The organism is Streptococcus sp. 2018WUSS126 (assembly GCF_044427425.1).
Taxonomy (GTDB): Bacteria; Bacillota; Bacilli; order Lactobacillales; family Streptococcaceae; genus Streptococcus; species Streptococcus hashimotonensis.
This window is the reverse complement of sequence record NZ_JAOTGB010000011.1, coordinates 1-57671: the sequence shown is the minus strand read 5'-3', so window position 1 is coordinate 57671 and position 57671 is coordinate 1. Positions and strand designations below refer to the sequence as shown.

The window sequence follows — 57671 nt, the reverse complement described above, 5'->3', positions numbered from 1 at the left end:
GGAGCAACAATCGCAGCTCTTTCGGGAGATTGGACAGGACTTGGAGCAGTCGCTTTCCAATGGTCAGAGTTTTCACGAACACATCAAGACCTATGTCTTTTTTAAGCGAGAGCTGAGTTTGATCGTCGAGTATGGTCAGGTCAAGTCCAAGTTGGGTAGCGAGTTGACAGTTTATGCAGCCGAGTGTTGGGAGGATTTTTTCTCTCGGGTCAATAGAGCCATGCAGCTGATTCAACCGCTGGTCTTTCTCTTTGTGGCCTTAATGGTCGTTCTCATCTACGCAGCCATGTTGCTGCCGATTTATCAAAATATGGAGTTGTAAAATGAAAAAATTAGTTGAAATGAAGGTAAAAGGGTTCACTCTGGTGGAAATGTTAGTCGTTTTGGGGATCATTAGCCTGCTCTTGCTCCTTTTTGTGCCAAATTTGAGCCAGCAGAAGGATGCCATTCAGGAGAAAGGGAATGCAGCTGTTGTCAAAGTAGTGGAGAGTCAGATGGAGCTCTATGAATTGGAATATGACAAGGAAGCAACGGTGGAGGATTTGCAACAGGCAGGTTATATTACTGAAAAACAAGCAAAACAGTATGCTACGGCGAAAAAATAAGGCTTTTACCCTGTTCGAAAGCCTGCTGACCTTATTTGTCATCAGCTTTCTGGCAATCAGCCTATCGGGAACGGTACAAACGGCCTTTCGGTCTGTTCAGGAAGAGATTTTTCTCTGGGAATTTGAAGCCATCTATAGAGACAGTCAGAAATTGGCAGCCAGTTCCCACCAAACAGTGAGTCTAGCTATCGGTAGGCAGGAGGTTACAAATGGTTATCAGGCTGTAGAGATACCCAGAAGTGTAGAAGTATTGGAAGGGAAGACCATCACATTTGAAGAAAATGGTGGAAATTCTTCTCTGACCAAGATTCGTTTTCGGCTTAGTCGAAAGACAGTCACGTATCAATTATATATAGGGAGTGGTCGCTATAAGAAAACAGAAGAATAAGGCTTATATTTTGCTAGAAAGTCTGGTTGCCCTTGCGACCCTAGTGACTATTTGTAGCTTGATTTTATCAGCTGTGGATGCAGGTCGTAGGCGACAGGTTTGGGAATTGGAACAACAGGAGGTTCTCAATCTAGCACAGATGGCTGTTCAGACCGAGCAAGATAATTTAGCCTTAAACGGTGTTACAGTTCAGGTTCAACGAACAGCGGATAAGACGATTGTTTTCCACGAGGGAAAGGAGGTTTTATCGGTTGTTAAAAAGTAAAATTCCTGCTTTTACTCTCTTGGAATGCTTGGTAGCCTTAGTCATTCTTTCAGGTAGTCTTCTGGTCTTTGAAGGCTTGTCAAAACTGCTGGTCCAAGAAGCGCATTATCAAGGTCAGACCGTTCAAAAGGAATGGTTGGTCTTCTCTAGTCAATTGCGGTCGGAGTGGGACCAGGCTGCCTTGGTCAAGGTTGAAAATGGCAAGGTCTATGTTGATAAGGGAGGTCAGGCTTTGGCCTTTGGCAAGTCACGGTCGGATGATTTTCGGAAAACAAATGACAGGGGACAGGGCTATCAGCCCATGCTCTATCATCTAGACAGCGCAGCTATTTCCCAAGAAAATCAGCTGGTGCGCATCAACTTTAGCTTTAAAAATGGAGAGGAGCGGACCTTTATCTATGCTTTTAAAGAAAAAAGTTAAGGCGGGCATCCTGCTCTATGCCCTTTTGATGCTGGCGGTTTTTAGTCTTTTGCTTCAGTTTTATCTCCACCGTCAAGAAGCTGAGAGTCGCTTGGTACAGGTGGCAAGGCAAGAAACGACTGCTTATATCATGGCTCAGATGGTCTTGGACAAGGTCGAGCAGGACTTGCAAGTAGAAAAAATAGTTGCGGGAGCGGCGATGAATGAAAAGGAAGCAAATTTAACCACAGGTTCTAAGCAGAAGGAGGATGGAGGAAGGGTCTCCTTTCAAGAGGGACAGGCTCGTTATCAACTTAAAGGTGACCAACTATTGGTTGCAGTTGAGTTAACAAGTGATGGTCTGTATACCTATCAATTTCCGGTTAAAATAGTACCCGAGGGGAGTGGCTAGCCGCTCCCTTTTTGGTGCAAAGTTGGTGAATTTTTGATAAGATAGGAGTATGAATTTTGAAAAAATCGAACAGGCTTATGACCTGCTATTAGAAAACGTACAGACTATCCAAAACCAGCTAGGCACCAATATCTATGATGCCATGATTGAGCAAAATGCTGCTTACGTAGCTGATCAGCATGAGACAGATCTTGTTGTCAATAATAACAAGACCTTGAAACAACTAGATTTAACCAAGGAAGAATGGCGCCGTGCCTACCAATTCTTGCTTATCAAGGCCAATCAGACTGAACCCATGCAGTATAATCACCAGTTCACACCAGACTCTATCGGATTTATCCTATCTTTTCTAGTGGACCAACTAGTATCTACTTCCAAGGTGACGGTTCTGGAAATTGGTTCGGGGACAGGCAATCTAGCTCAGACTATTCTCAACGCCAGCCAGAAAGAATTGGATTACTTGGGGATCGAAGTGGACGACCTCTTGATTGATTTGTCGGCAAGTATTGCGGATGTCATGCAGGCAGATATTTCTTTTGCTCAGGGAGATGCGGTACGTCCGCAGATTTTGAAGGAAAGTCAAGTAATTTTGGGAGATTTGCCTATTGGCTACTATCCAGATGACCAGATTGCCAGCCGTTATCAGGTTGCCAGTCCAAATGAACATACCTACGCCCATCATTTACTCATGGAACAATCCCTCAAATATCTGGAAAAGGATGGATTCGCTATTCTCTTGGCTCCAAATGATTTGTTGACTAGTCCGCAAAGCGATTTACTGAAAGGCTGGTTACAAGAACAAGCCAATATCGTTGCCATGATTGCCCTGCCACCAAGTCTCTTTGGGAAGGCTGCTATGGCCAAGTCTATTTTTGTCTTGCAAAAGAAAGCTGCAAGACCGTTGGCGCCGTTTGTTTATCCCTTACAAAGTCTTCAAGAACCAGAAGCTATTCAGAAGTTCATGCTCAATTTCAAAAATTGGAAGCAAGAGAATGCAATTTAAGTGAAAATCTGTTATACTAGTTAGGAAAACGCTTTAAAAGAGGTAAGATATGTCAAAAACAATTGCAATTAATGCAGGTAGTTCAAGTCTAAAATGGCAACTTTATCAAATGCCAGAAGAAACAGTACTAGCAGCGGGTATTATCGAGCGTATCGGCTTAAATGATTCTATTTCCACTGTTAAGTATGATGGAAAAAAAGAAAGTGAAGTATTAGATATTCCTAATCATACAGTTGCAGTTAAGATTCTTCTTGAAGATTTGCTCAAACACAATATTATTGCAACTTATGAAGAAATTACAGGTGTTGGACACCGTGTTGTTGCGGGTGGAGAATACTTCAAGGAGTCAGCGGTTATTGGTCAAAAAGAGATTGAGCAAATTGAAGAGTTGAGTGCCTTGGCACCCCTTCATAACCCAGCACACGTAGCAGCAATGCGTGCATTTGAAGAAGTATTGCCAGAAGTGTTGAATGTAGCTGTTTTTGACACTGCTTTCCATACAACGATGCCAAAACATGCATATCTCTATCCAATTCCACAAAAATATTATACAGACTATAAAGTTCGTAAGTATGGTGCTCATGGAACGAGTCACTACTATGTAGCGCATGAGGCTGCAAAAGTTTTGGGGCGTCCAATCGAAGAGTTAAAATTGATTACGGCACATATCGGAAATGGTGTATCCATCACTGCTAACTATCATGGTGAATCTGTGGATACTTCAATGGGCTTCACACCACTAGCTGGTCCAATGATGGGAACTCGTTCAGGGGATATTGATCCTGCTATCATTCCTTATTTGATTGCGAATGTTGAAGAATTGAAAGATGCTGCAGACGTTGTTAACATGTTGAATAAACAGTCAGGCTTGTTCGGTGTATCTGGCTTCTCAAGTGATATGCGTGATATTGAAGCAGGCATCCAAGCTCACGATCCAGATGCAGTGTTGGCCTACAATATTTTCATTGACCGTATTAAAAAATTTATCGGTCAGTATCTTGCAGTTTTAAATGGGGCAGATGCTATTGTCTTCACGGCAGGTATGGGTGAAAATGCACCGCTTATGCGAAATGATGTCATTGCAGGTTTGTCTTGGTTTGGTGTCGAAATAGACCCAGCTAAGAATGTTCGTGGTGCGAATGGTGACATTTCAACGCCAGAATCAAAAGTTCGTGTCTTGGTTATTCCAACGGATGAAGAATTGGTTATTGCGCGTGAAGTTGAACGTTTGAAATAAGAAAAACTAACTGGTAGTCGGAGACTGCCAGTTTCTCTTATAGTTTATACCTTTAGAAAGGTATAGTTTTTAGCAAGTGGTCAAAATATATAGTGTGTGATACAATAGACTGGCAAAGAAATTTGCACAGAGTAGATGGTTTGCGTCAAGTGTATGTGGATGGGATGTTGCCACATAACGAAGCTGATCTTTGCCTGTATCTGATGTTTCCTAGAGTAGGAACATTGGGGTCTGGCTGAGAGTAGCGCGGTAAACCATTGCATCCGCTGTCGAATACACACGACAGCTCCATTTTTTTGAAAAAGGAGCATTTTTTATGGAAAAGAAGATTCCAAAACTAACAGTGCAGTTGTTGACTGCTATTGCGATGACCCTTGCCTTGGTTATGGTTGTGGAGAACTATTTCTCCATTCGGATTTCAGAAACCTTGCAGGTCCAGTTTACCTTCATTCCCAATACTATTTTGGGAGCTATTGCTGGTCCAGTTTGGGCAGCTGTCTTTGCGGCTATTTCAGACCCAATCTTTGTCTTGTTTAGCGGGCAAACTGTCCTCTTCACTTGGATTTTGATTGAGGCGGTATCGGCTTTTATCTACGGCTGGTTCTTTTATCAGAAGCCGCTGAATATTAAAAACAAAGCTGATTGGCTCTATGTGGCTGGTGTAGTTGTCTTGATTCAGGTTGTGATTTCCTTTATCATGACACCGATTGCCCTCCATTTCCATTTTGGAACACCTTGGATTGTCCTGTATAGCAGTCGTTTGATTAAGGCTATTTTTGAAGTTCCATTACGCATTGTCGTGACCATGCTTGTCTTGCCAAGTTTACAAAAAATACCTGAATTGGCCAAGTTAATGGGTATTAAATAAAACAGTATCGAGCAACAGGTCATCCCCCTGTTGCTGCTTTTGTAGAGAGGGAATCATGGATTATCAAGAAACTCGTCAGTGGCTATCGAATCGCCCTGCATCAGATTTAGAAAACGGTGTTGCACGTGTCAGCTGGCTCTTGGAACGCTTGGACAATCCCCAACTTCAAGTGCCGACTATTCACTTTGTTGGAACAAATGGCAAGGGTTCGACCCTCAATGCCTTACAGTCTATCTTACGGTCTTCGGGGTACACCGTCGGTCGCTTCACATCGCCGTCTATCATTGATTTTCGAGAGCAGATTGTCTTTGAGCAGGAGATGATTTCGGAGGACGATTTTGCGAGGATTGTGACAGACTTGCAGCCCTTGATTGAGGACTTGGACCAGACGGCTGGACTGGATGCCATCTCAGAGTTTGAGATTGTAGTAGTGGCTATGTTTATCTACTTTGCTCACTACCAGCGTCCCGACTTTCTCTTGGTGGAGGCGGGCATGGGCGGTTTGCATGATGCGACCAATGTCCTTAATCCTCTAGCGGTAGTTTGTCCTTCTATCGGCTTGGACCATCAGGCTTTTTTGGGAGAGACCCACGCTGCTATAGCCCGTCACAAGGTTGCTGTCTTGCGTGAGCGGGTTCCCTTCCTCTATGCGACCGACCAGCCAGAAGTGCTGTCAGTATTTGAGGAGCAGGCCCGTCAGCTTCAGAGTCTGACCTATGCGGTAGGGCGGGAAATTATTTTGGAAAATAGCAGAGCAGGCTTTGCGGTTTCAAGCCCCTTCGGCCGAGTTGAGGATTTAACACTGCTTATGCAGGGTCATCACCAGGAGGTAAATGCAGCCTTGGCAGTGACCACAGCTCAGCTCATCAGACCTCATTTTCCAAAGATTACCAATGAAACCATCAGCCAGGGCTTGTCCCAAGCCATCTGGCCGGGCCGCTTAGAATTGATACAACCAAGGCTCATGATTGACGGAGCCCACAATAATGAAAGCATCGCAGTTCTGACCCAGCTCCTAGAGGAAAAATATGCGGACAGAGATATTGAAATCCTCTTTGCGGCTATCAATACTAAGCCAGTGGACCAGATGTTGTCCCAGCTTAGCCAATTTGGACCTGTTAGCGTGACAACCTTTGACGATTTCAGAGCGGTGCGGTTAGAAGATTATCCGTCAGGTTATGAACGAGTTCAGACCTATCAGGAGTGGTTGGAGCAGGCGGACTTGGACAATCCCAAAAAACTTTACCTGATTACAGGCTCACTTTATTTCATTACCTATGTGAGGAAGTACATTTTAGAAGAGCTTATATAGAAAAAAGGCTTTGCCGGGCATTCTACCTAGCAAAGTCTTCTGTTTTAATAGTTTTTAATCAAATCAACCGTTGAGCGGTCTAGCTTTTTAACGATGGCCTGCAAGAAGGCTTGGGCCTCTAAGAAGTCATCCATGCTGTAGAGAGTTTGATGTGAATGGATGTAGCGAGCGCAGACACCGATGGTTGTTGATGGAACACCTTGATTTTTCAAGTGAGCTGCACCAGCATCTGTTCCACCTTTACCGCAGTAGTATTGGAATTTGACACCTGCTTCTTCGGCAGTTGAGAGGAGGAAGTCTTTCATGTTTTTTAACATGATATGACCTGGGTCGTAGAAACGAAGTAGAGTTCCGTCACCAATTTTTCCTTGGTCGCCATAAATATCACCTGCAGGCGAGCAATCAACAGCAAGGAAAATATCTGGATTGAACTTGGTTGTAGAAGCATGAGCTCCACGTAGGCCAACCTCTTCTTGCACATTTGCCCCAGCAATCAACTGGTTTGGCAAAGCTTGACCAGATAGGCTTTCCAGCAGTTCGGTCACCATAAGGACACCGAAGCGGTTGTCCCAAGCCTTAGAAATGACATTTTTTCCGTTGGCTGTGAGAATGGTTTTATTTTTGGGAACCAGTACATCCCCCGGACGAACGCCGAACGCCCAAGCTTCGTCATAATTGGCGAAACCAGCATCGAAAATAATATCAGCGATGGCAGGCATGCCAGGAGCGTTAGCCCCACGAGAAAGATGGGGAGGCACTGAACCTGAAATGGCAGGAATGGTCCGACCGTCCTGTAGTTGAAGCGTGAAGGCTTGACTGGATACAACTAGCGGATTCCAGCCTCCCAGCTCGACAACACGGAAAGTACCATCAGGTTTAATCTGGCTAATCATAAAGCCGACTTCATCCATATGTGCAGCCACTAAGATACGAGGAGCATTTTCAACAGCCGTATCCTTGATGCCAAAAATTCCACCTAGTCCATCTGTTTCAATGCGGTCCACATGCGGTGTGATTTTCTGGCGAATGTGATTGCGAATCTGTCCTTCAAATCCCGGTAAGCTTTGCAATTCTGTAACTTCTTTAATTTTTTCAAAAAGAGTCATTCTTCTTCCTCCATGACATGATTACTACTATTTTATCACGAAGAGCTAGACTTGTCTTGAAAATATGGAAAAATATGGATAGTATTGACAAGAATGATTGAAATTTACTAGGATAGAAATGCCCCCTCAAAATAGAGAGGAGGTGATTGCCGATGTATTATCGAACTTCTCACCTTGTTCGTTGCACCTATTGTATCAGGTCTTGTGTTGATACTCTTTGAGTATTGGCTCAACAATCGCAACAAATAGGCCCCAGGGGCAAAAAAAAACCTCAACGCTGGGAACGTTGGTTTTTTTTGATTGCCGATGTATTATCGAACTTCTCACTGTAAGACCATTCTATCTATTTTTAAGTCTTTTGTCAAGTGGTGCGAGTTTGTCTCAGCTGTCACAAGTCCAATGGCATTTTTGGGAAAATTCCGAGGAAATATGATAAAATAGTCAACATGAAAAAGAAAAAGACAGCCTTGCTAGCAGGCTTATTGGGGGCAGGTGTGCTCACCGCTAGTGCTCAATTTTACCGTAAGGTTCAAGAAGACCGTAAAAAAGCACAGGCCTTGCAGGGGGTGCGTGACTTTTTCGCTGATTTAGGAGAGATTGCCACGGTCTATGTGGATGAAACAGCTTCTACGCAGACAACTCTTATCGGAGGGGTTGTGATGGAGGCAGGACAGGTATTTCTATTTGAAAATACCCAAGGTTCTATTCAATACAGGGAGGAAGAAAGATGATTTTTCCAACAACTCTTGAAGAAGTAGCTGCCTTGATTGAAGATGGCAAGCCAACTGTTTTTCTATTTGTGACGACTTGGTGTGGAGATTGCCACTATATCAAACCGCATTTGCCAGCTATCGAAGAGGCTTTTCCAGATTTCCGTTTTGTGCAACTGGATCGAGATGACTTTATGCCTCTGGCGCAGGAATGGGCCATTTTAGGCATTCCAAGTCTGGTTGTTTTGGAAAATGGTAAGGAAATCGGTTGTTTTGTCGATAAGAATCGCAAGACCAAGGAAGAAATCATGAACTTCTTATCTGGACTGGGTAGATAAATTAGCAGAGAAGCTCTGCTATGTCCAAAAGAAAGGAAAGAACATGAAGAAATCACTAGGAAAAATCCTTCTAGCACCTGTGGTGCTGGGATTGAGTTTAAGTTTGGCACCGCTGGCTCAAGCGGAGATTCAGACGGATGTTATCAATGAAAAATGGGGCAAGCCAACACTGGTCTACGGTGGCGGTTTGTCAGATGCCCAGGCGACAGAGGTTAACAATCTATTTGGTATTTCGGATGTTAATAATGTCAGTCGTCAGGTGGTTGTCGGCACGGATATGGACCAATATTTAGGTACATCTGGAGCGGACACAGCCTCCCTCTATTCATCTGTCTTGGTGCAAAAGCAGGATGCTGGAAAAGGGGTAGTGGTGGATATTAAGACGCCACAGAACATCACCTTGATTACCGAAACGCAGTATGCCAATGCGGCTATCACAGCTGGTGCGACGGATGTCTTGATTGATGTAGCTTCTCCAATTCAGGTGACAGGGGAGTCTGCTTTGACAGGTGTTTACAAGGCTCTTGTGGCCAATGGTGAAACAGTTGATACAGCCCGAACCGAAGTAGCTCAACAAGAGCTAGAGACAGTCAATGAAGTGGCGACGGCTCATACAGGTGACTCCAATTTTGATAGTTCAGCCTTGGATAAGGCGGTAGCGGAAATCAAGACTGCTCTTGCCGACTACAAAAAGTCCAATGGTCAGGTAGCTTCCGAATCAGACATCAATACTATTATTAACGATGTCTTGGCCAATAACGGTTTGGAAAATGTCATCACAGCAGATGAAGTTTCAAAATTAGTTACCTTTGCCAAAGCCTATCAGGAAACCTCTGCTATTGATTCGGCTGAGGTTGCTGCCCAGCTCAACCAGTTCAAGCAACAGGCGGAGCAACAAATTTCAGAAGCCTATAAGAATCTACAAGATTCAGGGATTTTAGAAAAAATCGGCGCCTTTTTTGAAAATCTATGGAAAGGCTTGACCGGTCTATTTGCATAAAGGAGAAATGAAAAAGAAATGATTTTTACATACAATAAGGAACACGTTGGCGATGTTCTTATGGTGATTGTTGCTGAAGACAAGGGGCAAGCTGTCCAGTTTGAACGCAAGGGTCAAGTGGCGCGTGTTTTCCTAGAGGAAACAGGAAAAACAGTAGCTTGGAATATTTTTGAAGCATCAAGTTTAGTTGAGATTGCCGGAAATGGTCAGGTTTTCCTGACAGACGAGCAAGTTGCGACCTTGAATGCAGAGTTGGCAAAAGAAGGCTTTACTGAAAGCTTGGTCAACGACAATGCTCCAAAGTTCGTAGTCGGTCAGATTGTGGAATTGGTTCCTCATCCAGGTAGCGACCACCTCAATATTTGTCAGGTCAATGTCGGTGACAAAACAGTGCAAATCGTAGCTGGTGCGCCAAATGCTGCCCAAGGCTTGAAAACCATTGTGGCTCTTCCGGGGGCAATGATGCCGAGCGGTAGCCTGATTTTCCCAGGGAAGTTGCGTGGTGAAGATAGCTTTGGTATGATGTGTAGCCCACGTGAATTGGCTCTACCAAACGCCCCACAAGTCCGTGGGATTATCGAATTGGACGACTCCGCAGAAGTCGGAGAAGCTTTTGAACCAGCTAAACACTGGAAGGGATAGAAAAAGAAGAATTGGTCAATTTTGGCCAATTCTTTTATGCTGTTTCAATTTTTCCTTCAATAGTCTGTCGGAGTTCCTCTGTCAAAACCTGATGTGATTTGAGTTGGAAGTAGAGACTGGACAGGAAATGCTGGAGGTTGAGCCACCGGAAGTAGTCCAGAGGTTCTTGGTTGGGAAAGTCTAGCTTGCTAATCCATTCTGTCAGCTCTTGCCCTGACACTTTTTCATTCAGCAGGAGGTAGACTGGAATCTGTGCTAGGCGGATTTCCTCGCCAGCTGAGAAAACTTTACTTTGTTTAGTTAGACAGGTGACAATAGTCTGCCAGACTTCTTTGCTTTTTTCAGCGGGAAATTGCTCATGACAGCTTGCAGCCAGAAGAAAATCTGCTCCGTGGGCAGCGGTATGGATCCAGCCGAGTTTTTCATCGTAGCCAGACCAGTCATTTTCAATCGTCAAATAATTCAAGGCCTGTTGGAAAAGCAGTTCGCGGTCGTCAGTGCTTAAAAATGCAGAGTACTCAGAATCTTGGTCATTGTCAACAGACAGCAGAAGACAGTAAAGCAAGCAAGTAAAACTTCGTTTTAGTGTGGAGCTTTCTAGGGAAAGGGGATTGGTTTCTTGAGAGAATTGCAGTAGCGACTGTGCTTGTTCCCTTGTAATCAAACCATCTAGAAAGATGTGGCAAAAACTAGCATAAACTAATTCATCGCGTATAGTAGGGTCTGGGTGACCGATGTTTTCCAGCAACCAAGCCAGTTCATCATCGGTATATGGTTTAGAGGTTTGCAATTTTTCTATTAATTCTTTCATGATTTTCTTTCTTTTTATGAACTTTCTACGAATAGATAAGTAGGAGGATGTAATATGTATAATAAAACAATTTTAATTGGTCGTTTGACGGCCCAACCCGAACTCACTCAAACACCAACTGGCAAAAATTTGACTCGTGTAACCATTGCAGTTAATAGACGATTTAAGACAGAAAATGGTGAACGTGAGGCAGATTTTCTCAATGTTATTTTCTGGGGAAAACTGGCGGAAACACTTGTTTCCTATGGTAGCAAGGGCAGTCTGATTTCTATTGACGGTGAATTGCGGACCCGTAAATACGAAAAAGACGGCAGCAATCACTATGTGACAGAGATTCTAGGCCAATCTTTCCAATTACTAGAAAGCCGCGCCCAACGTGCCATACGTGAAAACAATACTGGCGATGACCTAGCTGATTTGGTCTTGGAAGAGGAAGAATTGCCGTTTTAATATCCGTCCCAAGACCGATGGAGAATGTTGAAAAGTAGGTTATACTATAGTCAATCCTAAATATTTTTCATATCTCCTTAAAAACGCTGACGAAAGTTGGCGTTTTTTGCTGTTCATTTTCTATATTTCCACCATTCTATCAGCATGATAATTAGAGAAAGTAGGATAACTCCGTAGAAGAAAAAGATGATGTAGTGAGGGTGGCTAAAGAAAAATATCCAGACTAGCCAGAGTAGATAGGTGACGGGGCAAAAAGTCCAGTCTCACTTCTCAGAGTTCGTGTCAACATCTCAGCGCAGTGGTTGATTGGCAGCTTTGTTCGTGTTTCACACTCCAAATCTGACCTTACGACTGTTGCGAACAGAGTTCGCTTCATTTTCAACCTCAAAAAGGTTCACTGAACCTTTTGAGCTGTGCGGGGGTGGGAGTAAAATAGTCCAGTGGACTATTTTAGCCCGAACCTACTGTTTGGAAGTGAGGGGAACTCTTTTTGACCAGTCGAGTTCTTTCCCACTCCCCCAAAAGCCTAATTTACGTTTTAAAAACCATTCTGCAAAACTTTCGTAGGCTGAAAATCGGCTTTCAAGGTAATCTGTTTTTAAATCTCTAAAAAATTTCATGAATACCCCCTAACTTTTTAAAAATAGTATAGCATAGTTTGCCAATAATGAATAGGTAAATTCTGTCTCATACTTAAGAAGGATTTTAGCGAAAAAGGAGTAGAATTTTCTTGACTATTTTTGACCAAGTGATACAATAGGAAATGTGAATTAGCACTCGGAGGTAAAGAGTGCTAAAAAGACTAGGAGGTAATACCATGTTGAAACCATTGGGCGATCGTATCGTCGTAAAAATTGAAGAAAAAGAACAAACAGTTGGTGGATTTGTCCTAGCAGGTGCAAGTCAAGAAAAGACAAAAGAAGCAAGTGTCCTAGCGATCGGACAAGGGATTCGTACCTTGAATGGTGACTTGGTTGCCCCAGCGGTGGCAGTTGGAGATATTGTTTTGATTGATGCTCACGCAGGATTGGAAGTTAAAGACGGAGACCAAACCGTTCACATCATCCGTGAAGCAGACATTTTGGCAATTGTAGAATAGAGGTAGGAAAATGGCAAAAGAAATTAAATTTGCAGCAGATGCACGTGAAAGCATGGTCCGTGGTGTCGATATTCTGGCTGACACAGTCAAAGTAACCTTGGGTCCAAAAGGTCGTAATGTTGTCTTGGAAAAAGCTTACGGTTCACCACTCATTACAAACGACGGTGTGACCATTGCTAAAGAAATCGAGTTGGAAGACCATTTTGAAAATATGGGTGCTAAGTTGGTATCCGAAGTGGCTTCAAAAACCAATGACATTGCTGGTGACGGTACAACAACTGCCACTGTTTTGACTCAAGCGATTGTTCGCGAAGGCTTGAAAAACGTAACTGCAGGTGCCAACCCAATCGGTATCCGTCGTGGGATTGAAGCAGCAGTTGCAACAGCGGTTGAAGCTTTGAAAGCACAAGCAAGTCCTGTGTCAAATAAAGCTGAAATTGCTCAAGTCGCAGCGGTATCTTCCCGTTCTGAAAAAGTCGGTGAGTACATTTCAGAAGCTATGGAGCGCGTGGGAACAGACGGCGTTATCACCATTGAAGAGTCTCGCGGTATGGAAACAGAATTGGATGTGGTTGAAGGTATGCAATTCGACCGCGGTTATCTGTCACAATACATGGTAACAGATAATGAAAAGATGGTGGCTGAGCTTGAAAATCCATTCATCTTGATTACCGATAAGAAAATTTCTCATATCCAGGATATTTTGCCACTTTTGGAAAGCATTCTCCAAACCAATCGTCCATTGTTGATTATTGCTGACGATGTGGATGGCGAAGCTCTTCCTACACTTGTTCTCAACAAGATTCGTGGTACATTCAACGTTGTTGCTGTTAAGGCGCCAGGATTTGGTGACCGTCGTAAAGCTATGTTGGAAGACATCGCGATTTTGACTGGCGGTACAGTGATTACAGAAGACCTTGGTTTGGACTTGAAAGATGCGACCATTGAAGCACTTGGTCAGGCTGCCAAAGTTGTGGTTGACAAAGATGGTACAACCATTGTTGAAGGTGCTGGAAATCCAGAAGCCATTGCCAACCGTGTCGCTGTTATCAAGTCACAAATTGAGGGAACAACTTCAGAATTTGACCGTGAAAAATTGCAAGAGCGTCTGGCCAAATTATCAGGCGGTGTTGCAGTTATTAAAGTCGGTGCCGCTACTGAGACTGAGTTGAAAGAAATGAAACTCCGTATCGAAGATGCCCTCAACGCAACACGTGCCGCAGTTGAAGAAGGAATTGTTGCAGGTGGTGGTACAGCCCTTGTCAATGTTATCGATAGCGTAGCGAAATTGGAGTTGAGAGGCGACGATGAAACAGGACGCAATATTGTCCTTCGTGCCTTGGAAGAACCAGTTCGTCAGATTGCCTATAACGCAGGTTATGAGGGTTCAGTTATCATTGATAAACTGAAGAATTCAGAACTTGGCACAGGTTTTAATGCTGCGACAGGCGAATGGGTCAACATGATGGATGCAGGTATCATTGACCCTGTTAAAGTAACACGTTCAGCTCTTCAAAATGCGGCTTCCGTAGCCAGCTTGATTTTGACAACTGAAGCAGTCGTTGCCAACAAACCAGAACCAGCCGCTCCAGCTATGCCACAAGGTATGGATGGAATGGGTATGGGCTACTAAGAAATGGCAAAATGACACAGCTGATTGGCTGTGTTTTTTTCTTGAAAATTTCAAACATATCTATTTGACAATGGGTTTGGGATGTGGTACTATATTAGACGGTACTTTTTACTTTTGGTCTCTCAAGAGTGTACAGGGACGTGCTGACAAATGTTGCAAAAGTACACACAGATAGGGGTTGTCACCAATGCCCTATCACCAAAAATAAAAAATATATACAGGAGAATGTAGATGCCTACAATTAACCAGTTGGTACGTAAACCACGTAAGTCTAAAGTAGAAAAATCTAAATCACCAGCTTTGAACGTTGGTTACAACAGCCGTAAAAAAGTTCAAACAAACGTTTCATCACCACAAAAACGCGGTGTTGCAACTCGTGTCGGAACAATGACACCTAAAAAACCTAACTCAGCCCTTCGTAAATTTGCTCGTGTACGTTTGAGCAACCTTATCGAGGTTACTGCTTACATCCCAGGTATCGGTCACAACTTGCAAGAGCACAGCGTTGTTCTTCTTCGTGGTGGACGTGTAAAAGACCTTCCAGGGGTACGTTACCATATCGTTCGTGGTGCACTTGATACTGCAGGTGTTAACGATCGTAAGCAAGGCCGTTCTAAATACGGTACTAAACGTCCAAAAGGCTAAGAAAGGGGAAATATAAATGAGTCGTAAAAATCAAGCGCCTAAGCGCGAAGTATTGCCAGATCCATTGTATAACTCAAAATTGGTAACTCGTTTGATTAACCGTGTTATGTTGGACGGTAAACGTGGTACTGCTGCATCAATCGTTTACGGTGCTTTTGATCAAATCAAAGAAGCAACTGGTAACGATGCACTTGAAGTATTTGAAACAGCAATGGAAAACATCATGCCTGTACTTGAAGTACGTGCACGTCGTGTCGGTGGTTCTAACTACCAAGTCCCAGTTGAAGTTCGTCCAGAGCGTCGTACAACACTTGGTCTTCGTTGGTTGGTAACAATCGCTCGTAACCGTGGTGAGCACACTATGATTGATCGCCTTGCGAAAGAAATCATGGATGCAGCAAACAACACTGGTGCAGCTGTTAAGAAACGTGAAGATACTCACAAAATGGCAGAAGCAAACCGCGCATTCGCACACTTCCGCTGGTAATATAGGATATTTTAGCGTTAAGCAAATGCTAGCCAAAATAGGAAAAGCGACGAAGAAACTTCAGTTTCTAGGAGATTTTATCTTTTTGGCAGACATTTGTAGCTAAAATTCAACTAAGAATAAGATACGAGGACGTATAAAACGCATAGCAAAAATAGGAAATGCGACGAAGAGTCTGTGGACTCTAGGAGGATTTATCTTTTTTGCCAAGCGTTTAGTCCGAGTTCAGTTTCTAAATTGGATATATGGAAGTTAACTGAACTCAATTAGATGAAGGAACTTCGTTCAACCATCACAAATTGGATTGAGGCTTGCCTCAACCATTTCACACCATTAGTAAGAAATCAAGCGGGTGGGACTTGCCCACTCGCTTTTCTTAAAATATGGTATAATAAAGTACAAAACTAAAATTATAGGAGAACAAACCTCATGGCACGCGAATTTTCATTAGAAAAAACTCGTAATATCGGTATCATGGCGCACGTTGACGCGGGTAAAACAACGACAACTGAGCGTATTCTTTACTACACTGGTAAAATCCACAAAATCGGTGAAACTCACGAAGGTGCATCACAAATGGACTGGATGGAGCAAGAGCAAGAGCGTGGTATCACTATCACATCTGCTGCGACAACAGCTCAATGGAACAACCACCGTGTAAACATCATCGACACACCAGGACACGTGGACTTCACAATCGAAGTACAACGTTCACTTCGCGTTCTTGATGGTGCGGTAACCGTTCTTGACTCACAATCAGGTGTTGAGCCACAAACTGAAACAGTATGGCGTCAAGCAACTGAATACGGTGTTCCACGTATCGTATTCGCTAACAAAATGGATAAAATCGGTGCTGACTTCCTTTACTCAGTAAGCACACTTCACGAGCGTCTTCAAGCAAATGCTCATCCAATCCAATTGCCAATCGGTTCTGAAGATGAGTTCCGTGGTATCATCGACTTGATCAAGATGAAAGCTGAAATCTATACTAACGACCTTGGTACAGATATTCTTGAAGAAGATATTCCAGCTGAATACCTTGAGCAAGCTGAAGAATACCGTGAAAAATTGGTTGAAGCAGTTGCTGAAACTGATGAAGAATTGATGATGAAATACCTTGAAGGTGAAGAAATCACAAACGAAGAATTGAAAGCTGCTATCCGTAAAGCAACTATCAACGTTGAATTCTTCCCAGTATTGTGTGGTTCAGCCTTCAAAAACAAAGGTGTTCAGTTGATGCTTGATGCGGTTATCGACTACCTTCCAAGCCCACTTGACATCCCTGCTATTAAAGGTGTTAACCCAGATACAGACGCTGAAGAAGAGCGTCATGCATCAGATGAAGAGCCATTTGCAGCTCTTGCCTTCAAGATCATGACTGACCCATTCGTAGGTCGTTTGACATTCTTCCGTGTATATTCAGGTGTCCTTAACAGCGGTTCATACGTATTGAACACTTCTAAAGGTAAACGTGAGCGTATCGGACGTATCCTTCAAATGCACGCAAACAGCCGTCAAGAAATTGAAACTGTTTATGCAGGTGACATCGCCGCTGCGGTTGGTTTGAAAGATACTACAACTGGTGACTCATTGACAGATGAAAAAGCAAAAATCATCCTTGAGTCAATCCACGTTCCAGAACCAGTTATCCAATTGATGGTTGAGCCTAAGTCTAAAGCTGACCAAGACAAGATGGGTATTGCCCTTTCTAAATTGGCTGAAGAAGATCCAACATTCCGCGTTGAAACAAACGTTGAAACTGGTGAAACAGTTATCTCTGGTATGGGTGAGTTGCACTTGGATGTCCTTGTTGACCGTATGCGTCGTGAATTCAAGGTTGAAGCAAACGTAGGTGCTCCTCAAGTATCATACCGTGAAACATTCCGCGCTTCTACACAAGCTCGTGGTTTCTTCAAACGCCAGTCTGGTGGTAAAGGTCAATTCGGTGACGTTTGGATCGAATTCACACCAAACGAAGAAGGTAAAGGTTTCGAGTTCGAGAACGCTATCGTCGGTGGTGTGGTTCCACGTGAATTCATCCCAGCGGTTGAAAAAGGTCTCGTAGAATCTATGGCTAACGGTGTTCTTGCTGGTTACCCAATCGTTGACGTTAAAGCTAAGCTTTACGACGGTTCATACCACGATGTCGACTCATCAGAAACAGCCTTCAAAGTGGCAGCATCTCTTGCCCTTAAAGAAGCAGCTAAATCAGCTCAACCAACTATCCTTGAGCCAATGATGCTTGTAACAATCACTGCACCAGAAGATAACCTTGGTGACGTTATGGGTCACGTTACTGCACGTCGTGGTCGCGTTGATGGTATGGAAGCTCGTGGTAACACACAAATCGTTCGTGCTTATGTGCCACTTGCTGAAATGTTCGGTTACGCAACTGTTCTTCGTTCAGCAACACAAGGTCGCGGTACTTTCATGATGGTATTTGATCACTACGAAGATGTACCAAAATCTGTACAAGATGAAATCATTAAGAAAAACGGTGGCAATGCATAATTGCCTATCTACACCTACCTTCGGGTAGGTGTTTTTTGGTACGACGGATATGTCACACATCTGAGCGTGATACTCATACTCTTCGAAAATCAAAATTATCCGTTGTCAACTTGCCTTGATGAACCCCAGTTCTATCTTCGGCTTCGTTTCCTAGGCTACTTTTGATTTTTATTGAGTATCAGTAGTTTATCTTTGATTACTTCGACGAGCGAGGAAACTTCGTTTTCCTGTTTCCAGCTTCGAACACTTCACTGGAGTATTTGAACTCGCTTTGCCGTACTTTACAGAGGTGATTTGCGAGGCAAGTCTTATTTCTAACTTAGAACAGCCTAAAGGCTGTTCTAGCAACCTGTAGCTATTGAGGCGAACTTGCTTCGCCCTATCTCTAGCCTTCAAAGGTTCCCTGAACCTTTGAAGCGAGTGCTAAAAACAAACTAAACGACTACACTATATAAAACAGGTATCCGCCAGATTCATTTTGGAAATATACAATGAGAAAGCTACAATTTATAAAAAATTACCCTAATTTAGGTGTGGATGGCTAACAAAAGATCAGGGTTTGCTATTTGGGGATTTCATTGGGTATAAGATTCCTGTTGCCGATGAACTCAACAGTGACTCTCAGGTCCGACTATTGTGAAATAAATAGATTAAAACGGTCTGTGAATAGATTGTTTTAGCTTAATAACTTGAAATTAGGAATTGTTGCTGAACTCTTTTGACCGTTCGAGTTCTTGCCTACTCTCACTCAATTTGCTAAAATAAATGTCTTAAATTATTTAGAATTACTTTGTTTGGGAATGGTTACAAAAAATAAGAGAATTAATAGATAGGCTACAGAAGAAAAGCAGATATAAATGTTAGAATCCTTATAAGGTAGATCGATGAAAGAGTAGTTTAGGACCGCTAATTACTAAAGGAGGATGCTTGTATGGTTATGAAATAGTGGTACTAAGCACATTAACAATAAAAAGAAAGGACAGAAACCATGAGAAAAAAACTAAAATTTTCATTAGTAGCAGTCGCCTGTGCGACATTTTTGATAGCCTGTGGCACAAGTAATTCCTCGGCTCCCAAAGCAGGTGAAGCAACACCACAGACGGATTTTCATTCTTATATCAATGCGCAATGGTTGAAAGATACAAAATTAGGTGCCGGTGAATCGCAAATAGATAATCTGAGTCAACTCTCTGAGAAAACGCAAGAAGCAATCCAGGAGATGATTGACCAGCTGGATATGGACTATTCCAAGCTGCAAGCTGGTAGTGATGAGAAAAAACTTATTGATTTTTACCGATTGGCAGCCGATTTTGATACTCGCAACAAATTGGGGTTAGAGCCTATCAAGCCTTATCTAGAGGAGATTAAAAAAGCCTCTACCATGGAAGAACTTAACAAGATTCTGGTAGCCCTATACGGCAAAAACATCCGCAATTTGCTTCATATAAACGTTACTCAAGATATAAAAGACAGTAACAAAAACACCATCTACGTTGACCCTCACAAGTTAAGTTTTCCAAAAGAAAATTATGATGGCACAGATGAATTTTCACTGAAAAACCAAAAAGCCTTTAAAGCCTATCTGCAGGAAGTGTTTAGCTTGGCAGGAGAATCCTCAAAAGAAGCCTCTTCTAAGGCAGACCTCCTCTTTAATTTGGAAAAAGAGATGGCTGCAGTGCAACGGCCAAAAGAAGAAGCCAATAACTTTGAAGCCATGTATAACGAGAAGACTTGGGATGAGGTCAAAGCACTGGTTCCCAACCTACCGATTGCTGAGTTGGTTTCTGAGTTAGGACTTCAGAATGCTCCAACGACAGTCGTATCAGAACCAGATGCTCTAAAAAAATTAAATGAACTCTATCAAGAAAAGAATTTAGACGCTCTTAAAGCCCTGCTCCAATATCGTGTGATTGCCCATTACAATGATTATCTGTCAAGCAATTTAATCGAGGCAAAAGCGAAATACGACGGCGTAGCAACTGGTGCGGTAGATACTCCGAGTCAGGAAGAAGTTGCTCAAGCGGCCATTGATGCAAATTTCTCCGATATGATTGGCAAAGTTTACGTTAAACACCATTTTTCAGAAGAATCCAAGGCTAATATCCTATCTATGGTTCAAGAGATTAAAGCGACTTATGCAGAGCGAATCAAAGCAGTGCAGTGGATGTCTGAAGAAACCAAGATGCGGGCCTTGAAAAAACTAGATACATTGGTTGTTAAAATCGGCTATCCAGACCAGTGGAAGGATTACTCACAACTTGCTATCCAATCCAAAGAAGAAGGAGGAAGTCTTCTTTCTAACTTCGATATGGTAAAAACACTTGAATTGCGTGAAGAGATGGGGCAATTTGGCAAGCCTTTTGATAAGTCGCAGTTCGGCATGCCTTCTCACACGGTGAATGCCTATTACAGCCCAACTAACAACGAAATTGTCTTTCCAGCGGGGATTTTACAGGCTCCTCTCTACGATCCAAAAGCTAGTCCCGAAGAAAATCTGGGTGGAATCGGGGCTGTTATCGGTCATGAAATTTCCCATGCCTTTGATAAGGCTGGTTCTCAATTTGATGAAAAAGGGAACCTTGTCAACTGGTGGAAACCAGAAGACCTTGAAAAATTTAATAAAAAGGTTCAACAGGCAGCAGATATCTACTCTAAATTGGAAGTGGCTCCGGGCTACTATGTCAATGGCGAAATTTCAACCGGTGAAATCATGGCGGATCTCGGTGGTTTAACGGTTGCCATTGATATTGCTCAGAAAAAAGGCTACAATACGAAGAAAGTCTTCGAGTCTTATGGTAAAGCATGGCGTGAAGTCACCACCAAAGAATTTGCTATTGCCAGCATCAGCGACGAACATCCACCAGCTAAATATCGGGTTAACAACATTGTCAACCAGATTGATCAATTCTATACAGACTTCAATGTCAAAGAAGGGGATCCAATGTATGTGAAACCAGAAGACCGCTTACGGGTGTGGTAAAAGATTATAGAGGTGTCTGCGGTCCAAAATGGGCGGTAGACACTTTTTTAGGTAAAAAATAGAAGTAGTAGTAAACCAAGAATCGTTAAAAAATGTGTCGAGGTATGGCAATGCTATTAAGTTAAGTATTTAACCAGTCATAACCACCCGAGAGAACGCATGGCTATGATTTTTAGCTTTTATTTTTTGGCCTTCTATTTTTTACATAAGATGAACCGGTAAGCAGTTGCAATTTTCGGTAAATAGTTATATAATAAAAACGTTGAAAAGATGCTTGTAGGCTTACAAGTTAATATTTTCACAAAAGGATTAAAAGGCTTGCCTTTTAAAATAAAGAACTCGATTTTCATAAGGAGGAAATCATTCATGGTAGTTAAAGTTGGTATTAACGGTTTCGGACGTATCGGTCGTCTTGCTTTCCGTCGTATCCAAAACGTAGAAGGTGTTGAAGTTACTCGTATCAACGACCTTACAGATCCAGTAATGCTTGCACACTTGTTGAAATATGACACAACTCAAGGTCGTTTCGACGGTACTGTTGAAGTTAAAGACGGTGGTTTCGAAGTTAACGGTAAATTCGTTAAAGTTTCTGCTGAGCGTGAGCCAGGAAACATCGACTGGGCTACTGATGGCGTAGATATCGTTTTGGAAGCTACAGGTTTCTTTGCTTCTAAAGAAAAAGCTGAGCAACACATCCACGCTAACGGTGCTAAAAAAGTTGTTATCACTGCTCCTGGTGGTAACGATGTTAAGACTGTTGTTTTCAACACTAACCACGACATCCTTGATGGTACTGAAACAGTTATCTCAGGTGCTTCATGTACTACAAACTGTTTGGCACCAATGGCTAAAGCTCTTCACGATGCATTTGGCGTTCAAAAAGGTTTGATGACTACAATCCACGGTTACACTGGTGACCAAATGGTTCTTGACGGACCACACCGTGGTGGTGACCTTCGTCGTGCACGTGCTGCTGCTGCAAATATCGTTCCTAACTCAACTGGTGCTGCTAAAGCTATCGGCTTGGTAATCCCAGAATTGAACGGTAAACTTGACGGTGCTGCACAACGTGTTCCAGTTCCAACAGGTTCTGTAACTGAATTGGTTGCAACTCTTGACAAGAAAGTAACTGCTGAAGAAGTAAACGCTGCTATGAAAGCTGCTGCTACTGAATCATTTGGTTACACTGAAGACCAACTCGTATCTTCAGATATCGTAGGTATCTCATTTGGTTCATTGTTTGATGCAACTCAAACTAAAGTTATCGAAGTTGATGGCGAGCAATTGGTTAAAGTTGTTTCATGGTACGACAACGAAATGTCTTACACTGCACAACTTGTTCGTACTCTTGAGTACTTCGCAAAAATCGCTAAATAATCCTTAGTGAAAATCGAAGAGGCTTCGGCCTCTTTTTTTGTTTTGATTGCTGAAATATAGCTGTTTCCTTATGCTAAGAAGCAAGGATGGCATAAGTTGTTTCTGATTTGGCAACTTTAGAATTTGAAAAATCTGATTACGAGGCGATAGTTTTAGATTTCATAACATTTGTGAAAAAAATATCTTTATGCAAGAAAAAATACAGAAAATATGATACAATGGTAAAGTAAATATAATTTAAGGAGTTCTTATCTAATGGCAAAATTGACTGTTAAAGATGTAGAATTGAAAGGCAAAAAAGTTCTTGTTCGCGTGGACTTCAACGTGCCTTTGAAAGATGGCGTTATCACTAACGATAACCGTATTACAGCAGCTCTTCCAACTATCAAGTATATTCTTGAGCAAGGTGGACGTGCAATTCTTTTCTCTCACCTTGGTCGTGTGAAAGAAGAAGCTGACAAAGAAGGTAAATCATTGGCTCCTGTAGCGGCTGACTTGGCAGCTAAATTGGGTCAAGACGTTGCTTTCATTGCAGGTGCTACTCGTGGTGCTGAATTGGAAGCAGCTATCAATGCTTTGGAAGATGGACAAGTTCTCCTTGTTGAAAACACTCGTTTCGAAGATGTTGATGGTAAGAAAGAATCTAAAAACGACGAAGAACTTGGTAAATACTGGGCTTCACTTGGTGATGGTATCTTCGTTAACGATGCATTTGGTACTGCACACCGTGCACACGCATCAAACGTTGGTATCTCAGCAAACGTAGAAAAAGCAGTAGCTGGTTTCCTTTTGGAAAACGAAATTGCTTACATCCAAGAAGCTGTTGAAACTCCAGAGCGTCCATTTGTGGCAATCCTTGGTGGTTCAAAAGTATCTGATAAGATCGGTGTTATCGAGAACCTTCTTGAAAAAGCAGACAAAGTTCTTATCGGTGGTGGTATGACGTACACATTCTACAAAGCTCAAGGTATCGAAATCGGTAACTCACTTGTAGAGGAAGACAAATTGGATGTCGCAAAAGCACTTCTTGAAAAAGCTAATGGTAAATTGATCTTGCCAGTTGACTCAAAAGAAGCTAACGCATTTGCTGGATACACTGAAGTTCGTGACACTGAAGGTGAAGCAGTTTCAGAAGGCTTCCTTGGTCTTGACATCGGTCCTAAGTCAATCGCTAAGTTTGACGAAGCTTTGACTGGTGCGAAAACAGTTGTTTGGAATGGTCCTATGGGTGTATTTGAAAACCCAGACTTCCAAGCTGGTACAATCGGTGTAATGGACGCGATCGTGAAACAACCAGGCGTGAAATCAATCATCGGTGGTGGTGACTCAGCAGCAGCAGCTATCAACCTTGGCCGTGCAGACAAGTTCTCATGGATCTCAACTGGTGGTGGTGCATCAATGGAACTCCTCGAAGGTAAAGTGCTTCCAGGACTTGCAGCTTTGACTGAAAAGTAAGTTCAATGGACTTGAAGGCTAAAATGCAACGGATTTCCGTTGCATTTTGTGCATCGCGTAGAGTTTCTACGAAGCTAAGCGAGTTAGAAAGTCTAGCAAGGTGAAAAGTATTGCCTGGTCTCGTAGCTCTTACTGAAAAATAGGCGGTAAGTCAGCTCAAAATATCTGGGGGATATTTTGAGGTTAGAAATCGAAGAAGCGAAGCTTCTGTCAAAAATGATTCCGTAGCTTGTCACTTTGTTTTTATTGGGTGACAGCTTCAAATAGTCCACTGGACTATTTGAACCCCACAAGGCTGAATAGGTTGGTCACAAGCGTAGCAAAGTGAACTGCTATTCAGCTACTGCGTATGAACGACGAAAAGAGTTGGGAGACCAGCTCTTTTCTAGTACAAAGGCTAGATTTTCTGTGAACCTAGTGAGTTTAGAAAATCAGCCTAGGTAAAGGCTAAAATGCAACGGATTTCCGTTGCATTTTGTGCATCGTGTAGAGTTTCTATGAAGCTAAGCGAGTTAGACAGTCTAGCAAGGTGTACTTCCAGGGCTTGCGGTGCTTACTGAAATGAAAAATAGGCGGTAAGTTAGCTCAACATATCTGGGAGATATGTTGAGGTTAGAAATAGAAGAAGCGAAGCTTCTGTCAAAAATGATTTCGTAGCTTGTTGCTTTGTTTTTTTCTTGGTGATAACTTCAAATAGTCCACTGGGCTATTCGAACCCCGCAAGGCTGAATCTTGGTCACAACTGCCATTCAGCTACCAAACAAAAATATAAATGTAAAAAAGCGTTGTTTTTGCAGTGTCTATTCGTTTATCTTACTTCTGGGTTCCCTCTTGCGGCTGATTTAAAGTGGCAGATTATTGGTTTTTCGAAAAGCTGGCGTGAACAGGAGGCTTTTCCAGTCGAGCTTAGGAGAAAAGAAAAGCTGGGCAGGTATTTGCTATTCTATTTTCTGAAATCATGTTAGAATAGAGGTATGTTTAAAAAATATACATTTGATCCAAAGAAATTTCGGTTGGGGATGCGAACGTTCAAGTCGGGTTTGGCAGTCTTCCTAGTTATTCTTTTGTTTGGTTTTCTGGGTTGGCAAGGGATTCAGATTGCGGCTTTGACGGCTGTGTTTAGTTTACGAGAAGATTTCGATCAGAGTGTCCATTTTGGAGCTTCTCGTATTCTGGGTAATTCTATTGCTGGTTTTTATGCGCTACTTTTCTTTATTTTGGATAGGTTATTCCTAGATCATTTTTGGGTGACTGCGGTTTTTGTTCCGGTATTTGTCATGTTAACGATTATGACAAATGTGGCGATGAATAATAAAGCGGGAATTATTGGTGGAGTGTCAGCTTTATTAATTATTACATTGTCTATCCCTGCTGGTGATACGATTCAATATGTGTTTATTCGTGTGTTTGAAACCTTTATCGGAGTTTTCATTGCGATTCTAGTTAATTATGATGTGAATGTTATAAAAAAACGTTTTCAGGATAAATGATGTCATAAAATATAACATCGCCTATTGACCTCAAAAAAAAATTCTCCTATAATGGTAGGCAGAAAGGAGTTCGTTATGAGAGAAAAAGAGTTTCGTCGTTCCTTAGCCATCTTTCCGATCGGTAGTGTGATGAAGTTGACAGATTTAACTGCTCGTCAAATTCGTTACTATGAAGATCAAGGCTTGATTAAGCCCGATCGCAATGAAGGGAATCGTCGCTTGTATTCTCTAAACGATATGGACTTACTTTTAGAAATCAAGGATTTTTTGGATGAAGGTTTGAATATTGCTGCGATTAAGAAGGAATATGCAAATCGGGAAGCGAAAGCTAAGGTCCAAAAACAGCAGAAAACCTTGACTGATGAAGATGTCCGTCGTATCTTACATGATGAATTCAGTCGTCAGGGACGATTTTCAAGTCCTAGTTCCATTTTCCGTTCATCGTAATTAGCTTTTAAAATAGAGGAGAAAAATAATGACATTCACAGTGGCAGATATCAAGCGCGATATCAAAGAGAAAAACGTTACCTTCCTACGTCTTATGTTTACAGACATCATGGGAGTGATGAAAAACGTAGAAATTCCAGCAACTGATGAGCAGGTCGAAAAGGTTTTGTCAAATAAGGTCATGTTTGATGGTTCATCTATTGAAGGATTTGTTCGTATCAATGAATCAGATATGTATCTTTACCCAGACTTGGATACATGGACTATCTTCCCTTGGGGTGATGAAAATGGCCGTGTAGCTGGCTTGATTTGTGATATTTATACAACAGATGCTAAGCCTTTTGCTGGTGACCCACGTGGAAATTTGAAGAAATCGCTTCGTCACATGGAAGAGGCAGGTTTCTCTTCATTCAACCTTGGTCCAGAACCAGAATTCTTCCTCTTTAAGATGGACGAACAAGGAAATCCAACGCTTGAAGTAAATGATAAAGGTGGTTACTTTGACCTCGCACCAACGGACTTGGCTGATAATACACGTCGCGAAATCGTCAATGTCTTGACAGAGATGGGCTTTGAAGTTGAAGCGAGCCATCACGAAGTGGCAGTAGGTCAGCATGAAATTGACTTCAAATATGCGGATGTCTTAAAAGCTTGTGACAATATTCAAATCTTCAAGTTAGTTGTTAAAACAATTGCTCGTAAGCATGGTATGTATGCGACATTTATGGCCAAGCCTAAGTTTGGTATTGCTGGCTCAGGTATGCACTGTAACATGTCACTCTTTGATAAGGATGGGAATAATGCTTTCTTTGATCCAGAAGATCCTCGCGGTATGCAGCTGTCTCAAACTGCTTACCATTTCCTTGGTGGTTTGATTAAGCATGCTTATAACTATACTGCTATTACAAACCCGACAGTGAACTCTTACAAGCGTTTGGTTCCAGGCTTTGAAGCTCCTGTGTATATTGCTTGGGCTGGTAAAAACCGCTCACCATTGGTTCGCGTACCTGCATCACGTGGAATGGGAACTCGTTTGGAATTGCGCTCGGTTGATCCAACTGCCAACCCATACTTAGCTATGGCCGTTCTGTTGGAAGTTGGCTTGGAAGGTATTCAAAATAAAATTGAAGCACCAGCCCCAGTAGAATCTAATATCTATGCAATGTCTGATGAGGAGCGTCGTGAAGCAGGTATCACTGATCTTCCTTCAACTCTTCACAATGCATTGAAAGCTCTTCGTGAAGATGAGGTAGTTCGTGCAGCTCTGGGTGATCATATCTATACGAATTTCTTGGAAGCTAAGAAAATCGAATGGGCAAGCTACGCAACCTACGTTTCTCAATGGGAAATCGACAACTATTTGGATATGTATTAAACAAAGGACCCCGACGGGTCCTTTGTTCATGAGCCGAGAAATTGGAAAGCGAGTAATGTTGCTAGGACCATTTTTTCATGAGCTTGAAAACCAGATAGCGAATTAGGTCCCCAACGAGTCCTTTGTTCACGAGCTGAGCAATTGGAAAGCGGGTAATGGTCCAGTGGAGTGAAGTAGTCTGGGAAGAGACTGTTTCAGCCTGAGCTAAGAAATAGTGGGGCGAGGGGATGGACATGAGCTTGAAATCGGTCTTTTTTCAAGCTGGGGTATCTTGTTATACTCAATGAAAATCAAAAGTGGCCTAGGAAACGAAGCCGAAGATAGAACTGGAGTTCATCAAGGCAAGTTGACAACGGATAATTTTGATTTTCGAAGAGTATTAATATAAAATAAATCCCAGAGGTTTTACCTATGGGATTTTAGTGTGTTATCGGTCAGGCGTCAGAATCATTGGGATAATGATTGGTTCACGCTCTGTTTTTTCGTATAGGAATGGTCGTAGGGCGTTAACAATAGCGCCGTTGACTGTTTGGATATTTGCGTCTTTGTTGCGCATGGCGATGCGGATAGCGTTGAAAAGGACACGTTGGCTTTCGCGAATGAGCTCGCCAGATTCTCTCATATAGATAAAACCACGACTGAGGATGTCTGGTCCTGCTAATATCATCTTAGAATTAAAATCGACAGTGGCTACTGCAAGGACAACACCATCTTCTGAAAGATCGCGCCGGTCTTTGAGGACAGCTGCGCCGATTTCACCGATGCGGTTTCCATCGACATAGATGTCTTGGGCGTTGAATTGACCTGCGAGACGTGCAGAATCTTTTGTCAGAGCAAGGACATCTCCGTTTTCCATGATGAAGATATTATCTTTTGGAACGCCTGTATCAACAGCTAGGCTGGCATGGATTTTTTGCATGCGGTATTCACCATGGACAGGCATGAAGTATTTTGGTTTGATCAAGCGGAGCATGAGTTTTTGCTCTTGTTGACCACCGTGCCCAGAGGTATGGATGTTGTTAATTTTACCGTGAATCACATCGACACCGGCTTCAATCAAGATATTGATGAGCTTGTTGACACCTGTGGTATTTCCTGGAATAGGGCTGGACGAGAAGATGACCGTGTCGCCTGGCTGGAGTTGCACTTGACGGTGGGTACCGTGGGCGATGCGAGAGAGTGCTGCCATAGGCTCCCCTTGGCTCCCTGTACAGAGAATCATGATCTCGCTGGCAGGGTATTCTTTGATCTCGTTAGGCTCGATGAAGGTATCCTTAGGCACCTTGATGTAGCCGAGCTCGATACCGTTAACAATGGCCTTTTCCATGGAGCGTCCAAAGACAGCGATCTTGCGTCCGGTCTTAACCGCTGCATCAGCCGCCTGTTGGAGACGGAAGATGTTGGAGGCAAAGGAAGCAAAGATAATGCGTCCGTGGATGCCTTCAATCAATTTCATAATGGACTGACCGACCACTTTTTCCGAGTTGGTAAAGGTTGGGACTTCAGCATTTGTCGAGTCGGAGAGGAGGCAGAGAACACCTTCTTCACCGAGAGCAGCCATGCGGTGAAGGTCTGCTGGCTCGCCAACTGGAGTGAAATCGAACTTGAAGTCACCGGTACAGACGATTTTTCCTTGCGGGGTGTCAACGACGATACCAAGTGGCTCTGGAATGGAGTGGGTGGTACGGAAGAAGCTGACTTTGAGGTGCTTGAAGGTCAACTCTGTATTATGATTGATTTCATGCAAAGTCGCATCACGGAGCAGTCCGTGTTCTTCCAATTTGCCTCGAATGAGGGCGAGGGCTAAAGGTCCAGCATAGATTGGGACATTGGCCTGCTTGAGTAAGAAGGGAATGCCTCCGATGTGGTCTTCGTGCCCGTGGGTAATAACCAGACCTTTAACGCGGTCTAGGTTTTCAACGATGTAGGAGTAGTCTGGGATAACGTAGTCGATACCCAATAGGTCATCTTCTGGGAACTTGATACCGGCATCGACGATGAGAATTTCATCCTTGTATTCGATACCATAGGTATTTTTCCCGATTTCTCCCAAACCACCGATGGCGAAAACGCCAACTTCATGAGGTTTTAGATTGACTGATGACATGGATTAAAACTCCGTAATTTTGAAATCTGCGTGCTCTTTCTCGTATTCAAGATGATTGTCTGATAAGAGGTCGATAAATTCGATATTGTATTCAGGGTGGTTGGTTTCCACCAATTCACGCGCGATAATACGACCTTCCAATTCTGATGCAGCATCGATGTCTAGATAAAGAGCACGTGTTTGCTCGCGACGTGGGCTAATTTTTGATTCTTGATAGAATACTTTATAAATCATGTGTAGTATAGTTCCTTTCTTTTTGACTGGCAACTATGAAAAAAGCCCCAAACAGTTGGGCTGTCTGGTAATATCTATTCAATTTTCTCGAGTTGTCAATTTATTCAGTCTAAATGTACTCTTCATTATACCATAAAATATGCTGATGGTAAAAGGGTTTGGTAGGAAAATGGAAAAGTGTCATGATTTTCAGAAACAAGCAGTGATTAAATGGATAAATGAGCGAGAAATGCAAATATATTTTTAGGTATTACAATAAATGAAAACGGAATTTTCAAGGCATCAAAAGAGGGGATGAGTCAGAAAAGTGAGCTAGGATTCCGAGTGTGTTGGGATTACTAAGACTAAGTTCAATTGTGCCGAGAAATGCCTGTCAACTGCCAGATAGTGATGTGACTTACTAGAATGACAAATCGATTCTATCCGATAATCAACTTGAAATCACAACCCAGTCTTTTCATTATTTGAAAAAAAGGTCAAGATGGCTTACAATAGAGAGTAGCATTGAAATACTCTTCGAAAATCAAAATCAGATGTTGTTGACTTGATTTGATGAGTGAAAGGCTCCAGTGGAGCCTTTCAGCCTGTTACCTTGAAATAAAATAGTAACAGGGTTCTATCTGCATAAGTAGAAACGAACTACGTTCGCCTATCTCCAACCTCCAAAGGTTCCCCAAACCTTTGGAGCTAGTCTGATTTTGATTTTCATTGAGTATAAGGAAAGAGGAGAAGATGAAAATACTAGCTTTAGACAGCTCCAACCAGGCCCTATCGGTTGCCTTGGTGGAGGGCGGTCGCTTGCAGGCGGAAACCCTGCTGGCCGTCAAGAAAAATCATAGTATCAGCCTCATGCCTGTGGTCGATTTTTTGGTAGCACAGGTGGGTTGGACGCCCAAAGACTTGGAGCGGATTGTGGTCGCTCAAGGACCTGGCTCCTACACGGGTCTGCGGGTGGCGGTGGTGACTGCCAAGACCCTGGCCTACACCCTCAAGATCGACTTGGTGGGGCTATCCAGTCTTCAGTCCCTGGTTCCGCCTAGCCTGACGGGTCTGGTGGTGCCCCTCATTGATGCCCGCCGTAACTGCGTCTATGCAGGTGTTTATGAAAATGGCAGAGCAGTCGAGCCAGACAGCTACTGGTCTTTTGAAGACTTACTTTCTAGCCTGTCTGGCAAGGAAGATATCACCTTTGTCGGCGAGGTAGAAAATTTTATCGAGCAAATCGAGCAAGCTCTGCCGACTGCCCAGTATCAAACTAGTCTGCCGTCTGCCTATCAGCTGGCAGTGCTTGGTCAAGACTTGCCAGCAGTAGATGTCACCAACTTTAAGCCCAACTATCTCAAGCGAGTAGAGGCAGAGGAAAACTGGCTCAAGGACAACCAAGCTGGCTCAGAAAGTTATATCAAGCGTGTATGATAGAGATTAAACACTACGATGGTCAGGAAAATCTGGCAGAGGCTGTTTTGGCAGTCATGCAGTCGGTCTATGAGCAGTCTCCATGGACTGTAGAGCAAATTGTGTCCAGTATGTCTAGTCAGGATGAGGATTACTATCTGGCCTATGAGGGGCAGGAATTAGTTGGATTTTTGGCTGTGCAGACGGTGCTGGATGAAATGGAAATCTTACAGATTGCTGTCAAGACTGATTTTCAGAGGTTGGGAATCGCCAGTCAGCTGATGGCTGCTGTGATGGACTGGGAGGGGGACATCTTCCTCGAAGTGAGAGAGTCCAATAGTGCAGCTCAGGCCCTCTATACACGCCAGCATTTTACCAAAATAGGAAAACGAAAAGACTACTACCGCCATCCTGTCGAGGATGCGGTGCTAATGAAGAGAGAACGGAATGAAAGATAGATTGATTTTGGCGATTGAGACCTCCTGTGACGAGACCTCGGTGGCTGTTTTGCGAAATGAGGCGGAGCTTTTGTCCAATGTCATTGCCAGCCAGATTGCCAGCCACCAGCGGTTTGGTGGGGTGGTGCCCGAGGTGGCCAGCCGTCACCATGTGGAAGTGATTACGGCCTGTATCGAGGAGGCCTTGTTGGAGGCGGAGGTGACGGTAGAGGACCTGACGGCTGTGGCTGTGACCTATGGGCCTGGCTTGGTCGGAGCTTTGCTGGTCGGGATTTCAGCAGCCAAGGCCTTTGCCTGGGCTAATGGCTTGCCACTCATTCCTGTCAACCACATGGCAGGACACTTGATGGCGGCGCGTGCGGTCAAGGAGTTGGAGTTTCCACTCTTGGCTCTCTTGGTCAGCGGTGGGCATACGGAGTTGGTCTATGTGTCAGAGGCGGGCGACTACAAGATTGTCGGTGAAACGCGAGATGATGCGGTCGGAGAAGCCTACGATAAGGTGGGGCGGGTCATGGGTCTCCCCTATCCAGCTGGTCGTGTCATCGATGAGTTGGCACATGAGGGGAAAGACATTTATGACTTCCCTCGTGCTATGATTAAGGAGGATAATCTGGAGTTTTCTTTCTCAGGTTTGAAATCCGCCTTTATCAACCTCTACCACAATGCCCAGCAGAAAGGGGAAACCTTGTCCAATGCGGACCTGTCAGCCTCTTTCCAAGCCTGTGTTATGGACATTCTCATGGCTAAGACCAAGAAGGCCTTGGAGCAATACCCTGTCAAGACCTTGGTCGTAGCGGGCGGTGTGGCAGCCAATCAGGGCTTGCGAGAGCGGTTGGCGGCTGAAATCACGGATGTGGAGGTCATCATTCCCCCGCTTCGCCTCTGCGGTGACAATGCAGGTATGATTGCCTTGGCAGCCGTTAGTGAATATAATAAGGAAAACTTTGCTGGTTGGGATTTGAATGCCAAACCAAGCTTGGCTTTTGAGAATTTATAGAATAAAAACCTCTTACGTCAAGGATGCGTAAGAGGTTTATTTGTGGATTTTTCGCCAGCGATTTGGAGAAATTTGGTAATGCCTTTTAAAAGCAGTTGAAAAATTGAATTGGTTGGAGTAGCCGATTTCTTCAGCAATTTCCTGTAGTGTCTTAGTGGTGTTTTTTAAGAGTTCGCAGGCTTCGCTGAGTCGGTATTGGATGATAAATTGTTGAGGTGAGATGTTCATTTGCTCCTTGAATAGTCGACTGAAGTAGTGGCGATTGAGGTTGCATACTTGTGCCAAATCATCTACGGATATAGCTTTCTCATAATTTCGTTCTACGAAGTTGATGGCTTCTCGTATATAAAATTCCTTGTTTTCATCGTGTTTGCTACTTGTTTTGGTTAGCGAACAGTCAATGAGGCAGGAGATAAAGAGGTAAAGGTGTCCGAGAACTAGAGCACTTTTTTGGTGATGGAGCGCGAGAATTTGTTTCATTTCATGGTAGACAGGGCTAGAGGTGGGCATTTCTCGTTGCGAAAAAATAGGTTGTTCTTTCGAGAGTCCTGCTTGTCTGAGAAAATGCTCAGTTTTCAGACCGTCAAACTCAAGCCAGATATAGGTCCAGGGGTCCTTTTCGTCTGCTTCGTAGCTACAGATAGCTTCTGGGGAGATAAGGAAGCCCTGTCCTGCGGTCAGGTGGTATTCACGTTGGTCGGAGGTATCGTAAAAAGTACCTGAACCGGAGATGATGTAGTGAAACAGGTAGTGTTGTTTCATAGTCGGGCCGAATGAGTGAAGTGGCTTACAGGCTTCCATGCCAAATTGGATAGGGTAAAAATCTACATAGGATCGGTTATTAAAGACGTAAAATTCAGGTTGTATTTTCATCGTATTCTCCATACCAAAAGTGTAAAGGCTTACAATTAGTATAGCATATTTATATGTAAATGTGACATTTTATTTGAAAAAATTAAAAAATATCCCAAAATCATATGGAATATGTCAAATATTCCTATTTGATTATAAAGCGCTTACATGTTATAGTTGTAGTAGAAATAACAAAGTTCGTCGACGTATTCGACAAAAGAAAAGGAGTATTATCATGAAGAAAATTGGTCGCTATGTTACCTTGCTTGCGGCTGCAGGCCTGCTGGCAGCGTGTTCTACTTCGACTGAGTCTAGCAAAACTACGGAAGGAAGTAGTTCAGGAAAGACAGAAATATCCTATGCTATTTGGGATTCTGGTCAAGAGCCTGGTTTGAGAAAGATTGCGGATGAGTTTGAGAAAAAGAATCCAGATATTAAAATTAATATTCAAGTATCGGACTGGGATTCCTACTGGACCATGTTAGAAGCTGGTGCGACAGGTGGTTCATTGCCTGATACCTTCTGGATGCATTCAAATGAGATTTATCGCTATGGTTCCAATAAAATGCTATTGCCATTGGATGAATATTTAGCCAAGAGTGAGGATGCTAAACTAGCCAATTTCCCAGATGGTTTGAATGAAATCTACAATATAAATGGTAAGCAGTACGCTATTCCAAAAGATTTCGATACAATCGGTCTTTGGTACAATAAAAAATTATTTGACGAAGCAGGTATTCCATACCCAGACGATACTTGGGATTGGAATAAGTTGAAAGAAGTGGCGAAGAAATTGACCAAGCCAGATGGTAGTCAGTATGGTTTCGGTGCTGGTTTGAGTAACCAAGAGGGCTACTACAACTTTATCTATCAAAATGGTGGTAAGGTTATTACTGATGATTTGAAATCAGGCTATGCTGATCCTAAGACCATTGAGGCTTTGGATTACTACTTTAGCTTTGTCAAAGAAAAAATTTCACCGGCTATTACAGTAGATAAAGAGCGGGCCGAAGCATTCCAAAACGGTCAAGTGGCTATGAGCGTCTTCGGTTCTTGGAATTTATCTGGTTTCACTGCTAATGACTACATTCGTGAAAATGCTGATGTGGCTGTCTTGCCAAAAGGTCCAGATGGAACTCGTGCAACCATCTTTAATGGATTGGGTCATGCCATTGCTGCTACTACTAAACATCCAGATGCTGCTTGGAAATGGGTTGAGTACCTCAGCTCAAAAGAGGCACAAGAAATGCAGGCAACACTTGGTGTGGCAATCTCGGCTTATAAAGGCGCGGCAGATACTTGGGTAGATTCAAACAAAAACTTTACTATCAAGAATTATGTTGACATGGTGGATTATGCACAGATTCGTCCATATTCACAAACAACCATCAAGTGGGAAGATAAGGCTTATGAGCTATTGAAACCTGCTTATCTTGGAGAAAAAGCAACTGAAGAAGCTGCCAAAGAAACAGCTGATATGATGAATGCTGAATTAGCAACTGAAAAATAGGTAGGAGGTCTTGGGAAGTTGATTCTTCCCCGGACCTTCTTATTAAATGAAGAAGGATGGGGATAAGATGTTCCGAAAAAAAGGAAGTTTAAATGAGGCAATTTGGGGATGGGGAATGGTAGCACCGACCATTATTGGATTAATCGTGCTCAATATTATTCCTATTTTCCAAACCATGAAGATGAGTTTCCATAAGAGTGGAGATTTCGGTAAAGGCGATATTTTTGTCGGCTTGGCAAATTACCAACGAATGTTAGGGGATGCGCAAGTGTGGCAGGCGACATGGAATACCTTGAAGTACACGATTCTAGTTGTTCCCGCTACCGTTGCCTTGGCCATGTTGCTTGCAGTTTTGCTTAATTCTAAGATTAAAGGTAAGCATATTTATCGAACCATTTTCTTCTTGCCTATGGTGGCAGCACCAGCCGCAGTGACCATGGTTTGGAAATGGCTCTACAATACGGACTTCGGCTTGATTAACTATATCTTGCGTCGTTTGGGACTGGGTGCTGTGAACTGGATTGAAGACCCAAAGATTGCTCTATACTCAATCGCTTTGATTGGAATTTGGAGTACGGTTGGCTATAGTATGATTTTAATTTTAGCTGGTTTGCAGGAAATTCCAACGGATTTTTATGAGGCAGCTCGTATTGATGGAGCTAGTCCAGCCAAGCAATTTTTCTCCATTACCCTGCCATTGGTTTCACCAACCCTGTTCTTTGTTGTGGTGACCAGTGTCATTCAATCCATGCAAGTCTTTGATGTTATCTATATGATGGAGGATGTTCGTAGTCCTGCCTATGATAAGACAGTATCTCTGGTTTATCTGTTTTACAATAATTCCTTTAAATATTCAGATAAGGGCTATGGCTCCACCATTGTCATGTTGTTGTTATTAATTATTCTTGTCATTACTTTCGTTCAGATGAAGGTACAGAAAAAATGGGTGCATTACCGTTAAGGAGGTTCATGTGAAACAATCAGCTTTTAAATCAACAATCTGGATGCATGCCTTCTTGATTTTAGTGGCATTGGGCATGCTGATCCCATTTGTTTGGATGGTGTTGACGTCTTTTAAAACGGTAACCGAATCCACTCAGATGAATCCTTTCCACTTTTTACCAAGTAACTGGATGGTGAGCAATTATAAAGAGGCTATTCGAACTAATAATTTTCCGATACTCTATTTGAACACCATTTTGATGATGTTATGGCGTATCTTTAGCTCGGTTATGTTCTCAGCTATGGCAGCTTATGCCTTTGCTCGCTTGGAATTTCCTGGGCGGAATTTCTTGTTTGGTCTGGTCCTCTTTCAAATGATGGTGCCACCTCAGTTATTCGTCATTCCTCAGTATTTGATGATTGACCAACTTGGTATGCGCAATACGATTTTTGCTCTGGTATTTCCAGGAATTGTCAGTGCCTTTGGTACATTCTTACTCCGTCAATTTTTCATGGGTCTTCCAAAAGAATTGGAGGAATCTGCAAAATTGGATGGTTGTAATATTGGGCAGACCTTCTTTAAGGTCATGTTGCCTTTGGCCAAGTCTGGCTTGATTGCCTTAGCGATTTTTACGGCTTTGTTTGCTTTCAAGGATTTGTTGTGGCCATTGATTATCAACTCAGAAGCGGACAAGGCTACCCTGTCTAGCGCACTTTCTAAGATCCAGGGAGCTTACGCTGTTAACTATCCTCAGCTCATGGCTGCAAGTGTTTTGGCTATTTGGCCGATGTTGGTACTTTATGTGATATTCCAGAAACAGTTTATCCAAGGGATTGCGACATCTGGTGGAAAATTATAGGAGGCTACAATGGGAATTATCTTTCATGAAAAGACAAAGGAATTCCATCTTTACAATGAGTTTATTAGCTATGTGTTGACGGTCTTGCCTAATGGTCATATTGGTAGTTTGTATTATGGAAAGCGTGTAACAGAAACAGCTTCCTATCAGTATGTGCGTGAAGATGAGTATCGTGCTTTGACTTCCTTTGTAGAAGACGATGACCGTTTCTTCTCACTCCAATATGCCAATCCTGAATTTGCTTGTTATGGTACAACGGACTATTTTTCTCCGACCTTTGAGTTGGTTCAGAAGGACGGCAGTAGCCTATCGCACTTTGTTTATCAAGGTCATGCGATTTATGCTGGGCGATCGGCTTTAAAGGGTCTTCCTCATCTCTATCTGGATGAGGAGGGACAGGCAGATAGTTTGGATATTTATTTGTTGGATGAAGAGTCGCAGACCCGCCTGGTCTTGTCTTATACGATTTTTCGAGATTATCCAGCGGTGACTCGCTCTGCTCGTTTTGAACAACTCGGAGAAAAATCTGTCTGTTTGAACCGTGCCTTGAGTATGACACTTTGTCTGCCTGATATGGACTATGAGTGGTTGCATTTGGATGGAGCTTGGGGACGCGAGCGGCATCTGCAATTATCGCCTCTTCATCAAGGTTGTCAGTCTATTTACAGTCTCAAAGGGGCTAGTAGTGCGGAGCACAATCCCTTCATGGCTTTGAAACGACCAAATGCGGATGAGCATCAGGGAGAAGTACTGGGCTTCTCGCTCGTCTATAGCGGAAACTTTTTGGCGCAGGTGGATGTGAGTTCTTTCCAAAAGACGAGAGTGAGTATGGGAATCCATCCTGAACGTTTTTCTTGGACATTAGATAAGGGAGAAGAGTTCCAGACGCCTGAGGTCGTTATGGTTTATAGCGAGCATGGTTTGAATGGCATGAGCCAAACCTATCACCGCCTCTTCCAAAAACATCTGGTGCGTGGCTATTGGCGTGATAGAGAACGGCCTGTTCTCTTGAATAACTGGGAAGCCATGAGTTTTGATTTTGATGAGGAAAAAATTCTTTCCTTGGCCAAAGAGGCTGCAGGTCTTGGTGTTGAACTCTTTGTCATGGATGATGGTTGGTTTGGCAAGCGAAACCATGACCGAGCAGGCTTGGGAGATTGGACGGTCAACCGAGAGAAATTACCAAGTGGCTTAACAGGGATTATTGACCAAGTTCATGCTATGGGAATGAAATTTGGACTTTGGATTGAACCAGAAATGGTCAATAAAGACAGTGATTTATACCGAGCGCATCCAGATTGGATTTTCCATCATCCTCAGCATAGTCAATCGCACGGACGCCACCAATATACTTTGGATTTGTCGAGGGAGGATGTTTATCAAAATATTCATGACCAACTCCACCGGCTGTTGGCTGAGCATGATATTGATTATATCAAGTGGGATATGAATCGCTATATGACAGAGGTCTTTACATGTACACGGGAGGCGGAGCGGCAAGGTGAGACCTTCCATCGCTATATTCTCAATCTCTACCGTTTATATGATAGCCTGATAGCAGCTTTTCCGACGGTTCTGTTTGAATCTTGTTCAAGTGGTGGAGCTAGATTTGACCCAGGAATGCTCTACTATGCACCTCAAACATGGGTTAGTGATGATACGGACGCCATGGAACGCTTGAAAATCCAATATGGAACGAGCATGGTCTATCCTTTGAACAGTATGGGGTGCCATGTGTCAGCTAGTCCAAATCAGCAGTTGGGGCGAGCTACTCCGCTAAACACACGTGCCAATGTTGCATTCTTTGGAAGTTTTGGTTATGAATTGGATTTGTTTGAGTGTAGCCAAGAAGAGTTGGAAGAGATGAAAGAACAGATTGCCTTTTACAAGGCTCACCGTGAGATTTTCCAACACGGTATCTTTACTCGTCTGAAAAGTCCATTCGATGGAGAAATAACGGCTTGGCAGGTCCAATCCTCGGATGGTCAACAAGTCATCGTGGGCTATTATCGTCGGTTAACAACTGCTAATCTTTCCTATCAACGCTTACGCTTGCGTGGGTTGGAAGAAGATGCGGTCTATCACCTTGATGGAGAAGTTTATACTGGTAGCCAATTAATGCATACAGGTTTGTCGATTCGACAAGGAGACCATGTTGGAGACAATAAAGACTTTACTTCTTATTTGATGCTCCTCCAGAAACAACAGTAGCCTCCCTATCCATAGGCCCAGCTATCGGCTGGGTCTATTTTATGCAGAAAGTACATCAATAAGGGCAAGACCTCTACTTATACCCTTCGAAAATCAAAATTATCCGTTATCAACTTGCCTTGATGAACTCCAGTTCTATCTTCGGCTTCGTTTCCTAGGCTACTTTTGATTTTCATTGAGTATTAGATATAAGAATTCTTGAAAAACGAGTTGCAATGTGAGAAAATGAGAGAATAATTCTTCAATCAATTAGTGAGGGGAAGGGAGATAATGAATGAAGAAATATGCTTTTCGTGAAGGGATGCGCGATGCCATTCCCACTGTATTAGGCTATGCCAGTATTGGTCTAGCCTGCGGAGTCGTATCGGTCAATTCGGGCATTTCTACTGTGGAGATGGGGCTGATGAGCCTATTAATCTATGCCGGGAGTGCTCAATTTGTCATGTGTGCCATGATTTTTGCAGGCGCGCCTTTGTTATCCATTGCAGTAACCGTTTTCTTTGTCAACCTGCGTAATTTTCTGATGTGCTTGCATGCGACAACTATTTTTCAAGGAAATCGTTTAGGATCGAATATCTTGATAGGATCCTTTGTGACGGATGAATCCTATGCAGTTCTTTTGCGTAAGCAGATTGAGCATCATACCATTACTCCAGAATGGATGTACGGAAATAATTTTGCAAGCTACGCCTCTTGGGTTACATTCACGACTCTCGGTAATCTGATTGGTGGTCTCATTCCAAATCCTGAGCAGTTTGGCTTGGACTTTGCCTTGGTTGCCATGTTTGTCGGTATTTTTGCAGGTCAGTTAGAGGCTATGGTTCGGACCATTCCGCTGAAAAAAATTGGCTTGATTCTGCTGGCAGTCGGTCTGGCCTATATCGGTCTGTCTATGATGGTGTCGTCCTATGTGGCGGTGCTCTTGTCGACACTCTTAGGTTGCTTTGTGGGGGTGATGATTGATGATAAAAACTAACATTTTACTGATTATTCTGATGGCGGCGCTGGTGACTTGGGTGCCACGTGTCCTACCTTTTGTACTGACGCAAAATAAATCTCTCCCTCCAAAGTTGGTGAAATTCCTCAGCTTTTTGCCAATCACTATCATTTTTGCATTGACCCTCTCCAGTATTATGGATGAGAAAGTTGGCTCCTTGCCAAGTTTTCTCCCTGTGGAAAGCTTGGCTATTCTTCCGACATTTTTTGTGGTTTTGAAAACAAAAAATATCCTTTTAGCAGTCTTGGTTGGCGTTGTTACAACCGCGGTATTACGTTTGATATTTTAGGAGGTTTTTATGGTAAAGGAAAATGCCAAAGGTGTAGGACTTTGTTTCTTTTTGGCTTTGGCGGGTCAGTGGTTAGGTCATTTATTTCCACTTGTAGGTGGACCTGTTTTTGCCCTTCTAATCGGGCTGAGCCTGTATCCCTATTTTTCAAGTAAAAATGCATTTCAGCCAGGCTTGACCTTTACCTCTAAGAAGATTTTGCAGTATGCGGTGATTTGTTTGGGTTTTGGATTAAACTTATCAGCGGTCTTGGCAGTGGGTCGTCAGTCTCTTCCAATTATTCTTTCAACCATCAGTTTCGCTTTGTTTTTGGCATTTTTGATGTGGAAATGGTTGCCGATTTCATCTCCTCTGGCGACCTTGATTGGCGTTGGGACCTCTATCTGTGGAGGGTCAGCCATTGCGGCGACAGCTCCCATTATTCAGGCAGATGATGAGGATGTGGCACAAGCTATCTCGGTCATCTTTCTTTTTAATGTCTTGGCAGCTTTGGTCTTTCCGACCCTGGCAACCTGGCTTGGGTTTTCGACAGATTCGGGTCAGGCCTTTGGGATGTTCGCCGGAACGGCGGTCAATGACACTTCCTCTGTGACAGCAGCGGCTTCGACCTGGGATAGCTTATATGGTCTAGGCAGTCAGACCTTAGATACAGCAGTGACGGTTAAGTTAACACGAACTTTAGCCATTATCCCGATTACAACAGTCTTAGCAATTTGGCAAACCCGAGGAAAGGGTCTCAAGGCAGATAAGAAGTCCCTCCTGACAGGTTTTCCGACCTTTATCTTGTATTTTATCTTAGCTAGTCTAATCACAACGATAGCGGGTGGATTTGGTATAGGGGCAGATTGGTTTGCTCCGTTGAAGTCCCTCTCTAAATTTTTCATTTGTATGGCTATGGTGGCGATTGGTTTGCGGACAAATGTGTTTGCCTTGGTGAAAAATGGCAAAGCGGCTCTCCTGGTCGGACTAGTTTGCTGGCTGGGAGTGACTGTGTTGACACTGGTCTGGCAAGCGATTTTGGAGATCTGGTAAGAGAAATGTGAGTGGGAAAGACATTATTTCCTATTTCAAACAATTTTTGAGAAGTAAATCGCAGTGTCGCAGGGCTTTTTGTCGCTCGTTTTTTAGTGCCTTTGAACAACTCAAAACTAGTCATGGTTTGTTTAAAATGTAATTAAATTATCTTTTTAAGTAGGCTGTTTACACGATATTTGTTTTCCTTTATATAAATATGATAGATTTTCAGTAAATTTTTCAAAAAAAAACTCAAAAATAACAGATTTTTTCTTGTATCTTTGAGGCATAAGGAGTATAATGGTGACGGTATTCAAGTAGAAATTTTATATACTCTGGATGAAAATATTCTGTCTACTTTAAAATAAATAATCTACTGGGTATCCTTCTGCTAAGTTTTTAAAGCAGGAGGTGTGTTTTTGTACATGGTGTTACAGGAACCAGAAATGATGGCATTCGCCAGTAAAATATAGGAGGATATCATGTCTTATAAAGATATGTTCAGAAAAGAACAACGTTTTTCTTTTCGTAAATTTAGCTTTGGTCTAGCTTCGGCAGTCATTGCAAACGTTATTTTGGGAGGAGCAATCGCAAACAGCCCAGTTGTTCATGCTAACACAGTGACAGAAGCAGAGGCAGCTGTAGCACCAGCTAACCAAGACCTTGGAAATGAGACTAAAACGGAAGAAGAACCCAAGGAACCAATCGAAGCAGTTCGCGCAGACGGAGAAAACCGTGCAGCTGAAATCTTGCCGGAGGCGCTGAATGCTAGTGTAACAAATGCACCTGCAACCATCCCTACAATTGGTAGTAATGCAGGATTACCTGCCAAAAATAACGATGCTAAACAATTTGAAGTTCTACATGTTTTTGGTAATGTTTCAGGAACTACTGAGACAGAATCTACTAAAGGTACTGGAGCACCAGACTTTAATCCATCTAATGCTACAGTCTCGTTCCCTATTACAGATCCAGAAAATGATGCAGTAACTATTAAATATAAAGTTCCAGCAAACTTTCAAAATTACATAGCAGGTAATCCACAGGCGACAGTTAAAAACGATAATGAAACTGCTGAAACTAAGAACCTAGGTAGAGAAAATACTAATGAACTTCTTCTAAATGAACAAGGGCGTCTAGTAGGAGTATTCCCTTACAATCCAGGTGGGCTCTTTTCGCGCATTATTGAACTCACAGATGCAGTAGGTAACGTGTCATATAGCAACCCATTTTATGTTATTGCTTATACAGATAAACGAGCTGATAATGCAGATTTGATAGTTGGGCAAGAGTCGGATTTGACAGCGACGAATATTTTTAGTAAGTTGAAAATTGATACAACAAGTGGTTATTCTACTACAAATCAGTCACTCACTGTTCCAGAAACTGAGTATACACGTACTATTGTAGGTTATCGATTAACTGGTACTAACGATGTTCAAAACCTTTCAGCTGATACTCTGAACACACTACCAGCAGGTGGAAACTACGAAATTAAAGTTAAGACAACTAACCAATACGGTCAGACAATCTATAACTGGGTACCAGTAAACGATACACGTACGAAAGAGGTGTCAAAAGAAGATTTATTTGTCTTTAACAATTCACCTATCCAAACGGTCGATGGAACTAACAAGGTTAAGGTGGTAACGGTTGAAGATAAAGACGGTGTTCAAGCTATTGACTACTACCAAACTCCTAACAATCAAAGAAGTGACTTGAAAGGTGTGACAATTACGCCAGAAGCGGTTACAAGCACAAATAAGGTAGAAGGATATGTAACTGGAACACCGGCAGTTGATGCAATTGGCTACTATACACGCTCGTTTGGTGTTACAGATGCCAAGGGTAACTTGGTTATTACTTATCCAAACGTGTCAGGCGGAGAAGACAACCGCCAAGTTATCCATGTAATGGATACAAATGTTACTGGTTCTGTGACAAAACAAGCTGGTGAAATACCGACTAAGGAAGAAATTCTTGCTAAAGTAACTGTTAACTACGGCACACCTCATAAAAAAATTACAAATCCAACATCTATGTATAGCATGGATTTAGCACCAGATCAAAAAGTTCCAATTGATCCAGGCGAATATGATGTAAAAGTTCGTGTTGTAACAGCATCAAATGTATACAAGGATGTGACAGTCAAGGTTATCATTCCTAAATATTCAGATGTCTTGACAGCTAAAGCTGACGAGAATACTAGCTTGGTACCAGGAAGTGGTACAGTAGCGACACAACCAATCACCTTCACAAAAGAGGAAGTGGTTGATGGTCAGAAGACAAACGTAGCGACAACAGCACCTGCAGGTACGGCTTATGCAGTGGAGCAAAAATTCTTATCTGAAAAACAAGCACTTGGTTATGAAATTTCAGTAAGTGAGACAGGTGAAGTCTCTGTTAAAGCCCCTGCTGGTCAAGAAGTTGATATTACTGTTCCAGTAACTGTGGCTTATCCAGATAATTCGACGGATACAGTGAATGTGTCGTTCAAGGTTAATCAAAAAGATTTGGCTCAGATAGAAGCTAAAAAGGCGATTGACGATAAGTTGGCTGAGGTAATCAAAGAGCTCGAAGCAAAACGGGATGTAGCAATTGCTGAAATTGATAATAACATTTCTTTGAGAGAAGAACAGAAACAGGCTGCTAAGGCTGCTGTTACTGCCGTTGCTGGGGATGCTTTGAAAGACTTAGACAACAAGGCGATAGAAGCTAAAGAAAAAATTGATAAAGCTACGACTGTTTCAGAAATCAATGACGCTAAGACTAATGGTGAGATTGGTCTGGACAATGCAGAAGCAGTAGGCGAAAAATCTATTGATTGGACGAAGGAACAAGAGCGAGCTAAAGCAGAAGTTGAAAACAAAGCATTCGAAGCGTTGGAAAAAGTTAACAATAATCCAAATCTGTCAGACGATGATAAACAGGCGCACTTTGACGACATTAACGCAACTAAAGAAACTGCAATTGAGGAGATCAATAATGCTGAAGATACTGAAGAAATTACGGCGGCAATTGACAAAGCGGAAATTGCATACAATGAAGATGTTATTAACGCAGCCCAACTTGATGCTTTGAATAAGCTTGAAAAAGATAGCGAAGAAACTAAGGCAGCTATTGATGCTAATCCAAACTTAACTCCGGAAGAGAAAGCAAAAGCTATTGCTAAGGTAGATGAGCTTGTTAATAACGCCGAATCTGACATTTTATCGCAACCTACCCCAGAAAAAGTTCAAGCAGTGGAGGATAAAGCTGACAAAGATCTTGCCAAAGTAGAACTTCAAGCAGCAGCAGACGATGCGAAGAAAGGCATTGAAGCCAATCCGAATCTGACTCCAGAAGAGAAAGATGTAGCTAAGAAGGCAGTAGAAGACGCGGTTAAGGTGGCGACAGACGCTATTGATAAGGCGTCAACTCCAGCCGAAGTTGACACAGCGACAAGTAATGGAGTGAAGGCTATTGATGCAGAAGAGTTTAAAGCTACTCAGAAAGATGCTAAGAACAAGATTGCCAAAGAAGCAGAATCAGCTAAGAAAGCGATTGACGACAATCAAAACTTGACTCCAGATGAGAAGGAATCAGCTAAGAATGCAGTGGAAGAGGCGGCTAAAGTAGCAACAGACGCAATTGATAAAGCGTCAACTCCAAATGCAGTTCAAGCAGAAGAGCACAAAGGTGTAGCAGCTATCAATTTGATTACTGCCAAGGCAGATGCTAAAGGTGCCGTTGCTGCTAAGTTGGCAGATGAAATCAAAAAGCTCAAAGATAAGCAAGCAGAAGCAGAAAAAGCCATCGATGCGTCAACTATGACTAATGAGGAGAAAGCAATCGCTAAGAAGGCTCTTCAAGATGTTGTAGATAAAGGAAAAGCAGATCTTAAAGATGCAGCTAGGGTAGCAACAAATAAGATTCATGAAGCTACTACTACAGAAAAAGCGAAAGCGGCGGAACTTGCTGGCGAAAAGAGCTTGACAGACACAGGTAAAGAAGCTAGAGATGCAGTTGAATTGGCTAAGGATAAAGAATTAGCTAAGGAAGCAATCCGAACAGAAAAAGAAGAAGCTACTAAAATAGTAGAGAAGCTTGCAGAAGATACGCTCAAAGCTATCAAGGAAGATCCAAACTTGTCAGATGAAGCTAAGGAAGCTGAAATTAAAAAGCTAACTGACGCTGTGACAAAAACTTTAGAAACCATTCGTGACAATGCAGATAAGGCTACGCAAGAAGCAGAAAAAGCTCAAGCCCTAGCAGATCTTGAAAAAGCTAAAGAAACACAGAAAATTGCAGATAAGGCTGCGATTGATGAGTTGAATTTACTTGTGAAAGATGGTGAGCTTGAAGTTACTAAACGAGATGTTTTAAATCAGCTCGAGAAAGATGCAGCTAGAGCTAAAGAGGATATTGCAAAAAATCCAAACTTGACTGAAGAACAAGTAGACAAAGCACTTGAAGATGTTCAAAAAAATCTTGACAAGGCTAAAACTGCAATTAATGAAGCTACAACCCCAGACGCAGTTCAGACAGAAATGGATAAAGGTGTAGCTGCACTTGCTAAAGATGTTCTTGACGCAGCGAAACAAGATGCTAAGAACAAGATTGCTAAAGATGCAGTAGCCGCTAAAGAAGCTATTGACTCCAATCCGAACTTGTCAGATGAAGCTAAGGAAGCTGCTAAGAAAGCAGTAGATACAGCTGCCCAAACTGCAACAGATGCAATTGATAAGGCATCAACTCCAGATGCAGTTCAATCTGAGGAAGATAAAGGCGTGTCAGCCATCGCTACAGATGTTCTTGACGCAGCGAAACAAGATGCTAAGAACAAGATTGCTAAAGATGCAGCAGTTGCTAAAGAAGCTATTGACTCCAATCCGAACCTGACAGATGCAGAGAAGAAAACCTTCACCGATGCGGTAGATGCAGAAGTAGCCAAAGCTAACGACGCTATTTCAGCTGCAACCAGCCCAGCAGATGTTCAAAAAGAAGAGGATGCAGGTGTTGCAGCCATTGCTAAAGATGTTCTTGATGCAGCTAAACAAGATGCTAAGAACAAGATTGCTAAAGAATCCGACGCCGCTAAGTCAGCCATTGACGCTAATCCAAACTTGACAGACGCAGAGAAAGAATCAGCTAAGAAAGTGGTAGATGCTGATGCCCAAGCTGCGACAGATGCTATTGCTAAGGCATCAACTCCAGATGCAGTTCAAGCCGAGGAAGATAAAGGCGTAGGTGCTATCGCCAAAGATGTTCTTGACGCAGCGAAACAAGACGCTAAGAACAAGATTGCTAAAGAAGTTGACGTTGCTAAGTCAGCTATTGACGCTAATCCAAACTTGACTCCACAAGAGAAGGAATCAGCTAAGAATGCAGTAGAAGAGGCAGCTAAGGTAGCAACAGACGCAATTGATAAAGCGTCAACTCCAGGGGCGGTTCAAGTAGAAGAGGACAAAGGTGTAGCAGCTATCAATTTGATTACTGCTAAGGCAGATGCTAAAGGTGCTATTGCTGCTAAGTTGGCAGATGAAATCAAAAAACTCAAAGATAAGCAAGCAGAAGCAGAAAAAGCCATTGATGCGTCAACTATGACTGATGCGGAGAAAGCAATTGCTAAGGAGGCTCTTCAAGATGCTGTAGATAAAGGAAAAGCAGCTCTTGAAGAAGCTGCTAGGGTAGCAACAAATGAAATTCATAAAGCTATTACTGCAGAAGATGCGAAAGCGGCTACACTTGCTGGCGAAAAGAGCTTGACAGATACAGGTAAAGAAGCTAGAGATGCAGTTGAATTGGCTAAGGATAAAGAATTAGCTAAGGAAGCAATCCGAACGGAAGAAGAAGAAGCAACTAGAATAGTAGAGAAGCTTGCAGAAGATACGCTCAAAGCTATCAAGGAAGATCCAAACTTGTCAGATGAAGATAAGCAAGCCGAAATTAAAAAGCTAACTGACGTTGTGACAAAAACTTTAGAAACCATTCATGACAATGCAACTAAGGCTACACAAGAAGCAGAAAAAACACAAGCCCTAGCAGATCTTGAAAAAGCTAAAGAAACACAGAAAATTGCAGATAAGGCTGCGATTGATGAGTTGACTTCACTTGTGAAAGATGGTGAGCTTGAAGCCGCTAAACAAGATGCTAAGAACAAGATTGCCAAAAAAGTTGATGCAGCTAAAGAAGCAATTGATGCCAATCCGAACTTATCGGATGCAGAGAAAGAAGCTGCTAAGAAAGCGGTAGATACAGCTGCCCAAGTTGCGACAGATGCAATTGCTAAGGCATCAACTCCAGATGCAGTTCAAGCCGAGGAAGATAAAGGCGTCTCAGCTATCGCTACAGATGTTCTTGATGCAGCGAAACAAGACGCTAAGAACAAGATTGCTAAAGAAGTTGACGCCGCTAAGTCAGCAATTGACTCCAATCCAAACTTGACAGATGCAGAGAAGGAATCAGCTAAGAAAGCGGTAGATGCAGATGCTCAAGCTGCGACAGACGCAATTGCTAAGGCATCAACTCCAGATGCAGTTCAAGCCGAGGAAGATAAAGGCGTCTCAGCTATTGCTACAGATGTTCTTGATGCAGCGAAACAAGATGCTAAGAACAAGATTGCCAAAGAAGTTGATGCAGCTAAAGAAGCAATTGATGCCAATCCGAACCTGACAGATGCAGAGAAGGAAGCTTCTAAGAAGGCGGTAGATGCTGATGCTAAAGTTGCGACAGATGCAATTGATGCTTCAACAAGTCCAGTCGAAGCGCAATCGGCAGAGGATAAAGGCGTAGGCGCAATCGCCAAAGATGTTCTTGACGCAGCGAAACAAGATGCTAAGAACAAGATTGCCAAAGAAGTTGATGCAGCTAAAGAAGCAATTGATGCCAATCCGAACCTGACAGATGCAGAGAAGGAAGTTTCTAAGAAAGCGGTAGATGCAGATGCTCAAGCTGCGACAGAAGCAATTGATGCTTCAACAAGTCCATCCGAAGCACAGTCAGCCGAGGATAAAGGCGTAGGCGCAATCGCCAAAGACGTTCTTGATGCAGCGAAACAAGATGCTAAGAACAAGATTGGTAAAGAAGCAGAATCCGCTAAGTCAGCCATTGACTCCAATCCGAACTTGACAGATGCAGAGAAGGAATCAGCTAAATCTGAAATTGATAAAGCTGTTGACGAAGTGATTGCTTTAATCAATGGTGTTAGAACTCATCAAGAGTTGGAAAAAATCAAACTTCCAATGGCAGCTCTAATTAAACCAGCTGCGAAAGTAACACCAGTGGTTGATCCAAATAACTTGACTGAAAAAGAAATTGCTCGTATCAAGGCATTCCTTAAAGAGAACAATAACCTCCCAGAAGGAACAGAGATTAATGTTTCTAAGGATGCTTCAGTGACAATTAAATATCCAGATGGAACTATTGATTTGCTATCACCAGTAGAAGTTGTGAAGCAGGCAGATAAAACTGCTCCTACGGTCGCAAATGATGGCAAAGGTAATATTGTGATTGTACCGTCTGAAAAAGCTGTTGAGATTGTTGTTTCATACGTAGATAACAATGGTAAGCCGCAAACTGTAGTTGTTACGAAAGGTACGGATGGTTTATGGACAGCAAGTAATACAGTGGTGATTGTGGACCCTGTGACTGGGCAAGTAATCGTTCCAGGTTCTGTTATTAAGCCAGGTACAGTTGTTACAGCATACTCTAAAGACGAGGTTGGAAATAGTTCTGATTCAGCAGAAGCTGAAGTTGTGGCAGTAGACGAAAATAATTCTGCAGCAGGAGTGAAAGTTAAATCAGTTACTACAAATGCTAATAATGTTGAGAAGAAAGCTAAGCAATTACCGAATACTGGTGAGGAAGCAAATTCAGCAACTTCACTCGGATTAGTAGCTCTTGGACTCGGATTAGCACTTCTTGCAGCAAAGAGAAGAAGAGACGAAGAAGCTTAAGATAAGCTCTTCCTCAGAACTCTTTTGGAAGCCGCAATTTTCCTAGAAGATAGTAGTATGATACTCTTTCATATCAAGGAAATTCCTTCACTATGATTGGTAGGTATCAGTTATTATCTATCGAAACCCCAAAATCCAAAGTCATTCGACTTTGGATTTTTTTGATACGACATGCTCGTTATACCTAAAAAACAGCCTTCTCTTGCGAGAGGCTGTTTTTATGCTTTCAATCTAAAAGTCTGCGGAGCTTTTTTCAATAAAATCCAGTAACCGATGCTAACATAGGCAATCATGGCCAGAGAAACCAGCAGGATATAGGTGTGGCTGCCTACATTGATTCGGGTGTTGAGATAGGCCACCCAGTAGAGAGCACCACTGAGAAATTTATAGACAGGATTGACCACATCCATGTCATTGGTAAAAGGCTGGAGGATATAGTAGATAAAGAGATCGTGGAAGGAAAAGAGGGCTGTCAAACTCAGCAGGAGCAGTGCGGTCAGAAGAATGGTTTCCAAGCTGAAAGCAAACCGCCCCAGCACCATGATAGCCAAAAAGAGGCTGGTCGCAAAGATGAGATTGAGCTTGCAGGTTTGCAAAAATCGGTAGTTAAAACCAGCGATAATAGTCTTAGCTTCTCGATAGAAGGGATAGTGAAGCATGGAAATATCGCAGTTGACAAAGACCATTTGAGCGACCACCTTGCCCGACGAAGCTACATACATAATCATGAAGGAAAGCGGTAGGAATTGGAGCAAGTAGGCTTCCGTAAAGGTAAACGGCTCTAAAAAGTAACGAATCCCCTCCAGGGCTGCCAGAATCACCCCTACTGCCAAGACCCAGTTCCGCACCTTCTTATAGAGGATTTTTTTGTAGCGGTCAAATAGCAGAGCGTTTAGGTAGGTCATGCCAGACAGGTGGGACAGGTCTTTTCCCTTTTCTGTGCTGAGCTCTGCCTGCATCTGCAAACCCTGGCGAGTATATTCATTGCCCTTGGTCATCTCAAAAATCTTCTTATCCATTTGCAAGGACTCGTCCATACAGTAGGAAAGATAGTCTAGGTGGTTGGTTTGTTGCTTCAAGTAGCTATAGCCCCACCAAATCAAAAGGGGTTGGATAAGTAGGATAGGGACGAGCATTTCTAGTGAGAGCTTATTACGGAAGACGATAGCTAGAACATATAAAACAAAAATAATCATGAGCCATAGCCAAGAATGCCACAAATTGCGACGGGAAAAGATACGACGTTCAAAGAGCAGACGATTGAGGGCATGGCCAGCTAGATGACCTGCCAGCACTGTCATCAAACCAATGGGAAAAACTAACCACTCCTTGGTTATCATGCAAAAAATGGTTAAGGCTGGCAGGTAGTAAATAGTGGTTAGGATAGGCTCGATAAAAAGTTGGCTTTGAAGAAAGCTGGATTGTGACAGGTTGAAATTCTGCATAAATTCTCGATCTGCTTTAGAGATAACAGGGTCTAAGCTCTTTCCCAAACGATAGCTTAGTCCGACAAACAAAAGCCAGAACATAAAGCCAAGGAGCCAAGTGTTTGGGAGAATTTTCCAAAAGGTCAGCTCCCCGTTGACTAGCATATTCATCCAGAAAGAAGCATGGTAGAAATGAAAGAGCAACCAGAAGCCCTTGATCAGAAAGCGACTGGGGATGGAGAGGATGTGCAGGACCAAAAAGAAACCAGACTTAAAGCTGTAAGACTTGAAAATACTTTCTGGAATGCTCTTTCCCACAAGTGGCAGTTTCCGTAGATAGTAGAAAAATCCGTTGACTGACCGATAGAGGTTATATTTTTCCTGATACCAAGAATAACGTAATATTGTTTTCATAGGTTTCTCCTAATCTGCTGTCAGCAAGGCAACCACTTCCTGTTCAAAGTCAGGGTCGTGGAGTTTGTCACTCGGAACAGCTTGCAATTCTTGGTGATGGAGCAAAACAATCTCATCACAGAGGTCTTGAGCCAGTTGTAAGATATGGGTGGAAAATATAATGACGGAATCTTTCTTAGCTTCTCGAATTAGTTGTTTGAACTCGTGGGCAGCCACAGGGTCAAAGGAAGTCAGCGGCTCATCTAAGAGCAGGACAGGTGGCTGGACAATCAAAGACAGGAGCAACTGGACCTTGTTCTGCATACCGTGGGAAAAATCCTTGAGCAGACGGTGCTGGTCTTCTTCTCCAATACCGACCAAGTTTAGCCATTCTTCTGGACTACGAGGAGATTTGAGTTTATCCTTGTGAATGTCCATATAGAATCGGACAAATTCATAGGCGGTCATAAAGGCAGGCAGTTGCGGATAGGTCTGGGTAAAACCGATATCCGTATTATCGTAGTCCAGAGTTTCTTCGCCTTTCACAAACTGAATCGAGCCACTATCCAAGGTCAGATTTCGGGCAATGCAGTTAAACAAGGTTGTCTTACCAGCCCCGTTCCGTCCTAGCAAGCCGTAAATCTTGCCTTGTTCAAATTGAAAACTGGCATCCTCCAGAATAATCTTGTGGTCAAATTTTTTAGAAATAGAAGAAAGTTTCAGTTGCATAGCCAATCTCCTTTTGTTATATTGTTATGGAATTATCATACAATAATAAACAAAAAAATTCAAGCAAATTTTTGCTTGAACTTGATGTAAAAACTAGTAATGCAAGCTTCCTGCCACCCAGCCAGTTGCAAGACAGTAGGTAATGTTAAAGCCGCCGGTGTGGGCGTTGATGTCCAGGACCTCGCCTGCAAAGTGGAGGCCTGGGACTTTCTTGCTTTCCAAGGTTTTGGGATTGATTTCTTTGAGGTCAACGCCACCCTTGGTCACAAAGGACTTGGCTAGGGACATCTTACCTGTAATCTTGACAGGTAAGGCTTTGAGGAGGGTAACCAGTTCAGCCAGGTCTTTTTGAGAAACTTGTTTGACCTTGCCCTCATAATCTTCAGCGAAAAAGTCTGCTAGGCGATCTGGCATGAGTTCACCAAGGGCATTCTTAACGGATTTTTCCCTGTTAGCTTCTAAATGTTCAAACAAGTCCTGTTCAGAATGGGTCGGCAGAGCATCGAGAAATGCGGTTTCGCCGCCTTTGACAAAACTGGACAAGCGAAGAGCAGCGGGTCCCGACAGGCCAAAGTGGGTAAAGAGCAGGTCGTGGGTGATGACATGCTTGCCGTAGGTCAGGGTGACATCGTCCAGGGAAATGCCTTGGAGCTTCTTGTGGGGGAAGTCGGTCAGAACGGGGCTTTCAGCGGCCTCAATCTCCGTGACTTCTAGCTTAAAGTGGCGGGCAATGTCGTGACCAAAGCCAGTCGAGCCAGTGGAGGGATAGGTCTTGCCGCCAGTGGTGACAATCAGCTGGGGAGCTGTAAAAGTCTCCTCGCTAGTCTTGACATGGAAGAGGTCGTCAATCTTGCGGACGGAAACCACCTCCGTCCCTGTACGGATGTCTACGCCATTTTCCAGCATCTTCATCTCCAGGCACTTGATAATGGTCTGGGAACGGTCGGTGGTCGGAAAGACACGGCCGTGGTCCTCCACCTTGAGTTTGACCCCATTTTCCTGAAAGAAATTCATAATGTCGTGGTTGTCAAACTGAGAAAAGACGCTGTATAGAAAGCGGCCATTTCCAGGAATGCCAGCCAGCAGGTCTTCCAAAGTGCCGTTGTTGGTCACGTTGCAGCGTCCGCCACCTGTGCCAGACAGTTTCTTGCCCAAACGCTTGTTTTTTTCAAGGAGCAAGGTCTTCTTGCCGTAAAAGCTGGAAGAAATCGCGGCCATCATGCCAGCAGGTCCTGCTCCGATAATAATGGTATCTACTGTATTCATGCCTTTATTGTATCATATTTTCATCAAGAAAGTAGTTTGAGTCTTTGCTATGATTTGTGGAGTTTTTCCTTGAAATAGCGGAAGACCATTGACGGGATAGGGGAGTATACTTAGACTAAGGGAAATTAGTTTTTATCAAGAGCCTGTATGTACAAGCAAAGTATTTTTGTGGAAGCTGCATTGTGAATCCAGGTTCTAACAATTCCGTCTGTAGCATGAAAGAAAGTAGGTAGAAGAATGGTAACTGAGCAAAGAGAGTATCGTTTTCCAGCAGGTTTTTTGTGGGGCTCCTCCACTTCAGGGCCTCAAAGTGAGGGAAGCGTAGCTGGTGATGGGAAGGGGTGGAATAACTGGGATTACTGGTACAATCAGGAACCTGAGCTCTTTCACCAGCAAATAGGACCAGAACAAACATCGACTTTCTATGAACATTTCCAGTCAGATTTGGATTTGTTGGTGGAAACAGGTCATAGTATTTTTCGCACCTCTATACAGTGGTCACGTCTGATTCCGGAAGGGATAGGCGAGGTCAATCCGCAAGCTGTGGAGTTTTATAGGGCTGTATTTGCAGGTATTCGAGAGCGTGGGATAAAGCTTTTGGTCAATCTTTATCACTTCGATTTGCCTTATGTCTTACAGGAAAAAGGGGGCTGGGAAAATAAGGAGATTGTCTGGGCCTATGAGGCTTATGCTCGCCAGTGTTTCAGCCTCTTTGGAGATCTGGTGGATCATTGGATTACCTTTAATGAACCCATTGTTCCAGTAGAATGTGGCTATCTAGGAAGCTATCATTATCCTTGCAAGGTGGATGCAAAGGCAGCTGTGATCGTAGCGTATCATACTCAACTGGCTAGTTCTTTGGCTGTTCGGGCCTGTCACCAACTACACCCAGACCACAAAATTTCCATTGTTCTTAATCTTACTCCTGCCTATCCAAGAAGTCAGAGTCCAGAAGATTTACAGGCAGCGCGGATTGCTGAGCTATTTCAAACGAGAAGCTTTTTGGATCCATCTGTTTTGGGGCAATACCCGAGGGAACTGGTTGACATTCTTGAAAAACATGGTTTACGTCCAGAAACCACAGAGGAGGAATTGACTATTATCAAAGAAAATAGGGTTGACTTCCTGGGAGTAAATTATTACCAGCCCCTGCGCGTGCAGGCTCCTTCAGAAGATGGATGGAACGGAGAAGCTACTTTCCTATCCCAATATTTCCAGCCTTATGATAAGCCTGACAAGAAAATCAATCCTCATAGAGGCTGGGAAATTTATGAAGAAGGGCTGTACGACATTGCCAAAAATATCCAGAAAAACTATGGGAATATCGAATGGTTGGTAACTGAGAACGGCATGGGAGTTGAAGGGGAGGATGTTTTTGAAGAAAATGGCATGATTCAGGATGACTATCGGATTAACTTCATGGAAGACCATTTGATTCAGCTCCATCGAGGTATTGATGAAGGAGCGAACTGTAAGGGCTATATGGTCTGGACCTTTATTGACTGCTGGTCTTGGTTAAATGCCTATAAAAACCGATACGGTTTGGTCTCGCTTGACCTCCAAACTCAGAAGCGTACCGTCAAAAAATCTGGATATTGGTTCAAGCAAGTGAGTGCTAGAAATGGTTTTATTAGATAGAATGTATATTTCGTTTCTACATAACATTGCATTGAGATAAGATGCTTTTGAGGTTTGTGATTATCCACTAATGCTTGGTAAGAAAATTCCCCTAGATTTGACAGGGATAGGGTTCTGTGGTAATATTTTAATGATACAAACTATGAGAAATGTAAGTACCGAGGATATTATGGGAATCGAAAAAACAGTCAGTGAGTTAGCTGAAATTTTAGGAGTGAGCCGGCAGGCTATGAATAATCGTGTCAAATCACTTCCTGAAGAATTTGTAGATAAAAATGACAAGGGTGTGACCGTTGTAAACCGTGCTGGCTTGATTAAGTTGGAGGAAATCTACAAAACAACCATTTTTGAAGATGAGCCGATTAGCGATGAAGTCAAGCATCGTGAATTGATGGAAATTTTAGTTGACGAGAAAAATGCTGAAATTATCCGCTTATATAGTCAATTAAAAGCCAAAGATAAGCAACTTGCCGAAAAAGATGAACAACTCAAGGTCAAAGATGTGCAGATTGCTGAGAAGGATAAACAGTTAGATCAGCAACAGCAATTGACACTAAAAGCTATGGCCGATAAGGAAGTTCTCAAGTTGGAATTGGACGAAGTTAAAGCACAGGCAGAAGAAGTACAAGCTAAAGGCTTCTTTGCACGTTTGTTTGGGAAATAAAAAGGTCCGGGGCGGGGGACCTTTTTATCATGAGCTTGAAAACAAGAGAGCGAATAAAGGTCCGGGGGACCTTTTTATCATGAGCTTGGAAACAAGAGAGCGAATAAAGGTCTGGGGGAGTGAAACAGTCTGGAAAGAGACTGTTTCAGCCCGCGCCTGGAAATAGGAAAGCAAATCAAATGTAAAAAATCAAGCTCCACTTAGGAACTTGGTTTTTTCTATACTCCATCCATTACTTTCTCAATCTTTCATCCTTGATGAAGGCTTGCAATTCTTGCTAGAATATGGGACACTAGAATCATGAAAAAGATACAACGTGAATTTCAAAAAATATATTACAACTTAGACAAAATCCTTTTGCTCTTTTTTACCCTGTTTACCTTTATGGAATTTGTTTGGATACCGCTCAATTCATGGATTTCTGAGGGACTCTTAGCTATGACAGGGCATGCCTACCTTTCACCGACGAATTTGTTGTCGGTGTTTGCTGAAAATCTGCTCGTGACAGGCTTGTTTATTCTCCTCTTTTTTGTCAACATTGCCATTGCCTATCTAGAATTAGCTCTATTGTTCACAGGGGTTTGGCAACTGTTGGATGAAAAAGTCAAGCACCTCCCCGACTATTTACGGGATGTACGAGATAGTATGGTGGCGATTATCCGTCACAGTAGCCTACCAAAGGTTCTATTTCTGCTCTTTTACTCAGTTATTCTTCTCCCATTTTTACGCCGAGTATTAAATATCTATTATTTTAATAAAATCGTAGTGCCCCAATTTATCGTAGATTACCTATCCAATACAGTCTGGCTAGGAATATTGATTTTGGTCTTCCTCCTCTTGTTCTTCTGGCTTGCGGCACGCTTCATGTACGCTCTGCCAAACATTTATTTTGAACACAGGGGTGTGAAGGAGTCTATCGCTTATTCTTGGGAGAAGACCAGAGGCAGAAAGCAAATCGGTTCATTGTTCCGTCTAATTTGGTTGATCACTTTTCCAGTTCTCCTATTTACAGGAGTAGGAGGACTATTCTATCTTGTGCAACTGTTAGCAGAGCATTTTGTACCAAGTACTTCTTACTGGCTGGCAGTTGTCTGTTACGCACTTCTAAAATTAGCCTACTACGGAGTAGTCGCACTCTTCATGATGGGATTTGTCAGCCTCCTAACAGGAAAACAACTCCCAATCTACCGCCGTAAACGCCTCCGTCATCACCTTCGACTAGCCATTTTGCTCGTATCTGGTCTGGTGTTTGGTATCCAAGGAGCGCTTGCCCTCTACTTTCCCTTTGACACTCTGCCGGTTACCATTTCTCACCGAGGTGTCGATGACGGCAATGCTGTCCAGAACTCTATTGAAGCCCTAGAGAAAACTTCTCAGCTCAAACCAGACTACATTGAGATGGATGTTCAGGAGACAAAGGATGGTCAGTTTATTGTCATGCATGATACGGATTTATTGGCTTTGACGGGCAATCCCGGAGGTACACATGACTATACTCTTGCAGAGTTGACAGGGATGACTGCATCAGAAAACGGCATGACAGCTCCAGTTCCTTCTTTTGATGAATATCTTGAAAAAGCGGATGAGCTAGGACAAAAATTATTGGTAGAAATTAAAGTGACCAAGGCAGACTCACCAAACCTCACCCGTAATTTCTTACAAAAATATGGTCAACGTTTGATTGCCAAAGGGCACCAAATGCAATCATTAGACTACCATACCATTATTGAAATAAAGCAGTATAGCGAGAAATTAGTATCATTCTTTATTCTTCCGTTCAACTCTATCTATCCGACGACGGTTGCTGACGGCTATACTATGGAGTATACCTCGCTGGATCAAAATTTTATGACCAAGTCTTGGATTCGCGGTAAGTCAGTGTATGCTTGGACACCAAATGATGAGGAGAGTATGACTAAGATGTTGCTGCTACAAGTGGATGGTATCATCACTGACAACATGACCGACCTCCAAAGTCTGATGGAGGAAATGAAAGAGAATCGACGCTATCCAGACCTCTTTTTCCAGCAATTCCAGTCTTTGATTTATAATTTTGAATAAAAAAATCGCGAGAGGAGAGTATTGAACTGCTCCCTGTCAAGTGGACAATGAAATAATAAAAGATTAGGCGACGGCCTTGTTCCTCATTTCAAGAGGGGCAAGGCCGTTGTTGCGTTCTTGAAATCGTTGATGATTATAAAAATAGATGTAGGCATCAATATCTGACACCAGCTCCTCAAAAGTCTTATACTTCTTCAAATCATAGCACTCCGTCTTAAAGTGCCCAAAGAAGCTCTCAATTGGTGCGTTGTCAATACACTTACCAACACGAGACATAGAGCGTGTCATCTGATACTGAGTCGTTAAACGGTAATAATCTTTCGAAGTATATTGTGAACCTCGGTCGCTGTGAATCAATGGTGTCGCCTCAGGATTAGCTGTTCGGGCTTTACGAAGTGTTTCGAATACCAATTCATTATCATTAAACTGACCAACCACATAAGCGACAATTGAGCCGTCGTAAAGGTCCTTAATCGCACTCAAATAGGCTTTACAGCCGATACCGTACTTCAAAAACGTCACATCTGTACACCATTTCTGATTGGGGGCAGTAGCTGTAAAATCACGATTGAGAATATTGTCTTCTACATTGACAAAGCTAGTCTTGGTGCAATATCCCTTGGATCTTCTGATAATGGAGCGAA

Annotated in this window: 51 protein-coding genes and 1 riboswitch (1 of these 52 running past the window's edge); of the genes, 41 read left to right on the top strand and 10 right to left on the bottom strand. The window is 42.8% G+C overall.

The features are described from left to right. The 10 genes from comGB to ODU34_RS05500 form a co-directional block, all read left to right on the top strand. Positions 1 to 322, top strand: the end of a protein-coding gene (gene comGB, locus ODU34_RS05545) for a competence type IV pilus assembly protein ComGB (protein ID WP_269089095.1). It extends 716 nt beyond the left edge of the window; only the last 322 of its 1038 coding nucleotides appear in the window; the start codon falls outside the window, past its left edge; it ends in the stop codon at positions 320 to 322. Position 323: 1 nt separating this feature from the next. Further along, entirely contained in the window at positions 324 to 605 is a 282-nt protein-coding gene (gene comGC / locus ODU34_RS05540) for a competence type IV pilus major pilin ComGC (RefSeq protein ID WP_136647177.1), read from the top strand. Next, on the top strand, positions 586 to 993 hold the full coding sequence (comGD, locus tag ODU34_RS05535; RefSeq protein WP_053866668.1) for a competence type IV pilus minor pilin ComGD: 408 nt from the start codon (positions 586 to 588) through the stop codon (positions 991 to 993). Before comGC ends, comGD begins: the two co-directional genes overlap by 20 nt. Continuing rightward, positions 965 to 1258, top strand: a complete 294-nt coding sequence (gene comGE, locus ODU34_RS05530) for a competence type IV pilus minor pilin ComGE (RefSeq protein WP_136647178.1) — start codon at positions 965 to 967, stop codon at positions 1256 to 1258. The genes comGD and comGE overlap by 29 nt, the downstream gene beginning before the upstream one ends. Continuing rightward, positions 1245 to 1679, top strand: a complete 435-nt coding sequence (gene comGF / locus ODU34_RS05525; protein WP_053866670.1) for a competence type IV pilus minor pilin ComGF — start codon at positions 1245 to 1247, stop codon at positions 1677 to 1679. Before comGE ends, comGF begins: the two co-directional genes overlap by 14 nt. Then, the gene (comGG, locus tag ODU34_RS05520; protein ID WP_053866671.1) at positions 1657 to 2070 is read left to right on the top strand and encodes a competence type IV pilus minor pilin ComGG; all 414 of its coding nucleotides are present in this window, start codon (positions 1657 to 1659) and stop codon (positions 2068 to 2070) included. Before comGF ends, comGG begins: the two co-directional genes overlap by 23 nt. A gap of 49 nt (positions 2071 to 2119) precedes the next feature. Then, entirely contained in the window at positions 2120 to 3073 is a 954-nt protein-coding gene (locus tag ODU34_RS05515) for a class I SAM-dependent methyltransferase (protein ID WP_136647179.1), read from the top strand. A gap of 49 nt (positions 3074 to 3122) precedes the next feature. After that, positions 3123 to 4310, top strand: coding sequence for an acetate kinase (locus ODU34_RS05510; RefSeq protein WP_398578395.1), 1188 nt, complete (start codon positions 3123 to 3125; stop codon positions 4308 to 4310). Between the two features lie 125 nt (positions 4311 to 4435). Beyond that, positions 4436 to 4581: riboswitch (THF riboswitch) on the top strand. Between the two features lie 45 nt (positions 4582 to 4626). Beyond that, positions 4627 to 5178, top strand: coding sequence for a folate family ECF transporter S component (locus tag ODU34_RS05505; RefSeq protein ID WP_208547195.1), 552 nt, complete (start codon positions 4627 to 4629; stop codon positions 5176 to 5178). Positions 5179 to 5233: 55 nt separating this feature from the next. Then, complete coding sequence (locus ODU34_RS05500) at positions 5234 to 6490, top strand: bifunctional folylpolyglutamate synthase/dihydrofolate synthase (RefSeq protein WP_398578396.1); 1257 nt, start codon at positions 5234 to 5236, stop codon at positions 6488 to 6490. A gap of 44 nt (positions 6491 to 6534) precedes the next feature. Here ODU34_RS05500 and pepA read toward each other — a convergent pair whose 3' ends face one another. After that, positions 6535 to 7596 (bottom strand): glutamyl aminopeptidase, encoded by a 1062-nt coding sequence (pepA, locus tag ODU34_RS05495; RefSeq protein WP_398578397.1) that lies wholly within the window; start codon positions 7594 to 7596, stop codon positions 6535 to 6537. 174 nt (positions 7597 to 7770) lie between these two features. Here pepA and ODU34_RS05490 point away from each other — a divergent pair, with 174 nt between their 5' ends. The 5 genes from ODU34_RS05490 to ytpR all read left to right on the top strand — a co-directional run bounded on the left by ODU34_RS05490 (position 7771) and on the right by ytpR (position 10286). Next, the gene (locus ODU34_RS05490) at positions 7771 to 7845 is read left to right on the top strand and encodes a type I toxin-antitoxin system Fst family toxin (protein WP_238599863.1); all 75 of its coding nucleotides are present in this window, start codon (positions 7771 to 7773) and stop codon (positions 7843 to 7845) included. Between the two features lie 197 nt (positions 7846 to 8042). Further along, the gene (locus ODU34_RS05485; RefSeq protein WP_136670730.1) at positions 8043 to 8327 is read left to right on the top strand and encodes a DUF4651 domain-containing protein; all 285 of its coding nucleotides are present in this window, start codon (positions 8043 to 8045) and stop codon (positions 8325 to 8327) included. Further along, the gene (locus tag ODU34_RS05480; RefSeq protein ID WP_136670729.1) at positions 8324 to 8644 is read left to right on the top strand and encodes a thioredoxin family protein; all 321 of its coding nucleotides are present in this window, start codon (positions 8324 to 8326) and stop codon (positions 8642 to 8644) included. Before ODU34_RS05485 ends, ODU34_RS05480 begins: the two co-directional genes overlap by 4 nt. 43 nt (positions 8645 to 8687) lie before the next feature. After that, on the top strand, positions 8688 to 9644 hold the full coding sequence (locus tag ODU34_RS05475; protein ID WP_136671582.1) for a DUF1002 domain-containing protein: 957 nt from the start codon (positions 8688 to 8690) through the stop codon (positions 9642 to 9644). 18 nt (positions 9645 to 9662) lie between these two features. Beyond that, positions 9663 to 10286 carry a YtpR family tRNA-binding protein gene (gene ytpR / locus ODU34_RS05470; protein ID WP_205015208.1) on the top strand — a complete coding sequence of 208 codons (624 nt, stop codon included), beginning with the start codon at positions 9663 to 9665 and terminating at the stop codon, positions 10284 to 10286. 34 nt (positions 10287 to 10320) lie between these two features. Here ytpR and ODU34_RS05465 read toward each other — a convergent pair whose 3' ends face one another. After that, on the bottom strand, positions 10321 to 11097 hold the full coding sequence (locus tag ODU34_RS05465) for a DUF2785 domain-containing protein (RefSeq protein ID WP_136671580.1): 777 nt from the start codon (positions 11095 to 11097) through the stop codon (positions 10321 to 10323). A gap of 54 nt (positions 11098 to 11151) precedes the next feature. Between ODU34_RS05465 and ODU34_RS05460 the strand changes: the two genes are divergently transcribed. After that, on the top strand, positions 11152 to 11547 hold the full coding sequence (locus ODU34_RS05460; RefSeq protein ID WP_136671579.1) for a single-stranded DNA-binding protein: 396 nt from the start codon (positions 11152 to 11154) through the stop codon (positions 11545 to 11547). A 461-nt stretch (positions 11548 to 12008) separates the two neighbouring features. On the opposite strand, the gene ODU34_RS05455 is transcribed toward ODU34_RS05460, so the two are convergent. Next, positions 12009 to 12167: a hypothetical protein gene (locus ODU34_RS05455; protein WP_169051031.1), complete on the bottom strand. Its 159-nt coding sequence runs from the start codon at positions 12165 to 12167 to the stop codon at positions 12009 to 12011. 197 nt (positions 12168 to 12364) lie between these two features. Between ODU34_RS05455 and groES the strand changes: the two genes are divergently transcribed. The 11 genes from groES (at position 12365) to glnA (ending at position 27046) form a co-directional block, all read left to right on the top strand. After that, positions 12365 to 12646 carry a co-chaperone GroES gene (groES, locus tag ODU34_RS05450; protein ID WP_002940028.1) on the top strand — a complete coding sequence of 94 codons (282 nt, stop codon included), beginning with the start codon at positions 12365 to 12367 and terminating at the stop codon, positions 12644 to 12646. Between the two features lie 10 nt (positions 12647 to 12656). After that, positions 12657 to 14279, top strand: coding sequence for a chaperonin GroEL (gene groL, locus ODU34_RS05445; RefSeq protein WP_105178931.1), 1623 nt, complete (start codon positions 12657 to 12659; stop codon positions 14277 to 14279). Between the two features lie 231 nt (positions 14280 to 14510). After that, on the top strand, positions 14511 to 14924 hold the full coding sequence (gene rpsL / locus ODU34_RS05440) for a 30S ribosomal protein S12 (RefSeq protein WP_002940030.1): 414 nt from the start codon (positions 14511 to 14513) through the stop codon (positions 14922 to 14924). 16 nt (positions 14925 to 14940) lie between these two features. After that, complete coding sequence (rpsG, locus tag ODU34_RS05435) at positions 14941 to 15411, top strand: 30S ribosomal protein S7 (RefSeq protein ID WP_002940031.1); 471 nt, start codon at positions 14941 to 14943, stop codon at positions 15409 to 15411. Positions 15412 to 15840: 429 nt separating this feature from the next. Further along, positions 15841 to 17922: an elongation factor G gene (gene fusA / locus ODU34_RS05430; RefSeq protein ID WP_002938501.1), complete on the top strand. Its 2082-nt coding sequence runs from the start codon at positions 15841 to 15843 to the stop codon at positions 17920 to 17922. Between the two features lie 988 nt (positions 17923 to 18910). Then, positions 18911 to 20902 (top strand): M13 family metallopeptidase, encoded by a 1992-nt coding sequence (locus tag ODU34_RS05425; RefSeq protein ID WP_105178930.1) that lies wholly within the window; start codon positions 18911 to 18913, stop codon positions 20900 to 20902. A gap of 366 nt (positions 20903 to 21268) precedes the next feature. Then, positions 21269 to 22279, top strand: coding sequence for a type I glyceraldehyde-3-phosphate dehydrogenase (gene gap, locus ODU34_RS05420; protein ID WP_012775479.1), 1011 nt, complete (start codon positions 21269 to 21271; stop codon positions 22277 to 22279). 255 nt (positions 22280 to 22534) lie between these two features. Continuing rightward, positions 22535 to 23734 (top strand): phosphoglycerate kinase, encoded by a 1200-nt coding sequence (locus tag ODU34_RS05415; protein ID WP_014637337.1) that lies wholly within the window; start codon positions 22535 to 22537, stop codon positions 23732 to 23734. Between the two features lie 974 nt (positions 23735 to 24708). Then, positions 24709 to 25224 (top strand): aromatic acid exporter family protein, encoded by a 516-nt coding sequence (locus ODU34_RS05410; protein ID WP_105178929.1) that lies wholly within the window; start codon positions 24709 to 24711, stop codon positions 25222 to 25224. Positions 25225 to 25299: 75 nt separating this feature from the next. Further along, on the top strand, positions 25300 to 25671 hold the full coding sequence (locus ODU34_RS05405) for a MerR family transcriptional regulator (RefSeq protein ID WP_002940041.1): 372 nt from the start codon (positions 25300 to 25302) through the stop codon (positions 25669 to 25671). A 28-nt stretch (positions 25672 to 25699) separates the two neighbouring features. Next, on the top strand, positions 25700 to 27046 hold the full coding sequence (glnA, locus tag ODU34_RS05400) for a type I glutamate--ammonia ligase (RefSeq protein ID WP_011921751.1): 1347 nt from the start codon (positions 25700 to 25702) through the stop codon (positions 27044 to 27046). Positions 27047 to 27473: 427 nt separating this feature from the next. Here the strand turns inward: glnA and rnjA are convergent, their stop codons facing one another. Continuing rightward, the gene (rnjA, locus tag ODU34_RS05395) at positions 27474 to 29153 is read right to left on the bottom strand and encodes a ribonuclease J1 (RefSeq protein WP_002938522.1); all 1680 of its coding nucleotides are present in this window, start codon (positions 29151 to 29153) and stop codon (positions 27474 to 27476) included. A gap of 3 nt (positions 29154 to 29156) precedes the next feature. After that, positions 29157 to 29387 carry a DNA-dependent RNA polymerase subunit epsilon gene (locus ODU34_RS05390; RefSeq protein ID WP_024414155.1) on the bottom strand — a complete coding sequence of 77 codons (231 nt, stop codon included), beginning with the start codon at positions 29385 to 29387 and terminating at the stop codon, positions 29157 to 29159. Between the two features lie 732 nt (positions 29388 to 30119). Between ODU34_RS05390 and tsaB the strand changes: the two genes are divergently transcribed. Genes tsaB through tsaD form a run of 3 tightly spaced genes read left to right on the top strand, consistent with a single transcriptional unit; the run spans position 30120 to position 32237 of the window. Then, positions 30120 to 30803 carry a tRNA (adenosine(37)-N6)-threonylcarbamoyltransferase complex dimerization subunit type 1 TsaB gene (tsaB, locus tag ODU34_RS05385; RefSeq protein WP_044762771.1) on the top strand — a complete coding sequence of 228 codons (684 nt, stop codon included), beginning with the start codon at positions 30120 to 30122 and terminating at the stop codon, positions 30801 to 30803. Continuing rightward, entirely contained in the window at positions 30800 to 31240 is a 441-nt protein-coding gene (gene rimI / locus ODU34_RS05380; protein ID WP_398578398.1) for a ribosomal protein S18-alanine N-acetyltransferase, read from the top strand. The genes tsaB and rimI overlap by 4 nt, the downstream gene beginning before the upstream one ends. Beyond that, entirely contained in the window at positions 31230 to 32237 is a 1008-nt protein-coding gene (tsaD, locus tag ODU34_RS05375; RefSeq protein WP_136671574.1) for a tRNA (adenosine(37)-N6)-threonylcarbamoyltransferase complex transferase subunit TsaD, read from the top strand. Before rimI ends, tsaD begins: the two co-directional genes overlap by 11 nt. A 36-nt stretch (positions 32238 to 32273) precedes the next feature. Here tsaD and ODU34_RS05370 read toward each other — a convergent pair whose 3' ends face one another. Beyond that, entirely contained in the window at positions 32274 to 33110 is an 837-nt protein-coding gene (locus ODU34_RS05370) for an AraC family transcriptional regulator (protein ID WP_024382108.1), read from the bottom strand. A 214-nt stretch (positions 33111 to 33324) separates the two neighbouring features. On the opposite strand from ODU34_RS05370, the gene ODU34_RS05365 reads away from it, so the two are divergent. From ODU34_RS05365 to ODU34_RS05330, 8 genes are all read left to right on the top strand, one after another. Next, positions 33325 to 34599 carry a sugar ABC transporter substrate-binding protein gene (locus tag ODU34_RS05365; RefSeq protein ID WP_105139166.1) on the top strand — a complete coding sequence of 425 codons (1275 nt, stop codon included), beginning with the start codon at positions 33325 to 33327 and terminating at the stop codon, positions 34597 to 34599. A gap of 67 nt (positions 34600 to 34666) precedes the next feature. Further along, positions 34667 to 35560, top strand: coding sequence for a carbohydrate ABC transporter permease (locus ODU34_RS05360; protein ID WP_002939305.1), 894 nt, complete (start codon positions 34667 to 34669; stop codon positions 35558 to 35560). A 10-nt stretch (positions 35561 to 35570) separates the two neighbouring features. Further along, positions 35571 to 36401 carry a carbohydrate ABC transporter permease gene (locus ODU34_RS05355; RefSeq protein ID WP_398578399.1) on the top strand — a complete coding sequence of 277 codons (831 nt, stop codon included), beginning with the start codon at positions 35571 to 35573 and terminating at the stop codon, positions 36399 to 36401. 9 nt (positions 36402 to 36410) lie between these two features. Next, positions 36411 to 38612 carry an alpha-galactosidase gene (locus ODU34_RS05350; RefSeq protein ID WP_398578400.1) on the top strand — a complete coding sequence of 734 codons (2202 nt, stop codon included), beginning with the start codon at positions 36411 to 36413 and terminating at the stop codon, positions 38610 to 38612. A 274-nt stretch (positions 38613 to 38886) separates the two neighbouring features. Next, positions 38887 to 39588 (top strand): AzlC family ABC transporter permease, encoded by a 702-nt coding sequence (locus ODU34_RS05345; RefSeq protein WP_141604891.1) that lies wholly within the window; start codon positions 38887 to 38889, stop codon positions 39586 to 39588. Then, entirely contained in the window at positions 39575 to 39898 is a 324-nt protein-coding gene (locus tag ODU34_RS05340; protein WP_024403301.1) for an AzlD domain-containing protein, read from the top strand. Before ODU34_RS05345 ends, ODU34_RS05340 begins: the two co-directional genes overlap by 14 nt. 9 nt (positions 39899 to 39907) lie before the next feature. Then, positions 39908 to 40930 (top strand): YeiH family protein, encoded by a 1023-nt coding sequence (locus ODU34_RS05335; protein ID WP_398578401.1) that lies wholly within the window; start codon positions 39908 to 39910, stop codon positions 40928 to 40930. A 464-nt stretch (positions 40931 to 41394) separates the two neighbouring features. Then, positions 41395 to 48849: a DUF1542 domain-containing protein gene (locus tag ODU34_RS05330; protein ID WP_398578402.1), complete on the top strand. Its 7455-nt coding sequence runs from the start codon at positions 41395 to 41397 to the stop codon at positions 48847 to 48849. A 218-nt stretch (positions 48850 to 49067) separates the two neighbouring features. Here the strand turns inward: ODU34_RS05330 and ODU34_RS05325 are convergent, their stop codons facing one another. From ODU34_RS05325 to ODU34_RS05315, 3 genes are all read right to left on the bottom strand, one after another. Next, complete coding sequence (locus ODU34_RS05325; RefSeq protein ID WP_398578403.1) at positions 49068 to 50690, bottom strand: hypothetical protein; 1623 nt, start codon at positions 50688 to 50690, stop codon at positions 49068 to 49070. Between the two features lie 9 nt (positions 50691 to 50699). After that, on the bottom strand, positions 50700 to 51398 hold the full coding sequence (locus ODU34_RS05320) for an ATP-binding cassette domain-containing protein (RefSeq protein ID WP_024384214.1): 699 nt from the start codon (positions 51396 to 51398) through the stop codon (positions 50700 to 50702). A gap of 93 nt (positions 51399 to 51491) precedes the next feature. Further along, positions 51492 to 52664, bottom strand: coding sequence for an NAD(P)/FAD-dependent oxidoreductase (locus ODU34_RS05315; protein ID WP_398578404.1), 1173 nt, complete (start codon positions 52662 to 52664; stop codon positions 51492 to 51494). Between the two features lie 237 nt (positions 52665 to 52901). On the opposite strand from ODU34_RS05315, the gene ODU34_RS05310 reads away from it, so the two are divergent. The 3 genes from ODU34_RS05310 (at position 52902) to ODU34_RS05300 (ending at position 57027) form a co-directional block, all read left to right on the top strand. Then, the gene (locus tag ODU34_RS05310) at positions 52902 to 54302 is read left to right on the top strand and encodes a glycoside hydrolase family 1 protein (protein WP_398578405.1); all 1401 of its coding nucleotides are present in this window, start codon (positions 52902 to 52904) and stop codon (positions 54300 to 54302) included. 169 nt (positions 54303 to 54471) lie between these two features. Then, a complete protein-coding gene (locus ODU34_RS05305) occupies positions 54472 to 54966 on the top strand; it encodes a DUF536 domain-containing protein (protein ID WP_012774919.1) in 495 nt (164 codons plus the stop codon). Positions 54967 to 55266: 300 nt separating this feature from the next. Then, on the top strand, positions 55267 to 57027 hold the full coding sequence (locus ODU34_RS05300) for a glycerophosphodiester phosphodiesterase (RefSeq protein ID WP_105249071.1): 1761 nt from the start codon (positions 55267 to 55269) through the stop codon (positions 57025 to 57027). Positions 57028 to 57090: 63 nt separating this feature from the next. On the opposite strand, the gene ODU34_RS05295 is transcribed toward ODU34_RS05300, so the two are convergent. Then, on the bottom strand, positions 57091 to 57671 hold a 581-nt coding region (locus ODU34_RS05295; RefSeq protein WP_398578406.1), incomplete at its 5' end, for an IS3 family transposase.

Bases quoted from the DNA above. Each gene is read 5' to 3' on its own strand.
- ODU34_RS05415 (WP_014637337.1), top strand. From the start codon at position 22,535: ATGGCAAAATTGACTGTTAAAGATGTAGAATTGAAAGGCAAAAAAGTT.
- rnjA (WP_002938522.1), bottom strand. From the start codon at position 29,153: ATGTCATCAGTCAATCTAAAACCTCATGAAGTTGGCGTTTTCGCCATC.
- ODU34_RS05340 (WP_024403301.1), top strand. From the start codon at position 39,575: ATGATAAAAACTAACATTTTACTGATTATTCTGATGGCGGCGCTGGTG.
- pepA (WP_398578397.1), bottom strand. From the start codon at position 7,596: ATGACTCTTTTTGAAAAAATTAAAGAAGTTACAGAATTGCAAAGCTTA.
- fusA (WP_002938501.1), top strand. From the start codon at position 15,841: ATGGCACGCGAATTTTCATTAGAAAAAACTCGTAATATCGGTATCATG.
- ODU34_RS05350 (WP_398578400.1), top strand. From the start codon at position 36,411: ATGGGAATTATCTTTCATGAAAAGACAAAGGAATTCCATCTTTACAAT.
- ODU34_RS05335 (WP_398578401.1), top strand. From the start codon at position 39,908: ATGGTAAAGGAAAATGCCAAAGGTGTAGGACTTTGTTTCTTTTTGGCT.
- ODU34_RS05475 (WP_136671582.1), top strand. From the start codon at position 8,688: ATGAAGAAATCACTAGGAAAAATCCTTCTAGCACCTGTGGTGCTGGGA.
- rpsG (WP_002940031.1), top strand. From the start codon at position 14,941: ATGAGTCGTAAAAATCAAGCGCCTAAGCGCGAAGTATTGCCAGATCCA.
- tsaD (WP_136671574.1), top strand. From the start codon at position 31,230: ATGAAAGATAGATTGATTTTGGCGATTGAGACCTCCTGTGACGAGACC.
- ODU34_RS05500 (WP_398578396.1), top strand. From the start codon at position 5,234: ATGGATTATCAAGAAACTCGTCAGTGGCTATCGAATCGCCCTGCATCA.
- ODU34_RS05370 (WP_024382108.1), bottom strand. From the start codon at position 33,110: ATGAAAATACAACCTGAATTTTACGTCTTTAATAACCGATCCTATGTA.
- ODU34_RS05485 (WP_136670730.1), top strand. From the start codon at position 8,043: ATGAAAAAGAAAAAGACAGCCTTGCTAGCAGGCTTATTGGGGGCAGGT.
- rimI (WP_398578398.1), top strand. From the start codon at position 30,800: ATGATAGAGATTAAACACTACGATGGTCAGGAAAATCTGGCAGAGGCT.
- ODU34_RS05410 (WP_105178929.1), top strand. From the start codon at position 24,709: ATGTTTAAAAAATATACATTTGATCCAAAGAAATTTCGGTTGGGGATG.
- ODU34_RS05305 (WP_012774919.1), top strand. From the start codon at position 54,472: ATGGGAATCGAAAAAACAGTCAGTGAGTTAGCTGAAATTTTAGGAGTG.
- ODU34_RS05330 (WP_398578402.1), top strand. From the start codon at position 41,395: ATGTCTTATAAAGATATGTTCAGAAAAGAACAACGTTTTTCTTTTCGT.
- ODU34_RS05510 (WP_398578395.1), top strand. From the start codon at position 3,123: ATGTCAAAAACAATTGCAATTAATGCAGGTAGTTCAAGTCTAAAATGG.
- tsaB (WP_044762771.1), top strand. From the start codon at position 30,120: ATGAAAATACTAGCTTTAGACAGCTCCAACCAGGCCCTATCGGTTGCC.
- ytpR (WP_205015208.1), top strand. From the start codon at position 9,663: ATGATTTTTACATACAATAAGGAACACGTTGGCGATGTTCTTATGGTG.
- ODU34_RS05360 (WP_002939305.1), top strand. From the start codon at position 34,667: ATGTTCCGAAAAAAAGGAAGTTTAAATGAGGCAATTTGGGGATGGGGA.
- ODU34_RS05390 (WP_024414155.1), bottom strand. From the start codon at position 29,387: ATGATTTATAAAGTATTCTATCAAGAATCAAAAATTAGCCCACGTCGC.
- ODU34_RS05505 (WP_208547195.1), top strand. From the start codon at position 4,627: ATGGAAAAGAAGATTCCAAAACTAACAGTGCAGTTGTTGACTGCTATT.
- ODU34_RS05465 (WP_136671580.1), bottom strand. From the start codon at position 11,097: ATGAAAGAATTAATAGAAAAATTGCAAACCTCTAAACCATATACCGAT.
- comGC (WP_136647177.1), top strand. From the start codon at position 324: ATGAAAAAATTAGTTGAAATGAAGGTAAAAGGGTTCACTCTGGTGGAA.
- ODU34_RS05460 (WP_136671579.1), top strand. From the start codon at position 11,152: ATGTATAATAAAACAATTTTAATTGGTCGTTTGACGGCCCAACCCGAA.
- ODU34_RS05320 (WP_024384214.1), bottom strand. From the start codon at position 51,398: ATGCAACTGAAACTTTCTTCTATTTCTAAAAAATTTGACCACAAGATT.
- ODU34_RS05405 (WP_002940041.1), top strand. From the start codon at position 25,300: ATGAGAGAAAAAGAGTTTCGTCGTTCCTTAGCCATCTTTCCGATCGGT.
- ODU34_RS05315 (WP_398578404.1), bottom strand. From the start codon at position 52,664: ATGAATACAGTAGATACCATTATTATCGGAGCAGGACCTGCTGGCATG.
- ODU34_RS05300 (WP_105249071.1), top strand. From the start codon at position 55,267: ATGAAAAAGATACAACGTGAATTTCAAAAAATATATTACAACTTAGAC.
- comGD (WP_053866668.1), top strand. From the start codon at position 586: ATGCTACGGCGAAAAAATAAGGCTTTTACCCTGTTCGAAAGCCTGCTG.
- ODU34_RS05365 (WP_105139166.1), top strand. From the start codon at position 33,325: ATGAAGAAAATTGGTCGCTATGTTACCTTGCTTGCGGCTGCAGGCCTG.
- ODU34_RS05480 (WP_136670729.1), top strand. From the start codon at position 8,324: ATGATTTTTCCAACAACTCTTGAAGAAGTAGCTGCCTTGATTGAAGAT.
- comGG (WP_053866671.1), top strand. From the start codon at position 1,657: ATGCTTTTAAAGAAAAAAGTTAAGGCGGGCATCCTGCTCTATGCCCTT.
- rpsL (WP_002940030.1), top strand. From the start codon at position 14,511: ATGCCTACAATTAACCAGTTGGTACGTAAACCACGTAAGTCTAAAGTA.
- glnA (WP_011921751.1), top strand. From the start codon at position 25,700: ATGACATTCACAGTGGCAGATATCAAGCGCGATATCAAAGAGAAAAAC.
- groES (WP_002940028.1), top strand. From the start codon at position 12,365: ATGTTGAAACCATTGGGCGATCGTATCGTCGTAAAAATTGAAGAAAAA.
- ODU34_RS05325 (WP_398578403.1), bottom strand. From the start codon at position 50,690: ATGAAAACAATATTACGTTATTCTTGGTATCAGGAAAAATATAACCTC.
- ODU34_RS05515 (WP_136647179.1), top strand. From the start codon at position 2,120: ATGAATTTTGAAAAAATCGAACAGGCTTATGACCTGCTATTAGAAAAC.
- ODU34_RS05310 (WP_398578405.1), top strand. From the start codon at position 52,902: ATGGTAACTGAGCAAAGAGAGTATCGTTTTCCAGCAGGTTTTTTGTGG.
- ODU34_RS05455 (WP_169051031.1), bottom strand. From the start codon at position 12,167: ATGAAATTTTTTAGAGATTTAAAAACAGATTACCTTGAAAGCCGATTT.
- ODU34_RS05425 (WP_105178930.1), top strand. From the start codon at position 18,911: ATGAGAAAAAAACTAAAATTTTCATTAGTAGCAGTCGCCTGTGCGACA.
- groL (WP_105178931.1), top strand. From the start codon at position 12,657: ATGGCAAAAGAAATTAAATTTGCAGCAGATGCACGTGAAAGCATGGTC.
- ODU34_RS05345 (WP_141604891.1), top strand. From the start codon at position 38,887: ATGAAGAAATATGCTTTTCGTGAAGGGATGCGCGATGCCATTCCCACT.
- gap (WP_012775479.1), top strand. From the start codon at position 21,269: ATGGTAGTTAAAGTTGGTATTAACGGTTTCGGACGTATCGGTCGTCTT.